Raw genomic sequence first — 54240 nt, 5'->3', positions numbered from 1 at the left:
GAGGAGGCCGCCGTGGCCGAGGCAGAGCGGCGCCGCCTCCGCGACGCCGCCGCCGCCGGCGACGCCGCCGGCCGGACCCCGACGCGGAAGTAGCCCGAGCCCGAGCCCGAGGCTAGGCCTCGGCCCCGGGAACGCGGTAGGTGCGCTCGTAGTAGACCAGGGCCTCGTCGTTCTCGCCCATGCCGCCCTCCTCGATCTTCACGACCACCACGGCGCTGTTGTGCACCAGTGCGCGCTCGATGATGCGCCCCACCATCCAGGAGGTGACGCCCCTCAGCACGGGCAGACCGTGGGGCCCGGGCTGCCAGTGATCGCCGACGAAGCGCTGGTCGGCGGGACCCGACATCACCTCGGCGACGGCACGATTGTGCGCGCCCAGGATGTGGATGACGACTCGTTCGCTCTCGGCGATGGCGGGCCACGTGCTGGCCGACCGGGCCATGTTGAAGGTGGCCAGCGGCGGAACCGACGACAGCGACGCCAGCGAGGTGGCCGTGAATCCCACCGGGATGCCGTCCGGGCGCAACGCGGTGATCACCGCGACGCCGGCGGCGTGACGCCGGAAGGAATGCTTGAAGGCGGCCAGATCCAGCGGTGCATTGGGATCTTCGGCCAAGGGTACGGTGCCGGGCTGGGGTATGTCGGTGTCGCTCATGTGACTGAATCAATCTCCTCGGCAGTCAGCCTATTCCCGGTGGACGGGAGTTGATCGCTAGGCTGGAACCCGATGATCCAGACTATTGACCTCCGAGGGACCCGGCCCACTCCGGCGGAATTGCTCGCGGCCGTGCCGCGTGCGCTCACCGACGTGACCGCGGCCAGCGACGTCGCAGCCGAGTTGATCGACGATGTACGGGCCCGAGGCGAGGACGCCCTGCTCGACCAGGCGGAGCGCCTCGACCGGGTGCGTCCGGCCCATCTGCGGGTGCCCGCGTCCCACGTCACCGAGGCGCTGGCCGGGCTCGACCCGACCGTGCGCACGGCCATCGAGGAGACCATCCGCCGGGTGCGCATCGCCAGCGCGGCGCAGGTGCCGCCGCAGGTGACCACCACGATCGCCGACGGCGCCACCATCACGCAACGCTGGCAGCCGATTAACCGGGTCGGCCTGTATGTGCCCGGCGGCAAGGCCGTCTACCCATCCAGCGTCGTGATGAACGTCGTTCCGGCCCAGATCGCGGGCGTGTCCTCGATCGCGCTGGCGTCGCCGCCGCAGAGCGACTTCGACGGCCGCGTGCACCCCACCATCCTCGCGGTGTCGGGCCTGCTCGGCATCGACGAGATCTACGCCATGGGCGGAGCCGGCGCGGTCGGTGCCTTCGCCTACGGCGTGCCCGGGCTGGGCCTGGACCCGGTGCAGCTCGTCACCGGCCCCGGCAACGTCTATGTGGCCGCCGCCAAGCGCCTGGTGCGCGGAGTGACCGGAATCGACTCCGAGGCCGGCCCGACCGACATCCTGGTGATCGCTGATGCCTCCGCCGATCCCCGTCTCGTCGCCGCCGACCTGGTCAGCCAGGCCGAGCATGACGAACTGGCCGCCGCCATGCTCGTGACCGATTCGGTGGAGCTCGCCGACGCGGTCTCCCTGCACCTGGTCGACCTGATGCAGAGCACGACCCACAGCATCCGTGTCACCGCGTCCCTGAACGGGCGCCAGTCGGGGATCGTCCTCGTGGACGACCTCGGCGCTGCGGCCGCGTTCAGCAATGCGTTCGGTCCCGAGCACCTCGAGATCCAGACCAGCGACCCGGATGCCGTGCTCGCGCTGATCGAGAACGCCGGCGCCATCTTCCTCGGCCCGCATTCGCCCGTGAGCCTCGGCGACTACGTGGCCGGCTCGAACCACGTGCTGCCGACGGGAGGTCAGGCCCGGTTCTCTTCCGGCCTCGGCGCGTACACGTTCCTGCGCCCCCAGCAGGTCGTCACGTACAGCCGTGACGCGCTGCGCGAGGTCGCCGACCACATTGCGGCGCTGTCCACGGCCGAGGCGCTTCCCGCGCACGGCGACGCCGTCACCGCCCGTTTCACGGCCGCGCGGTAGGCTGGCCGCACGATGTTCTGCCCGTTCTGCCGCCACCCGGACTCCCGAGTCATCGACTCGCGCACGAGCGACGACGGACTTTCCATCCGCCGGCGCCGCCAGTGCCCCGAGTGCGGCCGGAGGTTCAGCACGACCGAGACCGCCAGCCTGAACATCGTCAAGCGCAGCGGAGTCGTCGAACCGTTCAGCCGCGACAAGATCGTGGCCGGCGTGCGCAAGGCCTGCCAGGGTCGACCAGTGACGGACTCCGATCTGGCCATGCTCGCCCAGCGGGTCGAGGAGACCATTCGGCAGACCGGCGCGTCGCAGGTGAAGGCGAACGAGGTCGGTCTTGCGATCCTGCCGCCGCTACGTGAACTGGACGAGGTTGCCTACCTGCGCTTCGCGAGTGTCTACCAGGCGTTCGACTCGCTCGAGGATTTCGAGGCCGCGATTGCCCGACTGCGCATCGAGCACGGTTCGCGCACCGAGCGCACCGAGCGCACCGAGGGCGACAGTGGTGCGGGCGTCACCCGCCCCGCTGAGTCGTAGGCTCCTCGTGTATCCGCTGATCTTCTCGCTGTTCCTGACCCGCCTCGACCCCGAAAGAGCCCACCACCTGGCCTTCACTGTGATCCGGGCGCTGCCCACGCTCGGGGTCGGCGGGGTCGTGCACCGCTTCACCCGCCCGCGCACGGACCTCGGTGTTGAGACTCTGGGTCTCCGATTCGAGTCCCCGTTCGGCGTGGCCGCCGGTTTCGACAAAGACGGCGAAGCCGTGATCGGGCTCGGTCAGCTCGGGTTCGGGCACGTGGAGGTCGGCACCATCACCGCCGTCCCGCAGCCGGGCAACCCGAAGCCTCGCCTCTTCCGCCTGATCCCCGACCGTGCAATCGTCAACCGGATGGGTTTCAACAATTCCGGTGCCCGCGCCGCGCGGGTGCGCCTCGCGCACGTCCGGTCCGTCTCTGGCCGCCCGGTCCTGGGCATCAACATCGGAAAGAGCCGGGTCACCGCGGTCGAGGACGCCACCGCCGACTACCTCGTCAGCGCCGCCCTGCTCGCGCCCCTCGCCGACTACCTCGTCGTCAATGTCAGTTCGCCGAACACCCCCGGGCTGCGCGGACTGCAGGAGCTCGACCAGCTCGCCCCGCTGTTGCGGGCGGTCAAGGTCGAGGCCGGCGCCACGCCTCTGCTGGTGAAAATCGCCCCCGACCTCGAGGATGAGGCGGTGACCCGTATTGCCGAACTCGTCGTGGCGTTGGGGCTGGACGGCATCATCGCCACGAACACCACGATTTCCCGCGCCGGCCTCGCCACGGATGCCGCGACCGTCGAGGCCGCCGGCGCCGGTGGTCTCTCCGGAGCCCCGCTCCGGGCCCGTTCCCTGGCCGTGCTGCGCGTGATCCGGGCCGCGGTGCCCCGAGACCTGTGCGTGATCTCGGTGGGCGGCGTGGAGACCGCTGAACACGTGGCCGAGCGTCTCGCGGCCGGCGCGACGCTCGTGCAGGGCTACACCGGGTTCCTCTACCGCGGTCCGCTGTGGGCGCGCCAGATCAACCGCGGGCTCGACCGCATCCTCGCCCCGCGGCCGTAGCTCCCGGATCAGGCCGTCGCGCCTAAATCAGGCCGTGGTCCGCGAGCTGCCGGGCCAGGGCCGAGCCGTCCGGTCCGTACACCCAGCGTGGATCACGGGGTACGGTGGCGGTATCCTTGAGCGGGCGCCCGGCCAGCACGGCCTGACTGGGGGACAGCTGGCGGATAGCCACCGCGTCCACGCTGCCCGGGAAGTCCCGCTGGAACTCGCTGTAGATGGCCTCATCGTGCTGGCCGTCGTCGCCGATCAGGATCCAGCGGATGTCCGGGAACTCCAGTGCGAGACGGCGCAGGTTGGCCCTCTTGTGGTCCTGACCGCTACGGAACCAGCGGTCGTGGGTGGGACCCCAATCGGTGAGCAGGAGAGCTCCCGACGGGTACAGGTTGCGGTTCAGGAACCGGGTCAGGGTCGGGGCGACGTTCCAGGCCCCGGTCGACAGGTAGATCATCGGGGAACCCTCGTTGACCGCGGCGAGTCGGTCCAGGAGGACCGCCATGCCCGGCGTGGGAACCCGGGCGTGCTCGTCGAGCACGAAGGTGTTCCAGGCGGCGAGCAGCGGACGGGGGAGAGTGGTGACCATGACCGTGTCATCGACGTCGGAGAGGATCCCGCGGCGCACCGACGGGGCCACGATGAAAAGCGGTGCCTCGACCGGCGCGGCCGTGTCATCGGTGTGCAGCCGGGCCGTGTGCCAGCCGGGCGTCAGCGTGACCGGTATGACGGTGTCGACCACACCGCCGCGGTCGGCTTGCACCCGATGGATGAAGCCGTTGATCTCGATGGTCACCGTGACGTCGTTGACCGGGACACTCGTGAAGCTGCGCCAGCCGCGGATCCCGACCTCGCGGCGGTCGGCACGCCAGTGACGGCGGGCCAGCTTGGAGCCGGGTTTCGCCGGCTTGGCCAGGAGCACCCGGCACAGGAGGCGCACCCACTCGGTCGAGCCGTAACCGGCGTAAGGAATGACCGTGGGCAGGTAGCCGCGCTTGCGGGCTGAGTGTTCACGCTTGAAGTGCAGCCAGTCCTCGATGCGGGCGGCGCGATGCATCAACTTCGCTGGCGTGCCCGTGGGCGGGATTCGAGGATATGTCGGCACACCTCTAGTCTGGCATGCGCCGGCCTCAACTCCGCAGCGGAGTGGCGTCGCCCGGGGCATCCGACGTCCATTCCTGCCCAGTCTGACAAGACACGCCGTTACGGAAGGATGATGAGCCGATTGCCACCTAGTATTAGTGAATTACTCTCAAGGAGGACAAGTGTCACTCAGTGACCTTTTCGGTGGGGATCCTTTTGTGCCGGCCCAGCAGGCACGCATCGAGCCGATCCAACAGCGCAGCACAGCACGACTGTCGGGTCTGCTCGACGCCGCCGCCATCGTCGTGGACGAGGTCGGTTTCGACCGCATCACGACCGCGATGGTGGCCGAACGTGCCGGCGCGTCGATCGGAACCGTGTACCGGTACTACCCCGATCGCGTCGCGGTGCTGCAGGCGCTGCGTGAGCGCGCCGTGCTGCGCTTCCGCAGCCGGGTGGCGGAGCAGCTCACGACGAGTGCTCCCCAGGGCTGGTGGCAGGCCGTGGACGTGGCCATCACGGCCTTCGTCGACCTGTACCGCTCCGAGCCGGGGTTTCGCATCATGCATTTCGACGACCGGCAGGGTGCTTCCGTCGTCGAAGACTCCGACACGGGCTACTTCGCCCGCCGGGTGGCCGGCATGCTGGTCGAGGAGTTCGGCCTCGAGGGTGGTGCCGAACTGATCTTCCGGCTCGAGGTCGCCGTGGAGATGGGTGATTCCATCCTGTCGCGGGCATTCCGCTCCGACCCGCAGGGTGATCCGCGGTTCATCACGGAGTGTCGCGTCGTCACCCACGACTACCTGGCCGGATACTACGGGCCGAGCGTTCGCTAGGAATTCCGCGTTCCGGTTGGCTCGTGGCGCCGAGTGATGGTTGGGTGGGGTACCTGCCGCCCGCGTTCTGTCGACTCGGGCGAGAAATGAGCCCTCTCCATGATCGAGTTCCGCTCGGTGAGCAAGCAGTTCCCGGACGGCACCCGTGCCGTCGACGATTTCAGCCTGACCCTTCCGTCGCATCGGACGACGGTGCTCGTCGGCTCCTCCGGCTCCGGTAAGACCACCCTGTTGCGCATGATCAACCGGATGGTCGACCCGAGCGGCGGCACCATCGAGATCGACGGGGCCGACATCGCCCAGCTCGAGCCGGTGCAGCTGCGACGCAGTATCGGCTATGTGATGCAGAACTCCGGCCTGCTCCCGCACCGAACGGTGATCGACAATGTCGCGACGGTTCCGCTGCTGCGCGGGGTGCCGAGGAAGAAGGCCCGTGCCGATGCCCTCGCCCTGCTCGACACGGTGGGCCTGGACCAGACCCTGGCGGCCCGGTACCCGAGCCAGCTCTCCGGCGGGCAGCAGCAGCGGGTAGGGGTGGCCCGCGGGCTTGCGGTGAACCCGAACATTCTGCTGATGGACGAGCCGTTCGGCGCCGTCGACCCGATCGTGCGGGCCGAGCTGCAGCAGGAACTGATCCGGCTGCAGAGCGAGCTCGGCAAAACGGTGGTGTTCGTCACCCACGACATCGAAGAGGCATTCCTCCTCGGCGACCAGGTCGTCATCCTGCGCGACGGCGGACGGATCGCCCAGGTCGGGGCGCCGGCCGACATCCTGGCGGACCCGGCCGACGACTTCGTGGCCAGCTTCATCGGAGCGGATCGCGGCAAGCGAGCCCTGCACCTGGAGCGCCGTGGCGACTCCGACCTGCTGCTCGACAGCGAGGGCCGCCTGGCCGGCGTGCTCGTCATGCCCGGGACGTCCGCGCCCTCGCCGGATTCACCGGCTCCGCGGTGACCTGGATCTGGGCGAATCTCGACCTGCTCTGGGATCGCACCCTCGACCACCTGGTGCTCAGCGTGCCGCCCATCATGCTCAGCTTCCTGATCGCCGTGCCGCTCGGTTGGCTCGCGAACCGGTACCGGGCCGGGCGCGGCGTGATCCTCACAGCCAGTGGGCTGCTCTACGCCATCCCGTCCCTGCCGCTGTTCTTCGTGATCCCGGCCGTCGTGGGCACCAGCCTCCGCTCACCGCTCAACCTGGTCATCGCCCTGACGCTCTACGGCGTCGCGCTGATGGTGCGTGTGGTGGCCGACGGGCTGGCATCCGTGGACGAGGACGTGCGTCAGTCCGCTGTCGCCGTGGGGTATTCCGGCTGGAGCACCTTCTGGCAGGTGGAGCTGCCGCTGGCCGGACCGGTGCTTCTGGCCGGCCTCCGGGTCGTGGCCGTCAGCACGGTCAGCCTGGCCACGGTCGGGGCCGTGATCGGCGCGCAGAGCCTCGGGAGCCTGTTCACGGATGGCTTCCAGCGCGGCATCCAGGCCGAGATCATCGCCGGAATCGTGCTGACCGTGGCGCTGGCGTTGCTGCTGGACGGCGCCCTCGTGCTGCTCGGGCGCCTGCTGCTGCCGTGGACCCGCCTAGCGGCCACCAGCCGGCGGGCACTGCGGGTCTCCCGGAGCGCGGAGGGTTCCGGATGAACCTGTTCCAGGACGCCCTGAACTGGATCCTCGACCCAGCCAATTACGCCGGGCCGGGCGGCATCCCGGTGCGTCTGGTTGAGCACCTGGTATTCACGGTCGCGGCGGTCCTGATGGCCTGCGCGATCGCGATTCCGGTCGGCTTCCTGATCGGGCACACGGGCCGGGGGCGCAGCCTGGCCGTGGCCACGTCCGGCGGGCTGCGAGCCATTCCGACCCTGGGCCTGCTCACCTTGGTCGCGCTGTGGGTCGGAATCGGGCTCGGGGCTCCGTCCGTGGCGCTCACGGTCCTGGCGATCCCGCCCATCCTCGCGGGCGCATACGCCGGATTCGAGGCCATCGACCGGTCCGTGATCGACTCCGCCCGCTCGGTCGGGATGTCGGAGAGCCAGATCGTGCGCACCGTCGAGATCCCGCTGGGTATGCCGCTGCTCATCGCGGGCATCCGTTCGGCCACCCTGCAGGTCATCGCCACGGCCACCCTGGCGGCCTACGTGGCGGACATCGGCCTCGGGCGATTCCTGTTCGCCGGGTTGAAAACTCGCGACTACGCGGAGATGCTGGGCGGGTCGCTGCTCGTGATCCTGCTCGCCCTCACGCTCGAGGGAATATTCACCGTCATGCAGCGACTTGTCGTTCCCAGAGGCGTCGCGTCCGGACGCACCCCAGTCGACCGCGCCAGGTCAGCCCGACCTGTGCCGGGGATGGATCCCGCCATCACGAAAGGAACCCACTAATGTTCACAGCTAAAAGAGGCCGGCTCGCGGCGGTTGCCGCGGTCGCGGTTGGGGCCGTCGTAGCCCTTGCAGGGTGTGCGTCCGGTGATCCGCTGGACAGCGGAAATAGCGCCGACGAGGCATCCGCGACCCTGGTCATCGGTTCGCAGGACTACTACTCGAACGAGATCATCGCCGAGATCTATGCGCAGGCGTTGGAGTCGAACGGCTTCACGGTCGACCGGCAATTCAAGATCGGCCAGCGCGAGGTGTACCTGCCCGAGATCGAATCCGGCACCATCGACGTCTTCCCGGAGTACACGGGCAGCCTGTTGCAGGTCCTCAAGGAGAATGCCGCCGGCGGCACCGCCGACGAGACCTACGCGCAGTTGCAGGACGAGCTGCCCGAGGGGCTGAGCGTGCTGGACATGGCCTCGGCTACGGACCAGAACTCCTGGACCGTGACGCAGGCCTTCGCCGACAAGTACAGCCTGACCGACATCGCGTCACTCGCCGACGTCACCGAGCCGATCACCGTCGGCGGCCCGTCTGAACTGCAGACCCGCCCGTACGGACCGACGACCCTGACGGAGAAGTACGGCATCCCGATCGCCGGCTTCACACCGATCGAGGATGGCGGTGGCCCGCTCACGATCAAGGCTCTCGTCGACAACGACATCCAGATCACGAACGTCTACACGGCCAGCCCGAACATCAAGTCGGACAGCCTCGTCGCCCTCGACGACCCCGACGGCCTGTTCTTCGCGGACAACGTCGTTCCTCTCGTCTCCGACAAGGTCGACGAGAAGGCCGCCGACGTACTCAACGCCGTCAGTGCCGCTCTGACCGCCGAAGACCTGGTCAGCCTCAACTCCGAGAGCGTGAACGACGAGCTCTCGGCCGAGAAGATTGCGGCAGCCTGGCTCAAGCAGGCGAACCTCTTCTAGAGCGCCAGCTGATTCCGGCAGTGCCGGACTCAAACATCGCCTGACGAATTCGACGGAGATTTTGCGCCTGCGGGCCGGTTGCAGGGCAAAACAGGCCCTGGGACCGAAAATCTCCGTCGAATTCGTTGGGGGTTGGGGGCTGGGCCTGGGCCGGGGTCAGGTCAGGCCGGGTCAGGCCGGGTCAGGTCAGGTCAGGTCAGGTCAGGCCGGGTCAGGCCGGGTCAGGTCAGGCCGGGTCAGGTCAGGAACAGGAGCAGCGTCGGCAGCAGCAGAAGCGCGGCTGCTGCCGCCGAGGCGATAGGCGCGGCGGAGCGCGGCAGGGGCGCCTGCGGGGTGATCAGCCTGCGAACGCGGGGTGTCACGAGGTCGAACGGATGGTCCGGGCCGTCGGCGAGTTCGACATCCGTTCCCAGCAGGTCCACCTGGTGGGCCGACCCGACCAGCGCGATCGCGGTGGCCAGCGTGCGGTCGTCGATAACGCGCCGGGCCTGGTCGTCGGCCAGCATCTCGATCAGGAGGGCCACCGCGTTCTCGGCGCGATTGGCGATCGGGAACCACGGCAGCGCGCTGTGCCAGGACTTGAAGGCGAGCAGCACGAGGTGGTGCTGCTGCAGCAGGTGGGCGCGTTCGTGCGCGATCACCCCGCGCAGCTGGTCCGCGTCCAGCAGCTGCAGGAGGCCGCGGGAGAGTACGGTCGCCGACCGGGTCGCGCCGGGCAGGCAGTAGGCGACCGGTGCGTCGTGCTCGATCACAAGGGTGCCCGAATGGTGGGGCAGAGGCTCGCTGAGCAGCCCGATCAGGTGCCGGTGCCGGCGGTGCTGGCGCTGGGCGCGGGACAAGGTCGCGGCGAGGTTGAGCAGCAAATGACTGCCGAGGATCAGCGCCGCGCACAGCATGAGCACGCTGCCGAACGATGTGCCGGCCGGCAGAGTGCCGGTGAAGAGATGGCCGGCCAACGAACGGATGCCGTCGAGCAGGTTCTCGCCGAACGGGATCAGTCCGAAGCTGAGCAGTGAGCCGATCATCGAGAGCCCGCCCGCCAGGGCGAAGGACTGCCACAGCACCAGGGCGATCGCGGGGGAGCGGGACGGCCATCCGGCCTGGGCCAACCAGATCGGAACCGGACCGGCCAGCAGAACGGCGACGACCATGAGCGCTACGGCAGTGCCGAACACGACTTGACCATTCCGGTTCGCGCTGTCTGATGCGGGGACCGGGACAGGGTGCCGGTCACTCGCGAATGAGCGGCGCAGTGCCGAGGAGCACGCGCAGGGCGTCGGCCTCCTGCGGGGTGACGTCGCCGATGAACCGGGCGAGAGCCGCCTGCCGGTCGGGCGCCGAACCGAGCACCTCGTGCATCAGCTCCGCGGTGTGCTCGGCCCGGGTCGCCACGGCCCGGTAGCGGTGCGGCCGGATGTCCCGGTCCCGGGTGACGAAGCCCTTGGTCTCGAGGCGGGAGAGCACCGTGAGCACGGTCGTGGTGGCGAGTGGTTTGTGCCGGGCGGTCGCGGCCGTCGGGGTGAGCAGCCGGTCCCGGAGGTCGTTGGCAGGGAGAGGCTCCTCGGTGTCCCACAGGACATCCATCAGCAGTCTCTCGAGTACACCCAATCGCCCCATAGTGGGGAGTCTAGCGGGCGGGAATCGACTCTTCTACGTCTCGTAGAAGAGTAATGTTCTACATAGTGTAGAAAACCCGTGGACGCTGGAGGGCGCATGAACGAGTGGCTGGATCCGTTACTCCTGTCAAGATGGCAATTCGGTCTGACCACCGTCTACCACTTCCTCTTCGTGCCGCTCACGATCGGGCTGGCATTCACGGTGGCGCTCTTCCAGACCGCCTGGGTGCGCACCGACAAGGCCAAATACCTTCAGCTGACCCACTTCTTCGGCAAGATTTTCTTGATCAACTTCGCCATGGGCGTCGTTACCGGAATCGTGCAGGAGTTCCAGTTCGGGATGAACTGGTCGGACTACTCCCGCTTCGTTGGCGACGTGTTCGGCGCCCCGCTCGCCTTCGAGGGCATCACCGCCTTCTTCTTGGAGGCCACCTTCATCGGACTGTGGATCTTCGGCTGGGACAAACTGCCCCGCGGCCTGCACCTGGCCACCATCTGGCTGACCACGGCCGGCTCGATCGCCTCGGCCTACTTCATCCTCGCGGCGAACGCGTTCATGCAGAACCCGATCGCGTTCCGCATCAACGAGGAGCGCGGCCGGGCCGAGTTGACCAGCATCGGTGAACTCCTGACCAACCCGATCGCGCTGGCCTCCTTCCCGCACACGATCTTCGCCTGCTTCATGGTGTCGTCGGGCCTCGTCATCTCGGTGGCGGCCTGGCACCTGCTGCGCAGGCAGAACGAGGACACCATGCGTCCCGCGCTCAAGCTGGGCATGTGGATGATGGTCGTCTCCGGGGCGCTCACCACCTTCTTCGGCGACTCGCTCAGCCTCGCCATGACCGCGGCTCAGCCCATGAAGATGGCGGCGGCCGAGGCGATGTACAAGACCGCGACGGGCGCCGAGGCATCCTTCTCGATCTTCACCCTCGGCACCCCCGACGGCGTGAGCGAGTTGTTCTCGATTCGCATCCCCTACCTGCTGTCCTTCCTGTCGACCCACACCCTCAACGGCACCGTCGAGGGCATCGACAACCTGCAGGCGCAGTACGTCACCCTGTACGGCCCCGGGGACTACACGCCGACGATCTGGATCACCTACTGGGCTTTCCGCTGGATGATCGGTCTCGGCATCGCGCACATCCTCGTCGCCGTGGTCGGCCTCTGGTTGACCCGGAATGGGCGCAGCCCGGAGGCCACCTGGGTCTGGAAGATCGCCATTTGGAGCTTCCCGTTCTCCCTGCTCGCGATGAGCGTCGGCTGGATCTTCACCGAGATGGGCCGGCAGCCCTGGCTCGTGTTCGGCCTCCTGCGCACCCAGGACGGCGTGTCACCCAATGTCAGCGGCGTCGAGATCCTGATCTCACTGATCGCGTTCACGCTGATCTACGGCGCTCTCGCCGTCGTCGAATTCAAGTTGATCCTGCAGGCCGTGCGGCAGGGACCGGCCCCGCTGGCGGAACCCGACCCGGTGTCCGGCAGGGTCAAGCCACAGGTCACGGTCTACTAGGAGCGCATGATGGAACTCAACATTCTCTGGTTCTGGATCATCGGTGCACTCTTTATCGGCTACTTCGTTCTCGACGGCTTCGACTTCGGCGTCGGCATGTCCCTGCCCTTCCTCGGCAAGGACGACCTCGACCGCCGGGTCATCATCAACACCATCGGGCCGGTCTGGGACCTCAACGAAACCTGGTTGATCGTGGCCGGCGCGGCCCTGTTCGCCGCGTTCCCGGAGTGGTACGCCACCCTGTTCAGCGGCTTCTACCTGGCCCTGCTCGTGATCCTGCTTGCCCTTATCCTGCGCGGGGTGTCGTTCGAGTACCGGCATCAGCGCCCAGAGGCGGCGTGGAAGAAGCGCTTCGACCTGATGATCGTGATCGGGTCCGCGGTTCCCGCCCTGCTCTGGGGTGTCGCCTTCTCCAACATCGTGCAGGGCGTGCCCCTGGATGCCGGCCACAACTACATCGGCTCCTTCTTCGACCTGCTCAATCCCTACGCCCTCCTCGGCGGCCTCACCACGCTGCTCCTGTTCTTCACCCACGGCGTGATCTTCATCTCCCTGAAGACCGAGGGGGACATCCGTCAGCGCGCCCAGAAGCTGGCCGTCAAGGCCGGGATCGTCACCATCGTGGTGGCCGCCTCATTCCTGGTCTGGACCACCCTCGCCTTCGGCAGCCTGGCCACCGCAGCCTTCGCCGTGCTCGCCGCCGTCGCCCTGATCGGGGCGTTCCTGGCGAACCTGCGCGGGTCCGAGGGATGGGCGTTCACGCTGATGGCCGCGACCATCGCCCTCGCGGTGCTGACGCTCTTCGCCTCCCTGTTCCCCGACGTGATGCCGGCCAGCAATGACGCGGCGAATAGCCTGACCATCGAAAACGCGTCCTCGACGCCGTACACGCTGCAGGTGATGAGCTGGACCGCCCTGTTCGCCATGCCGGTGATCCTCCTCTACCAGGGCTGGACCTACTGGGTGCTGCGCAAGCGGGTCAGTCGCACGACCGTCTCGGCCGACGTAGAGTCCGCCGTACACTGAATGTAAATGCGCCCATTCGATCCTCGGCTCCTCCGCTATGCGAGCGCCGCCCGGTGGTTCCTGTCGGTGGGTGCCCTGCTTGGACTGGCGCAGACCGTCACGGTCATCACGTTCTCCTGGCTATTGAGCCAGAGCATCACCCTCGCGGTGACGGGGGCGTCGCGGGCCGACCTCGCCTCGACCACCGCCGCCCTTGCGGGGGTGATCGTGGTCCGGGCCGCGCTGGTCTGGCTGCTCGAGGTGGCCGCCACCCGCGGGGCAGCCCAGGTCAAGAGCCAGCTGCGCCGCCAGGTGCTCGACCGCGTCGCCGAGCGCGGCCCGGACTGGATCAGCGGCCGGGCCGGCGCCGGCGTCTCCACCCTGGTCACCCAGGGGCTCGACGCGCTCGACAACTACTTCGCCCGCTACCTGCCCCAGCTCCTGCTGGCGGCGATCAGCACGCCCCTGCTGATCCTGGTGATGCTTGGGCAGGACCTGCCCAGCGGCATCACGGTCATCGTGGTGCTGCCGTTCATTCCAATCTTCATGGTGCTGATCGGCAAGGCCACCCAGTCCGTGCAGCACCAGCAGTGGGAGTCCCTGCAGCGGCTGTCGACGGGGTTCCTCGACCTCGTCGGCGGGCTCGGCACGCTCAAGATCTACGGCCGGGACCGTCGCCAGTTCGCCCGGGTACGCGCCATCACCGAGGACTACCGCGCCCGCACCATGACGGTGCTGCGGGTCTCCTTCCTCAGTGGTTTCGTGCTCGAGCTGGCGGCCAGCCTGTCGGTCGCCCTCGTCGCCGTCTCCATCGGCCTGCGCCTGGTCGACGGCACCCTCGCGCTCGGCGTCGGCCTGTTCGTGCTGCTGCTGGCCCCGGAGGCATTCTTGCCGGTGCGCCAGGTCGGCGCCCAATTCCACGCCGCGGCCGACGGCCTGGCCGCCGCGGCCGAGGTCTTCGCCATTCTCGACGACGCCGGGGCCGCGGCCGTCATCGCGTCCGCCCCGGCTGCCTCGGCCGCTCACCCCGGTCAGGGCCCCGCGGATGCCGGCGAGCTACGGTTCGAGCAGGTCACGATTCGGCGCGGCACGGATGCCCCGGTGCACGACTTCACCGCCGTGTTCCGCCCCGGCGAACTCACCGTGGTCGTTGGTCCGAGCGGCGCCGGAAAATCCACACTGGTGGCCGCCCTGCAGGGATTCGTCCCCTTCGACGGGCGGATCCGGCTGAATGGTGCCGAGCAGACTCCGGGCACACCTCGCCCCTGGCTGGCGTGGGCGGGGCAACGGCCGGGACTGTTCCATGGGACGATCGCCGACAACCTTGCGCTCGGCGACGCATCCGTCGACCCGGAGACCGTGACGCGGGCGCTGGAATGCGCCGGAGCCGCCGACCTCGACCCGGCCACCGTGCTCGGCGTCGCCGGCTCGGGGCTCTCCGGCGGGCAGGCTCAGCGGGTGGCCGCCGCGCGCGCGATCTACCGTGCCGAGGCGCACGACTGTGCCGTGATCGTTCTCGACGAGCCCAGTTCTGCCTTGGACGAGGCGGCGGAAGCTTCCCTCGTGGCCGGGCTGCGCCGGCTCACCGACCAGGGGCGGATGGTGATCGTGGTCAGCCACCGGCCCACGCTGCGGGACGCCGCCGACCAGATCGTTGCCCTGAACGAGGTGGCCCATGTCTGATTCCCGACCGAGCGCGAGCACGAGCACGAGCACGGAGGCGGCGGGCCCTGCCGAGGTGCGCGCCGTGCTGCGCCTGGCCCAGCCGCCGGCCCGCCGGTTCGCCCCTGGCCTGGCCGCAGGCGTGCTGAGCGCGTTCTTCGCGGTGGCTCTGCTGGCGTCGTCGGCCTGGTTGATCACCCGCGCGGCCGAGCAGCCGCCGATCATGTTCCTCTCGATGGCGGTCGTCGGCGTACGTGCGTTCGCGCTCGGCCGGTCCGCGTTCCGGTACCTCGAGCGGCTGGCCAGCCACGACGCCGCGTTCCGCCAGCTGGCGGACCTGCGTCTGGGCGTGTTCGCCCGTATCCTGCCGCTCGCCCCGGCCGGCCTCGGGGGCACGAGCCGCGGCGACCTGCTCAGCCGCCTCGTGCGCGACGTCGACGACCTGCAGGACTTTCCGCTGCGCGTCGTTCAGCCTCTCGCCACGGCCGGGATCCTCGCGATCGTGAGCGTGGCCGGGGTCTGGTCGGTGCTCCCCGCCGCCGGCCTGACGCTGGCGCTCACGCTGCTCGCCGCCGGCCTGCTGGCCACCTTCGCCTCCAGCGCGCTGTCCGCCCGATCGGAGCGGCGGCTCGCCCCTCTCCGCGGCGATCTCGCCGGAGAGGTGCTCGAGGTCGTGGAGAACCTCGACGTCCTGACCGCCTTCGGCGCCCTCGACGCCCGCCTGGCAACCCTCGCCGCGGCCGACGACCGGCTGCGCCGGACCTCGCTGCGCCGGTCCCTGGGGGTGGGCGTGCAGGGCGCCGTGCTGTCCCTGTTCGCCGGTCTGGCCACGGTCGCCGCGCTCTGGGTCGGCATTCCGGCTCTCTCCGGGCCGGCCGGAATCAGCGGTCCGGCCTTCGCCGTCGTCGTGCTGGTGCCCATGGCGGTGTTCGAGGTGTTCGGCATGGTCCCGCTCGCCCTCGGCGTCTGGCGCCAGGTGCACTCCAGTGCCGCGCGGGTGGCTTCCGCGGTGCCGACCGTGGTTCCGGTTGAGATTCCGGCGGAGCCGACCGTGGCCGGGGTGGGCGCGACTGCCGCCGTCGGCGCCCGCCCGGTGCTCGAACTCACCGACGTCGGCGCCCGCTGGCCAGGAGCCCTGACTCCCGGGGTCTCCGGCATCACCCTGCGACTGGCGCCGGGGGACCGCGTGCACCTGGCCGGTCCGAGCGGCGCCGGCAAGACCACGCTGGCCCAGACGTTGGTGCGCTTCCTCGACTACACGGGCTCGTACCGGCTCGACGGTGTCGAGGCACGCCTGCTGGCCCCGGCCGAGGTGCGCAGCCGGGTGGGACTGTGCGAGCAGCGTCCCTGGCTCTTCGACGACAGCATCCGTCAGAACCTGCTCTTCGCCCGCGAAACGGCCACCGACGACGACCTCGAGGCCGTGCTGGGCCGGGTCGGACTGGGGGAGTGGACCGCTCAGCGCGGCGGCCTCGACGCCCGGGTCGGTGAACGGGGCGCCCTGGTCTCCGGCGGTCAGGCCCAGCGGATCGCGCTGGCGCGCGCCCTGCTGGCGGACTTCCCGGTGCTCATCGTCGACGAACCCACCGCCAACGTCGACGAGGCGCAGGGCGACCTGCTGGTGCGGGACATCCTGGCCACGGCCAAGGAGGACGGACGCGCGGTGCTGCTCATCTCGCATACGCCCGTGCCCGACGACCTGATCACCGCGAGGGTCGCCGTGCCCGGACCGGCCCGCTGAAACCGGCCACTGAATGAAGCCGCCCCGCCGTGAGTGGTCAGAGCGTCGGCGGCTCGGGCTGTTCCATGTGCCGCTCCTCGCGCCGGTGCAGCCACCGCTTGACCAGGAAGGCGAGCAGTACGAAGGCCGCGATCGCGCCCACGAACAGATACCCGGCGAAGTGGAGCCGGTCGGAGAGTTCCCGGTAGCCCTCGGCGGCGGCAGAGCCGATCGAGACGTAGGCCACCGCCCAGATCACGCAGGCAGGAACGGTCCATCGCATAAAGGTGCGGTAGGGCATCGGGCTCATCCCCACCGTCAACGGGATCAGCGAGTGGAGCACGGGCAGGAACCGCGACAGGAACACGGCAATGCCGCCACGCCGGGCGAGGTAGATCTCGGCCCGGGCCCAGTTGCGCTCACCGAGGCGGCGCCCGAGTCGGCTCATCCGAATCCACGGCCCGAAATGGCGGCCCAGGGCGAAACCGATGCTCTCGCCGATCAGAGCTCCGACGATCACCGCGACGATGAGCCCCAGGAACTCGGCCGCGTTGCTCACCGCCGTGCTGGCGACGATCACGATGGAATCGCCCGGCACGACCAGGCCGACGAGCACGGATGTCTCCAGCAGCATCCCGAGTCCGGCCAGCAGGGTGCGCAGCACCGGGTCCACGCTGGACACTGTCTCGAGGATCCAGCTGAGGATGTCGTTCACGTCATACAGCCTAAGCCGTGTGCCCGCAGCGGGGCTGAGGACCCACCCTTGCCCCGCAACCGGGGGATACGCTAGCGTCTCCGCAGGGCCGTTCAACGACGACCGGCCCACGTTCGATCCAATCTGAGGGACCCTCATGACACAGAATCGGAATATTCGTCTGGCCGCCATCGGCACAGCCGTGGCGCTGTCCGTCAGCGTCGGGCTGCCTGCCCATGCCGACAACGGAACGGGCACCGGCGCGCTGCGCGAAGCCGTCACCGCGTCCGGAATCATCGAGCACCTGCAGGCTCTGCAGGACATCGCGGATGCCCACGGCGGCACGCGGGCATCCGGTACTCCCGGGTACGAGGCATCCGCCGTGTACGTCGAAGAGCAGCTCAGGGCCGCGGGGTACACGCCGACCCGGCAGCCCTACTCCTATGAACAGTTCGTGATGAACGCGGAATCGTTCGCGCAGCTCGCCCCCACCCCCACCACCTACCTGGGCGGAACCGACTTCGCCACGATGAGCTATTCCGGCTCCGGGCTGGTCGACGCGACGGTGCAGGCGGTCGACATCAACCTGGGGGGCGACCGGGCCTCGACCAGCGGCTGCGAAGCCGCGGACTTCGCCGGCTTCACACCCGGGAACGTCGCGTTGATCCAGCGCGGCACCTGCACCTTCCAGGTCAAGGCCGAGAATGCCATCGCGGCCGGCGCCGCCGGCGTGATCATCTTCAATCAGGGCAACGCCGACGACCGCCTCGGCCTCCTCAACGGCACGCTCGACGCCCCGCAGGCATCCGTGCCGGTGATCGGAACGAGCTTCGCGCTCGGCGAGGCTCTGGCCGGGCAGCCGGCCCCGTCTGTGCGCCTGGCCGTGGACGCCGAGGTCATCGTGACCGAATCCTTCAACATCCTGGCCGACACGGCCGGTCGGGCGGACCGCACGGTCGTGGCCGGGGCGCACCTCGACTCCGTCGCCGAGGGCGCGGGAATCAACGACAACGGCAGCGGCAGTGCCGCCATCCTCGAAACGGCCATCCAGCTCGCCGCCTCCGGCGACGCGCCCACCAACCGGGTGCGGTTCGCGTTCTGGGGAAGCGAGGAAGACGGCCTGGTCGGTTCCGAGTACTACGTGTCGCAGCTGACGAAACGCCAGATCAAGGAGCACGCCGTCAACCTGAACTTCGACATGGTCGCCTCGCCCAACTTCGTGCGCTTCGTCTATGACGGTGACGGCTCGTCCTTCGGCACCACCGGCCCGAACGGGTCGGCGCGGGTGGAGAAGGTCTTCCTGGACTACTTCGCCTCGCAGGGGCTGGCCGTGGAACCCACCGAGTTCGACGGTCGGTCCGACTACTTCGGGTTCATCGAGAACGGGATTCCGGCCGGTGGGCTCTTCACCGGTGCGGAAGACCTGATGACGGATGCCCAGGCGGTCACCTACGGCGGAGTCGCCGGCGCGCCGTACGACGCCTGCTACCACGCCGCGTGTGACGACATCACGAACATCAACGCGGTGGTGCTGGAGCAGATGGCCGATGCCATCGCCCACGCGACAAAGACCTTCGGAGAGACTACCTCCGCGGTCAACGGCACGACCAGGGGCGGCGGCTCCGGCACCATGGACCTTCAGTTCAAAGGCAGCCACGCCACGAAGTAGTAGCACTCTGTCACAGCTCCCGGCGCCTCCGTCCTGACGAATTCGACGGAGATTTTGCCGAAATCGGACCCGATCAACCCGGAACAGCCGATTTTCGCAAGAATCTCCGTCGAATTGGTTCGGAGCCGGTCACGGTGTGCGGAAGAGGTCTCGGCGGGGCGGCGGGGTGCTGCACTCCGGGGAGAATAGTGGCATCTAGGCTGGGAGCGTGACCGGGCCGATTCAGCGCATCCTCCTCACCGAGTGGTGGGACCCGGTCACCGTTTTCGACACCCTGTACCGTGACAGCCCGTACGCGTTCTGGCTGGATGCCGGAGACGGCGCTGCAACCGGCCTCAGCTACCTCGGGGCGGCGTCGTCCGGGTCCCGGTTCGCGATCGCCTCGGTACCGGAGGGGACCGTGACGGTCTCGGCCGCCGGGAACCCATCGGGGCCTGGTTTCGCCTCGCCCGGGACGATCTTCGAGTTCCTGCGCGCGGACCTGGCCGGCTCCACCGACGATTCCAGGGTCGGCACCGACAGCAGTCCGGCCGGCGGCACCGGCGGCTTCCGCCTCGGCTGGGTGGGCTGGCTCGGCTATGAACTCGGTGCCCAGACCGTGGGCACGCCCGTGCACGCCTCGCGCCACCCGGATGCCGCCCTGCTTGAGGTGCACCGGGTCCTCGTGTTCGATCACGCTGCGCGCACGGTCACCGCCCTCGCCCGTTGCGCCCCCGGCGACCCGACGGATGCCCCGCAGGCGTGGGCCGACGCCGTGCAGCACTCTCTCGCCGGGTCGGAGTCGTCACCGGCCGTAGCCGTGACCCGGCCTGTCCTGCAGTTATTCCGCGGCACCGGCACCGCCGATACCGACACCGGCACCGCCGATACCGACACCGGCACCGCCGATACCGACACCGGCACCGCCGATACCGATACCGCCGGCACCGTCGCGGCCCGGTGGCGGCACGACGCGCACCGATACGCCGAGCTCATCGCAGACTGCCAGGCCAGCATCCGGGCCGGCGACGCCTATCAGCTCTGCCTCACCAACGAGATCCAGGTCGACGTGCGACCGCACCCGGTCGACACCTACCTGGCCCTGCGTGCCGGCAGCCCCAGCCACCACGGCGGGTTCCTGCGCTTCGGGGACACCGCACTGCTCAGCGCCTCGCCCGAGGAATTTCTGGCCGTGACGGTTGACGGCCGGATCACCACCAAACCGATCAAGGGAACACGCGCCCGGTCCACCGGCGTCGTGCGCGACCAGGAACTCCGCGACGAACTCGAGGCCAGCGAGAAGGAACGCGCCGAGAACCTGATGATCGTCGATCTCATGCGCAACGACCTCGGCCGGATCGCCGAGCTCGGCAGCGTCCAGGTCACGACCCTTCTCGCCGTGGAGAGTTACGCGCATGTGCACCAGCTGGTCAGCACGGTCGAGGCGCGCCTGGCCGCGGGGCTGACCGGGGTGGATGTCGTCGAATCCTCGTTCCCGGCCGGTTCCATGACCGGAGCCCCCAAGATCAGTGCGATGACCATTCTCGACGCATTCGAGGACGGCCCGCGCGGGCTCTACGCCGGTGCCTTCGGCTATTTCGGGCAGGACGGCGCCGTCGACCTGGCCATGGTCATCCGCAGCATCGTTCTCGGCCCGGACGGGGCTTCCATCGGCACGGGGGGCGGCATCACGGCCCTGTCCGATCCGCTGGAGGAGATCGAGGAGACCCGGCTGAAAGCGGCGGCGCTCCTGGCCGTGCTCGGTGTTCACCTACCCGGCCCCGCAACGGGCCAGGGCCAGGTTTAGTAGCCTAGGAAAAGGACGCCGCCTCCGCGCGGCCCGGTGCCTGCTGGCGCAATCCCCACTGCAACGAAGAGAGTCACGTGGCACACGAGTACGACCACACCCGCACCGGCCGGGACAGCGACGAGGAAGTCTACGATTTCGCCGCCATCCAGGCGAAGTGGCAGCCGATCTGGGAAGAGCTCGACCCCTTCCGCACGAGCGACCCCGACGACAAGCGTCCGCGCAAGTACGTGCTCGACATGTTCCCCTATCCCTCCGGTGACCTGCACATGGGCCATGCCGAGGTCTACGCCCTCGGCGACATCGTCGCCCGGTACTGGCGCCAGCAGGGCTTCAACGTGCTGCACCCGATCGGCTGGGACTCCTTCGGGCTTCCCGCGGAGAACGCCGCGATCAAGCGCGGCATCGACCCGCGCGGCTGGACCTACGACAACATCGCGCAGCAGAAGAAGAGCATGAAGCTCTACGCGGCATCCTTCGACTGGTCCCGCGAGCTGCACACCAGCGACCCCGAATATTACAAGTGGAACCAGTGGCTGTTCCTGCAGCTCTACAAGAAGGGCCTCGCCTACCGCAAGGACAGCTGGGTCAACTGGGACCCGATAGACCAGACCGTGCTCGCCAATGAGCAGGTGCTCGCCGACGGCACCTCCGAACGCAGCGGCGCCGTGGTCGTCAAGAAGAAGCTCACCCAGTGGTACTTCAAGATCACCGAATACGCCGACCGCCTGCTCGACGACCTGAATCAGCTCGAGGGCACCTGGCCTGCCAAAGTGCTGAACATGCAGCGCAACTGGATCGGCCGCTCCATCGGCGCCGACGTCGACTTCGTGATCGAGGGCCGCGAGGAACGCATCAGCGTCTTCACGACCCGCCCCGACACCCTCTACGGGGCGACCTTCATGGTCGTCGCCCCCGACGCGGACCTCGCCGCCGAATTGGTCGCGGATGCCTCGCCCGCCGTCAAGGAACGGTTCCAGGAATACTTGGTCCAGGCTCAGAACAGCACCGAGATCGAGCGTCAGGCCACCGACCGGGAGAAGACCGGCGTGTTCCTCGAGCGCTACGCGATCAACCCGGCCAACGGTGAACGCCTGCCGATCTGGGCCGCGGACTATGTGCTCGCCGACTACGGCCACGGCGCCGTGATGGCCGTGCCGGCCCACGACCAGCGCGACCTCGACTTCGCCCGCCGTTTCGACCTGCCCGTGATCGTGGTCGTCGACACGACCGCCGCGGTCACCGGAATGGTTCCCGTGATCACCCAGGAGATGGTCGACGGCACCGAGGAGCTCCCCTCCCTCGAACCCGCCCGCACCGGGATCGCGCTGACCGGGGAGGGTCGCCTGATCAACTCCGGCGCGCTCAACGGCCTGAGCAAGAACACCGCGATCAAGCGGATGATCGAACAACTGGCCGCCGACGGAACCGGACGCGCCGCCAAGAACTATCGCCTGCGCGACTGGCTCATCTCCCGCCAGCGCTACTGGGGCACGCCGATCCCGATCATCCACGGCCAGGACGGCGCCGAGATCCCCGTTCCGGAAGACCAACTGCCCGTGCTGCTGCCGCCGACCGACGGCCTCGACCTCAAGCCCAAGGGCACATCGCCGCTCGGCGGAGCGACCGACTGGGTCAATGTTCCCAACCCGATCGACGGCACCCCGGCCCGCCGCGACGCGGACACCATGGACACCTTCGTGGACAGCTCCTGGTATTTCCTGCGCTTCCTCAACCCCACCGACGACACGTTGGCATTCGATCCCAAAGAAGCCGAGAAGTGGGCGCCCGTCGACCAGTACGTCGGGGGCGTCGAGCACGCCATCCTGCACCTGCTCTACGCGCGCTTCATGACCAAGGTGCTCTTCGACCTCGGCTATGTCAGCTTCACCGAGCCGTTCACGGCGCTGCTGAACCAGGGAATGGTCATCCTGGACGGCGCCAAGATGTCCAAGAGCAAGGGCAACCTGGTCTACTTCACCGAGGAGGTCGACAAGTTCGGCGTCGACGCGGTGCGGCTCACCATGGCCTTCGCCGGACCACCGGAAGACGACATCGACTGGGCGGATGTCTCGCCGGTCGGCTCCGCCAAGTTCCTGGCCCGCGCCTGGCGCGTCGCCCGTGACGTCACGAGCACACCGGACGTCGATTGGAGGGCCGGCGACGCCGGTCTCCGAAGGGTCACGCACCGGTTCCTCGCCGACGCCCCCGGCCTGGTCGAGTCGTTCAAGTTCAACGTGGTCGTCGCCCGCCTGATGGAACTTGTCAACGCCACCCGCAAGGTGATCGACACGGGCTCCGGCCCCGCGGATGCCGCGGTGCGCGAGGCCGCGGAGGTCACCGCCATGGCGCTCAACCTGTTCGCGCCCTACGCGGCCGAGGACATGTGGCAGCACCTCGGCTATGAGCCGTGTGTCGCGCTCGTTCAGTGGCGCAAGGCCGACCGCACCCTGCTCGTGGAGGAGTCGGTCACGGCGGTCGTGCAGGTCGACGGCAAGGTGCGCGACCGCATCGACGTGTCCCCGAAGATTTCCGGCGACGAGCTGGAGCGTCTCGCGCGCACCTCGGCCGAGGTCATTCGCCGGATCGGCGACCGCGAGATCATGAATGTGATCGTGCGCGCGCCAAGGCTGGTCAGCATCGTCACCCGCGGCCAGTAGCCCCAAAGGCCAGTAGTCCCACGTCCTTGCCTCCCCAGGGTGGCGCCTCACGGTGCCGCCCACAGCGTGCGGCCGCGCACCGGGGCTCCGGCTTACGTCGGCGTAGCCTGCCGGGATGGAGCCTGACCCGATAGTCGCGGCACTCGACCGCTTGGCCCCGAGCGCGCAGGGGCGTGCCCCTGCGCGCGTGCGCATCGGGGTCGGTGCGGCCGTGGTGCTGCTGATCGCGGCGCTGGCCACCGCGGTGGTCGTGTCCGCGCTCGGACAACAGGCCGGTCATCAGGTGGTGTCTCCGGCGGATTCGGCTGCGGGATCGGGCTCGGGCGCCGGTGCCGGCACGGCTGCCGGCGGCGCCGACACCGGCCCGGCCCCGAGCTCGTCGGGGGCGGCTTCGGCATCCGGTGGCCTCATCTTCGTGCATGTGCTCGGTGCCGTGCGTCGTCCCGGGCTCTTCGAACTCTCCACCGGTGCTCGGGTGATGGATGCCGTTGCCGCCGCCGGCGGGCTGACCGAGACCGCCGATCCGGCCGGCACGAATCTCGCCCGCAAGCTCAGCGACGGGGAGCAGGTGTATCTGCCGCAGCTCGGGGAAGTGCCCGTCGGACCGCCGCCGGGTGCCGGCTCGGTCCCCGGTGGCGCACCCGGCCCGGGTGTCGGCCCGTCGGCCCTGGTCAACCTGAACACGGCCACCCTTGTCGACCTCGATACCCTGCCGCGCATCGGACCGGCCATGGCCCAACGCATCCTGGACTACCGCGACACCAACGGGCCGTTCGCCACCGTCGAGGACCTGCGCAATGTCACCGGCATCGGCGAGAAGACCTTCGAGGGGCTCAGCGCCCTGGTCACGGTGTGAGCGCGGGCGATCGGATTCGTCCGGCGAATCGGAGCGGCGCCAATTAGGAGCGGCGAGGACATCCTCGAATAGTGGGCACGCCTCCCCACCCACGGGCCGGAGGGAACGGCCCACAGATCATGGAGGGAACCGAGGAGAGTCACGGACGCGCTTAGCCTCCCGGTATGACGCGCAGACCCCCCGCTGCAGGATTCGCTCAGCGGATCACGGCATGACCGGGCTCGACCTGCGCCTGGTGCTCCCCGCGGCGGCCGCGTGGCTGGCGGCCTGGTTGCTCATTGCCGTCCCCGAGTGGGCGGCCGGTGCGCAGGCCGCGCTCTGGAGCGTTTCACTCTGCGTGGGTCTGGTCGTGGCTCTGCGTCTGGTCCGGCCCTGGGGAGCACCGGTGTGCGGAGTGCTCCTGGTCTGCTGCGCGGCGGCCGCGCTGCTGGCATCCGCCGTCACGGTCGCCGCGCCGGGGCGGTTGCCGGACGCCGTGCGGGAGGAAGCGGCCCGCCAAGCCGGCGTGACCCTGCTCCTCACGGTGTCGTCGATCCCGGTGCAGACGCAGTCGTTCGGTGCGCCCACCCTGTTCGGCCCTGCAGGGGCCGACTCCGACACCGACCTCGGCGCATCTCCCCGGGTGCGATTCCGCGGCATCCTGACCGGGATCGAGCCGGGCGGGGCTGCCAGCGGCGATACGGCCAGGGACGACGCTGTGCGGGACGATGCCGTGCGGAACGGTACTCTGCGGAGCCTGTCGGTTCCAGTGGTCGTGTTCGCAGAGGCCGCCCAGGACACGGCGGCGACGCTCCAGATCGGCAGCGTCCTGCGGCTGGACGCCACCCTCCGGCTCACCGCGGCCGGGGATGCGGCGTCCGCCCTGGTCTTCGGGCGCGGAATGCCCGAGCTCGTCGATACGCCGCCCTGGTGGCTCGGCTGGGCCGCGGAGCTGCGCACCCTGTTCACGGCCGCCGCGGGGGAGCTGCCCGGTGACGGCGGCGACCTGCTGCCCGGCCTGGCTATCGGCGACACGAGTTCGGTCGAGGCTGATCTGGATGAAGCGATGAAGACGAGTTCCCTCAGCCACCTCACAGCCGTGTCTGGGGCCAACTGCGCCGTGGTGATCGCGGGCGTTATGCTCCTGACTGGGTTTCTGGGACTGCGCCGCGGCATCCGGATCGGGATTTCGCTGCTCACCCTGCTCGCGTTCGTCGTGCTGGTGACACCCGAACCCAGCGTGCTGCGCGCCGCCCTGATGGCCACGATCCTGCTGCTCGGGATCGCCTCGGGGCGGCCGGGCCGAGGCGTGCCGCTGCTCGCCCTCGTCGTGATTCTGCTGCTCGCGGCCGACCCGTGGCTGGCCCGCAGCTACGGCTTCGCCCTGTCGGTGCTCGCGACGGCGGGCCTGCTCGTACTGGCCGCGCCGCTCACCCGGCTGCTGCACCGCTGGCTGCCCGCCTGGCTCGCTGCGGTGATCGCCATCCCGCTGGCCGCACAGCTGGCCTGCCAGCCGGTGCTCGTGCTGCTCACCCCAACCCTTCCGCTGTACGGGGTGCCCGCGAACCTGCTGGCCGGTCCCGCGGCTCCGGCCGCCACCGTGATCGGTCTGATCGCGTGCCTGCTGCTGCCCTGGTTGCCCGGCGTCGCCGGGGGAGTGCTTTACCTGGCTTGGTTGCCAGCCGCCTGGATCGCGGCGATCGCCCGCACGTCCGCAGGGCTTCCCGGCAGCCGTCTGCCCTGGCTGGGGGGCGCGATCGGTATGCTCGTGACCGTCCTGCTGACCGTGGCGGTGGTTGCGTTGGTGCTGCGCGGCCGGGGGCAGGTCCGGGCGCACTGGCCGATCGGGGCGATTGCGGTTCTGGTCCTGGCCACCGGCAGCTACGGCGGAAGCCTGATCGGAGCCGGCGTCGGCCGGGCCGTGGCGTTTCCGGCGGACTGGCAGATCGCCGCCTGCGACATCGGGCAGGGTGACGCGATCGTCGTGCGTGACCGTGAACGCTACGCGCTCGTCGATGTGGGGCCCGACCCGGTTCTCCTCAGCGAATGCCTAGACACGCTCGGCATCGACCGGATCGACATCCTCGTGTTGACCCACTACGACCTGGACCACATCGGCGGGGTCTCCGCCGTGATCGGCCGGGTCGACACGGCTCTGGTCGGCATCCCGGAGAATGCCGACGATGAGCGCCTGCACGATGCCCTTGCCGCGGGCGGGGCCGAGATCCGGGAGGCCGCCCGCGGTGACACCGGCACCCTCGGGGAGCTGCGCTGGGAGATCCTCTGGCCGGTGCGGGGCTCGCCGGTGATGCAGACCGGCAACGAGGGCAGCGTGACGATCGGGTTCGACGGTCGGGGCATCCGTTCCCTCTTCCTGGGAGATCTCGGCGAGGAGTCCCAGGACGCGCTCCGGCGTCGTGATGGTCCGGGCTCGGTGGATGTCGTCAAGGTCGCCCACCACGGGTCGGGGGACCAGAGTCCGGCGCTCTACGCCGATCTCCGGGCCACGGTGGGGCTGATCTCCGTCGGCCGGGAGAACGGCTACGGGCATCCCACGGACACGATCCTGGACATCCTCGGGTCCGTGGGCACGCTGGCCTTTCGCACCGACCAGCAGGGGCTGCTCGTGATCGCCCCGGGGCCGGGCGGTGGTGCGCTGACGGTCTGGACCGAGAGCGTGCGGGGCGAGACCGTGGCGGTCGCCGGCCCCGGATAGTCTTGACAGAACCTGCACCGCCTCGACCGAAGGAACCCCGAGTGGCCGCACGAACCGCCTCATCCGGCCGGGCCGCACCCCGCGCCGCGCCGAAAACGGCCGCCATTCCGCAGCTGGCCTGGCATCAGGTGCGGCCGGCCCCGATCATCCTGGTGTCCGGAACCGAGGTCTTCCTGGCCGAGCGTGCGATCCGCCAGCTGCGGGACTTCCTCAAGCTCGAAGACCCCAGCCTGGAGATCAGCGACGTGCAGGCAGACAGTTATGCGCCCGGCGAGCTACTCACCATGGCCAGCCCGTCTCTCTTCGGCGAACCGCGGCTGATCCGGGTCAGCTCGGTGGAGAAGTGCAGCGATACCTTCCTCGCGGATGCCCTGGACTACCTGCAGAACCCGGCCGAGGACACCTACGTGGTGCTCCGGCACGGCGGCGGTGTGCGCGGCAAGAAGCTGCTCGACACCATCCGCTCCGGCATCGGAGGCGGCATCGAGGTCGTCTGCGCCGAGTTGAAGAAGGACTCCGACCGCCACGACTTTGCCTCCGCCGAGTTCAAGACGGCCGGCAAGCGGGTCACGCCCAGCGCGCTGCGGTCCCTGGTCGCCGCGTTCTCCGGCGACCTGGCCGAACTCTCCGCGGCCTGCCAACAGCTCATCGCGGATGTGGGCGCCGAGGTGACCGAGACGACCGTGGACCGCTACTACGGTGGCCGGGTCGAGGCCAACGCGTTCAAGGTGGCCGACGCGGCGATCGCCGGGCATCAGGGTGAGGCGCTCGTCATCCTGCGCCACGCCCTGTCCTCCGGTGCGGACCCGGTCCCCGTGGTGGCCGCGTTCGCCATGAAGATCCGCACCATGGCGAAACTCTGCGGGGCGCGCGGCGGCTCGGGCCAGCTGGCGTCGCAGTTCGGGCTCGCCCCCTGGCAGGTCGAGCGTGCCCAGCGCGACCTGCGGAACTGGACCGACGAGGGTTTGGCCCGCTGCGTCGTGGCACTGGCCGAGACGGATGCCGCGGTGAAGGGTGCCGAGCGCGACCCCGTGTTCGCCCTCGAGCGGCTCATCGGCGTGATTGCCCGACGGGGTGAGAACTGACCGGGCTCGGCCCGGCTGAGGTCAGCTGCTCCGGCACCTGCACGGCAACGTCTTCCTCTCGCACTCCCCGTTGCGGTCCGGACCGCCCGAGGGGACCATCGAGACATGACCAAATACCTCATCTCCTTCCCTGGTGAAGCCATGGTGCTCACCGATGATGACTTCCCGCTCGCCGTCGCGGAATCCCATGCGGTGATCGAGGAGGCCAAGGCCGCTGGCGTCTATGTGTTCGGTGGCGGAATCGAGGAGGGAATCGATCCTGTCCTGGTCTCCGCCGACGGGACGGTGAGTATGGATCTCTATCCGGGAGCGACCTCACGGGCGGGTTCACCGTGTTGGAGCTGCCCACGCGGGAGGCCGCGGTCGGGTGGGCGAGGAAGCTCGCGCAGGCCTGCCGGTGCTCGCAGGAGCTCCGCGAGTTCGGGTATGACTCGGCGAGCTAGGAACAGGACTGAATCATCGGCGAAGAGTCAGGGAGAGGCCGGCTCCTTGTCGACCCGGTAGCACCTCCCGCAACATTTGGAGCCTAGGACCGGACACACGAAAGCCCCCACCGAAACGGAGGGGGCGATTGTGTGCGCCGGTCAGGGCCGGTGAAGGGTCCTGAGCCGGGTCAGGCGGAGACTAGACGAGGGCGTTGACCGACTTGGCGATCGCGGACTTCTTGTTCGCGGCCTGGTTCTGGTGGATGACGCCCTTGCTGACGGCCTTGTCGAGCTTCTTCGAAGCAATGGCGAGGCTGGCGACGGCCTTGTCCTTGTCGCCGGAGGCGATCGCGAGGCGCGTCGCGCGGACGGCGCGCTTGAACTCGCTCTTGACCGACTTGTTGCGCTCCTGGGCCTTCTTGTTGGTGCCGATACGCTTGATCTGCGACTTGATATTTGCCACGTTTATACGCTTTCGTTAGGTTCTTGTTCGGATGGGCCGCTTGGCGGTAGAGGGCGCCGTGCGGCAATAATCGTGTGGGGTGGGACCCAACACGCAAGCCAACAGGAAACGATACCAGTTATTCGCTCAGGCCGACAATCGGACCCGGCCGGTCGATGGCAATGTCCTTGAGGATGCCGCGCAGCACCGCCGCGAACCGCTCCGGCTGGGCAAGGCTGACGAGGTGCGACGCACGGGGAACGATCACGAGGCGGCCGTCCCGGCAGGCGGCGAGGAAACGTCGCTCATGTAGCCGGAACTGGTCGAGTGAACCGTTGACCAGCCACACCGGTCCGGGATAGCGTGCCAGGCTGTCGAGCGGGCGGAGGGTTCCGGTGGCGCCGAGCCCGGCATCCATCACGCCCAGCGGTACCCCACCGGAGAGCGTGTCGGCGGCCCCGTGCGGTGGCAGGAGCACTCGCACGAGCGTGGTGTGGAGCCACAGTCCCTGGTCGGGCAGCCGGCGGATCAGCCGGGCCAGTCCCCGGTAGGCGTCAAGCGGCCAGCCGGCGGGAACCGCACAGCTTCCCGCGGCGACCAGCCCGGCCACCTTCTGCGGGTGGCGTGCGGCGTACTCGATGGCGTAGTAGCCGCCCAAGGACAGTCCGACCAACAGCACCCGGCCACCCAGGGCGTCGACTCCTTCGTCGATGGCGGCCAGGGCGCCCGCCACGGTGAACGGTTCGTCCATGCGGGAGCCGTGCCCCGGCAGATCGATCGCGAGCGCCGGATGCCCCGTCTCGCCCAGCATGAACAACTGGTGCCGCCACATGGTGCTCGACGTGCGGATCCCGTGGACGAAGAGAACGGGGATGGCGGGTGTCATTCATTCCTCCTCAATGAGCAGCGATATTACAGAGGTGGCCCGACATACGGGCCCGTACCGAGGGAGCCTCACACGGGAACCGTTGCTCGGTGCAGTCGTGAGAACGAATTCGACGGACATTTTTCCGAAATCGGACACAGATGGGTGGAAAAAGCTCATTTTCGGGAAATTCTCCGTCGAAGTGGTTCACGGCAGTGATGCACGGCAGTGGTTGGCTGCGAGCGCCGAGCGTCGAGCGTCGAGCGTCGAGCGTCGAGCGCTGAGCGGTCCAGAGCGGCCGCCTGGAACGCGGAGCAGCAGCGGCGAAACGGGGACCCAGCCACCTATGGGAGAATTGCCAGACCATGTCACCGAGACCCCTCACGGCGCTTGAACCGGCCGCCACCCCGCCCGAGTTCATCCGCAACTTCTGCATCATCGCCCACATCGACCACGGCAAGTCCACGCTGGCCGACCGGATGCTGCAGATCACCGGCGTCGTCGACGACCGTTCGATGCGCGCCCAGTACCTCGACCGGATGGATATCGAGCGCGAGCGCGGCATCACCATCAAGAGCCAGGCCGTTCGGATGCCGTGGGAACTCGACGGCCAGACCTACGCACTGAACATGATCGACACTCCCGGCCATGTGGACTTCACCTATGAGGTGTCCCGCAGCCTGGCCGCGTGCGAGGGAGCCATCCTCCTCGTCGACGCCGCCCAGGGCATCGAGGCGCAGACCCTCGCCAACCTCTACCTGGCGCTGGAGAACGACCTCACCATCATCCCGGTGCTGAACAAGATCGACCTGCCGGCCGCTGACCCCGACAAGTATGCGAAGGAGCTCGCCAGCCTGATCGGCGGCAGCCCCGACGACGTGCTCCGGGTCTCCGGTAAGACCGGCGTCGGCGTCGCCGAACTCCTGGACCGGGCCACCCGCCTCATCCCGGCCCCGGTGGGCGACCCGGCCGCCCCGGCCCGCGCGATGATCTTCGACTCGGTCTACGACAGCTACCGCGGCGTCGTCACCTACGTGCGCATGATCGACGGCAAGCTGGGCCCGCGCGAGAAGATCCAGATGATGTCGACCCGGGCCACGCACGAGATCCTCGAGATCGGCGTCACCTCGCCCGAGCCCACCAACAGCAAGGGCCTCGGAGTCGGCGAGGTCGGCTACCTGATCACGGGCGTGAAGGATGTGCGCCAGTCGAAGGTCGGCGACACGGTCACCACGGCGCTCCGCCCCGCGACCGTCGCCCTGCCCGGTTACACCGAGCCCAAGCCGATGGTCTTCTCGGGCCTGTACCCGATCGACGGCAGCGACTACCCGGCCCTCCGCGAGGCCCTCGACAAGCTCAAGCTCTCCGACGCGTCCCTCGTCTACGAGCCCGAGACATCCGTCGCCCTCGGATTCGGTTTCCGCTGCGGCTTCCTCGGCCTGCTGCACCTCGAGATCATCACCGAGCGGCTCGACCGCGAATTCGGCCTCGACCTGATCACCACCGCTCCCAGCGTGATCTACGAGGTCACCACCGACGATAAGAAGTCGGTCACGGTGACCAACCCGAGCGAGTTCCCGAACGGCAAGATCGCCAAGGTCGAGGAGCCCATCGTGAAGGCGGCCATCCTCGCGCCCAAGGACTACGTCGGTGTGATCATGGAACTCTGCCAGAGCCGCCGCGGAACCCTGCTCGGCATGGACTACCTCGGTGAAGACCGGGTCGAGATCCGCTACACGATGCCGCTCGGCGAGATCGTGTTCGACTTCTTCGACAACCTGAAGAGCCGCACCGCCGGCTACGGCTCGCTCGACTACGAGCCGATCGGCTCGCAGGAGGCCGACCTGGTCAAGGTCGACATCCTGTTGCAGGGCGAACAGGTCGACGCGTTCAGCGCGATCGTGCACCGCGACAAGGCCTACGACTACGGCGTGCTGATGACCGGGCGCCTCCGGAAACTCATCCCGAGGCAGCAGTTCGACGTTCCCATCCAGGCCGCGATCGGCGCCCGTATCATCGCACGCGAGTCGATCAGCGCCATTCGCAAGGACGTCCTCGCCAAGTGCTACGGCGGTGACATCTCCCGCAAGCGCAAGCTGCTGGAGAAGCAGAAAGAGGGAAAAAAGCGAATGAAGATGGTCGGCCGGGTCGAGGTTCCCCAGGAGGCGTTCATTGCCGCCCTGTCCGGCGACGAACCCCCGAAGAAGAAGTAGACGGATGCGCCGCGCCACCTTCACCGACACAGCCGTCACCTACGCGTCCATCGGCGGCACCCTCGCCCCCGACCTTCTCCGGTTCCCACCCAAGGGGTACCGGCCCCTCGAGCGCACCGTGCGCCTCGGCAGCGGCGAGGAGCGCTTCGAGCTCGCCTCGAAGTCGCTGATGACCTGGGGTGTGCAGCGGGGGAGCGGCATGACCGTCACCGACCTTCTGGACGGCACCGGTCAGCAGTACACGGGGCTCGTCTTCGACGCCGACGGTCAGGCCGCCCGCAACCAGAAGGTCGAGCCGGACGAGGCCGTCTTCGCCGAGGACGGAACCCCCTACATCGTCAACGGGATGTCCGCGCACCTCACGACCAAGTTCGGGCCCTTCACGATCGACGCCCCCGTGCGTGTGGTCTACGTGATCGATGAGCCCAACCGCCTCGGCTACGCCTACGGCACCATGGCCGGGCACCCAGCCAGCGGTGAGGAGTCATTCATCGTCGAGAGGCGCGCGGACGACTCGGTCTGGCTCACCATCCGTGCCTTCTCGCGCCCCAGTTCCTGGGTCTACCGGCTCGGCTGGCCGCTCGTGCGACGGCAGCAGTCGAAAATCACAGCACGGTACCTGCGCGCGCTGCATCCGATCGGCGCGGTCTAACCGAATGGGCAGTGCCCTCCCTCTCGGCGACCCCGCACCCCGCGACGGCCTGCTACCGGCCTCGGCCGCCGTGGGGGCGGCCGGGCGCGACTTCGGCGTCTACCTGCACGTGCCGTTCTGCCGGGTGCGTTGCGGCTACTGCGATTTCAACACCTACACCGCCACCGAGTTGCGCGGCGCATCACAGCACGACTATGCCGGTCAGGCGATCAGCGAGGTCGAGGCGGCCGGCCGCATCCTGACCCTGTCGGGCGTGCCAGCCCGCGAGGCGGCGACCGTCTTCTTCGGCGGCGGAACCCCCACCCTGCTTCCGGCCGACGACCTGGTGCGGATGCTGCAGGCCGTGCGCTCCACCTGGGGCATCGCGCCCGACGCGGAGGTGACCACCGAGGCGAACCCCGACTCTGTCGACGCCGCCTACCTCGCCCGCCTCGCCGAGTCAGGCTTCACCCGGGTGTCCTTCGGCATGCAGTCCGCTGTGCCGAGCGTGCTGGCCACCCTCGAGCGCACCCACGACCCCGAGCGCGTGCCACTGGTCGTGCAGTGGGCCCGCGAGGCCGGCCTCGACGTGTCCCTCGACCTGATCTACGGCACTCCGGGGGAGACCCTCGCGAATTGGCGCACCAGCCTCGAGCACGCCATCCGTCAGGCACCCACGCACATCAGCGCGTACTCGCTCATCGTTGAGGAGGGCACCAAACTCGCCCGCCAGATCAAGCGCGGCGAGTTGGCCTCGGTCGACGACGACGTGCAGGCGGAGTTCTACGAGTTGGCCGATGACCTTCTGTCGCGGGCCGGCTACAGCTGGTACGAGGTGAGCAACTGGGCCACGGACCACGCTCACCGTTCCCGCCACAACCTTGCCTACTGGCGCAGCCAGGACTGGTGGGGCGTCGGGCCCGGAGCGCACAGCCACATCGGCGGGGTGCGCTGGTGGAACGTCAAGCATCCGTCGGCCTATGGCGACCGGATCCGCGCCGGCGACTCACCGGCCGCGGGTCGGGAGACCCTCGACGCGGCCACCCAGGAAGTGGAGCGGGTGCTGCTGCTCACCCGCATCCGCGAGGGCATTCGCATCGACTCCCTCAGCCCGCTCGGCCGCCGCGAGGTGGCCGGGCTGATCGCTGACGAACTCATCGACGCGCGAGCAGCCCTCTCCGGGTCCGTCGAACTGACCCGAAGAGGACGCCTCCTGGCGGATGCCGTCGTGCGCCGACTGGTCGCGGACTGACTAGTTCACGAACTTGATCGTGAGCGGGTACGTGTAGTACTCGCCCCGGTTCGCCGCAAGGGCGGCCATGATGCCGAAGACGATCGCCAGCACCCAGGCGGCAGCCAGGAGCAGGAAGCCGACGACGACGATGGTGAGGACCGAACCCACGATGTAGGCGAGCAGCAGCGTCAGCTGGAAGTTCAGGGCGGCCGCCGTGTGTGCCCGGATGAACGGGCCGCGTTCCTTGAGCACGATGTAGCCGACCAGAGCGGGCAGCGGGCCGAACAGAATCCCACCGATGTGGATGAGAGTGGCCCACAGCTTCTCGTCGGCCGGGTTCAGTTGAGTCGGTGCCTGGTACGGGTTAGGCGGAGGCGGGGTGTAATCGGACATGTTGCTCCTTCGATAGAAAAGACTGGCTCGGGCCGGCTACTTGATGAGGCGCAGGGCGAACGGGTACCGGTAGTGGTTCCCATCCTTGGCCTGGAGATAGCCGAGCACCGAGAAGACTACGCCGAGGATGTAGAGCACCCAGGCGAGACCACCGATGACGCCGCCGATGCCGAACGTGAGGAAGCCGATGACCGTCGCAAAGAAGTTGACCGCGAAGTAGCCGATCAGAAGTGTGATCTGAAAATTGAGCGCTTCCTTGGCCTCGACGCCGGTCAGGGGTCCGCGGTCCTTGAAGAGCAGCCACAGCACCAGGGACGGCAGGAACATCAGGATCCCGCCGAGGTGGGCGAGGGACGCCCACTGGCGGTCATCCGCCTCGGACACAGGTGACGGTCCGGGGGCGGCAGGCTGATACGGCGGTTGCGGCGGCCGCTGGCCCTGGTAGGGATCATCGGGTCCGGGTCCGGGACCGGTGAAATTGCTCATGATCGTGCCTTTCAGTGCACAGGGGAAGGGGTGGTACATGCCAAAGTTACCGCGCCCAGACATTCGGGAGCAATGGGGAAGCCCAGCCGGTCGCGGTATGATTGGCAGTCACATACCCCGAGTGCCAACCAGTGCTGCACTCACGACGCTGGGAGGAGGCGAGAGTCATGGTGTCCGATCGCAGTCTCGAAGTCCTGCGGGTGATCGTTCAGGACTACGTTGCCTCCCGCGAACCCGTCGGGTCCAAATCTATCGTCGACCGGCACTCCTTCGGGGTCTCGGCGGCCACGATCCGCAACGACATGGCCCTGCTCGAAGAGGAGGAGTTGATCGCGGCCCCGCACACCTCGTCGGGCCGGATCCCCACCGACAAGGGTTACCGCCTGTTTGTCGACCACCTCGCCGATCTGCGGCCGCTCTCGGCGGCGCAGCGCCAGGCCATCGAGACGTTCCTCGGCCAATCGGCCGACCTCGACGAGGTGCTGGCCCGCAGCGTGCGGCTGCTCTCCCAGCTCACCCACCAAGTCGCGCTGGTGCAGTATCCGTCGCTGTCCCGCGCGAAGGTGCGCCATATCGAACTGGTTCCTCTATCCGAAACCCGCCTCCTGTCCGTTCTGATCACGGATGCCGGACGTGTCGAGCAGCGCGTCGTCGACCTGCCCCGGCCGCTGGCGGAAACCGTTCTGGTCGAGCTGCGGGCCCGGCTGAATGCGGCCCTGGTCGGTCTCGGCATGAGCGAGGCCGCCGGTTCCCTCACCGCGGGCACCCTGACCGCCGCCGCCGACCTCGGCTCGTTCGATCAGCAGGAAGCCGTGGAGCTGATCATCGGCACACTGCGCGACCAGGTCGGCGCGAACCGGCAGGACCGGCTCGTGATGGCCGGCGCCGCCAACCTCGTGCGCACCGAGGAAGACTTCACCGGCAGTATCTACCCGGTGCTCGAGGCCATCGAAGAACAGGTCGTGCTCCTGCGGCTGTTCGGTGAGATGGCCACCGACCAGCACGGCGTGTCTGTCAGCATCGGCCGGGAGAACGCCCCGTTCGGTCTGGCCGAGACATCCGTGCTCACCAGCGGCTACTCGTCGCAGGGCGGCAACCTGGCCCGCCTCGGCGTGCTGGGCCCCACCCGAATGGACTATTCAAACAACATGGCGGCCGTCCGAGCGGTCGCCCGCTACCTTTCACGCCTTCTCGGCGAGAATTGACCAGGTCCCCCTGCCCAGAGGTCGGGGGCCCGCATTCAGAACGAACCCATATTTCAGAACAGACCTAGGAGAGCCAGCTTTGGCTGACCATTACGAAGTACTCGGCGTTGCACGCGACGCCTCGACCGACGAGATCAAGAAGGCCTACCGCAAGCTCGCCCGGCAGCTCCACCCCGACGTGAACCCGGGAGCGGATGCATCCGAACGTTTCAAGTCCGTCACGCACGCCTACGACGTGCTCAGCGACGCCAAGCAGCGCGACAACTACGACCGCGGCGGCAACGGCCGCTCGGGGGGAGGCGCGGGTGGCGGTTTCGACGGCAACTTCGGCAACTTCGGCGACATCTTCGAAACCTTCTTCGGCGGCGGCGGGGGATCCACCCGCGGCCCCCGGTCTCGCCGCGAGCGCGGCCAAGACGCCCTGATCCGGGTCGAACTCGACCTCGACGAGATCATCTTCGGCACGCACCGCGACCTCGAGGTCGACACGGCCATCGTCTGCGGTACCTGCAGCGGAACCTGCTGCCAGCCGGGCACTGCACCCGTCACCTGCGACATCTGTCACGGCACCGGCAACATCCAGCGCGCTGTGCGCTCGCTGCTCGGCAACGTCATGACCAGCAGCCCCTGCGGGTCCTGCCGCGGCTACGGCACGATCATCGCCACGCCCTGCGTCACCTGCCAGGGCCAAGGCCGCGTGCGCGCGCGACGCACTGTCCCCGTCGACATCCCCGCCGGGGTCGACACGGGCCTGCGCCTGCAGATGCCCGGAAGCGGCGAGGCCGGCCCGGCCGGCGGCCCCAACGGCGACCTCTACCTCGAGATGAAGGTACGCCACCACGACGTCTTCAGCCGCGACGGCGACGACCTGCTCGCCACCCTCGAGGTGCCGATGACGGATGCCATCCTCGGCACCTCCGCGACCGTCAAGGCGCTCGACGGCGACATCGAGGTCGAACTCAAGCCGGGCACGCAGAGCGCCGAGGTCATCACGGTCAAGGACCGCGGCGTCACCCGACTGCGCGGAAACGGGCGCGGTGACCTGAAGATCGGCGTTCACGTGGTCACGCCGACCCGCCTCGACCACAAGGAACGCGAACTGATCGAAGCCTTCGCCGCCCGCCACAAAGCGCCGGAACCGTCACTCAGCGCCTTCCAGCAGGGCCTGTTCGCCAAGCTGCGCGATCGGTTCCGCGGCTAGACGTCCATGGCACATTTCTTCATCGATGAGGCGCTCCTGGCCACCGACTGCGTGCCGGGGGCAGTCGTCGGGATCACCGGCGCCGAGGCGCGGCACGCGGTCACCGTCAGCCGGGTGCGACCGGGTGAGCACCTGCAGATCGGGAACGGGGCCGGGCTGATGCTCTCCGCCACCGTGGTCGGCGCGGACGCGAGCCTGTTGACCCTGCGCGTCGAAACGGTGACCGTGACCGCGCGCGTGACGCGGCGCATCCGTTTGGTCCAGGCCCTCGCCAAGGGAGACCGGGACGAACTGGCCGTGCAGGCTGCCACGGAGCTCGGCATCGACGGGGTCATCCCCTGGGCCGCATCCCGGTCGGTGACCCGCTGGGAGGGTGCGAAGGTGCAGAAGGGCCGAGATCGCTGGTCCAGCATCGTGCGCGAGGCCTCCAAGCAGTCGATCCGCGCGTGGCTGCCCACTGTCGCGGACCTGATGAGCACAAAAATGCTGGCCGAGCTGGCCGGCTCCACCCGAATGCTGCTATTGGAACCCTCCGCGACTGAACGCCTCACGTCGCAGGCGGCGCCGACCGACGACCGGGAGATCCTGCTCGTCGTCGGCCCCGAGGGCGGTATCTCCCCGGCCGAGCTGACCCTGCTGGAGCAGGCCGGCGCCACCCCGGTGCGGCTGGGGGACAACGTGCTGCGCACCTCCACCGCGGGCCCAGCCGCGCTCTCCATTCTGAACACGACGCTCGGCCGCTGGTAGCGCGCGAGCTTAAGATAGAGATATGTCTTCCACCGGAGAACCGTCCATCTTCACCCGTATCGCCGCGCGCGAAATCCCGGCGACCATTGTCGCCGAAACCGACCGGATCATCGCCTTCAACGACATCGCCCCGCAGGCGCCCGTGCACATCGTGATCACGCCGAAAACGTCCCAGTACAGCAACGTCGTCGAACTCGCGGCCGGAGACCCCGGGCTCCTCGTCGAACTCGTCGAGGTCGCCAACGCTGTGGCGGCCACGGTGTCGAACGGCCAGTTCCGGCTCGTGTTCAATACCGGTGCCGCAGTCGGACAGACCGTCTTCCACGTTCATGCGCACCTGCTCGCCCCGCAGACCGCCGCCGGAACCCTCGGGGAGGGAACGCTTGGCTTCCGCTGAGACCACGGGGCCCGGAACGGAGGGTCCCGGCCAGGCCGAGGTACACATCACGGTCGATGGCGTCGCCATGGTGCGCCTGCTGGGCGCCGACGACCGCCTGCTCGCCACCGTCGAGAAGGAACACCCCGGAGTCAGCGTGCACGTGCGCGGCAACGAGATCACCCTCACCGGCCAGACCGAGCAGGTCGAGGCGGCGCGGCGCCTGATCGAGGAACTGCTGCTCATGGTGAGCGGCGGCCGCGACCTCGCCGAGTCCGAGGTGAGCACGTCGTCACGGATGCTGCACGAGGACAGTTCCACAAGCCCGTCCGAACGCCTCGGCCCGGCCATCCTCAGCTCCCGAGGCAAGAGCATCCGCCCCAAGACCATCGGGCAGAAGGAATACGTCGACGCCATCGACACCGACACCATCGTGTTCGGGATCGGGCCGGCCGGCACCGGAAAGACCTACCTGGCGATGGCCAAGGCCGTGCAGGCGCTGCAGCGCAAGGAGGTCGACCGGATCATCCTCACCCGCCCGGCCGTCGAGGCCGGGGAACGGCTCGGCTTCCTGCCGGGCAGCCTCACCGAGAAGATCGACCCGTACCTGCGCCCGCTCTACGACGCCCTAAACGAGATGATGGACCCGGAGCTCGTGCCCAAGCTGCTGGCCGCCGGAACCATCGAGGTGGCCCCGCTCGCCTATATGCGTGGACGCACGCTCAACAACTCCTTCGTCGTGCTCGACGAGGCGCAGAACACCACCCCCGAGCAGATGAAGATGTTCCTGACCCGCCTGGGGTTCGGTTCCAAAATGGTCGTGACCGGGGACATCACCCAGATCGACCTGCCGGCCGGATCGAGCGGGCTGCGCCTGGTGAGCCGGGTGCTCGACGGGGTCGACGACATCCGTTTCGTGCGTCTGACCAGTGCCGACGTCGTGCGGCACTCCCTCGTGGGCCGGATCGTCGACGCCTGGACCGAGTACGACGCGCAGAAGCAGGCCGACCGCTACGAAAGCGACCAGGCGCGTGAATTCGCCAGTCGAGGACCCGGCCGCCCCAACACTCCCCGCGACCGCCTTCCGAAACGGAGATCCTCTTGAGCATCGACATCAACAACGAATCGACCATCCCGGTCGATGAGGCCGCCATCCTGCGCCTGGCCGCTTACGCTCTGGACTCCATGCACGTGCACCCCGACGCCGAACTGGCGATCGTGCTCGTCGACGAGGGCGCGATGGAGCAGTTGCACGTGCAGTGGATGGATGAGCCGGGCCCCACCGACGTGCTCAGCTTCCCGATGGACGAGCTGCGCCCGGGCACCGAAGAGGCCGAAACCCCGCCGGGGTTGCTCGGCGACATCGTGCTCTGCCCGCAGGTGGCCCAGGGCCAGGCCGAGACGGCCGGGCACAGCACCCTGGAAGAGCTGCTGCTGCTCACCACGCACGGCGTGCTGCACCTGCTCGGATTCGACCATGCGGAACCCGCCGAGGAGAAGGAGATGTTCGGCATCCAGCGCGACATCCTGATCGGCTTCGCCCTGCAGGAACGCCTCCGCGACCGATGATCGGGTGGTTTCTCACGTCGGCCATCCTGTTGGTCGCCTTCGGCGGCCTGATGGCCGCGGTGGATGCCGCCGTCACGAGCCAGTCACGAGCCGACATCCACGACCTGGCCGAGAAGTCCCGGGCGAGGCGCTCCCTGACCGCCATCGCCGCCGACACCGGCGCGCACCTGAACACCATCAGTTTCGTGCGGATCATCGCCGAGACCACGGCGGCCGTGCTCGTCACCCTCGTCTTCGCGACCACAATCGAGGAGCTGTGGCTGGCACTGCTGCTGTCCTCCCTGTTGATGACCGCGGTCTCCTTCGTGCTCGTCGGCGCCAGCCCGCGTAGCGTGGGCCGGGCGCACCCCGTGGAACTCCTGGCCGCGACCGCGCCGCTGGTGCACTTCCTCCGGGTGCTCCTCGGCCCGATCGCCAACGCGCTCGTGGCGCTCGGCAACCGGGTCACCCCCGGGCGCACGCGGCTGGCCACGTTCACGTCGGAGGACCAGCTGCTCAGCATGGTCGACGAGGCCACCGAGCTCGACGTCCTCGAGGAGGACGACCGGGAACTGATCCACTCCATCTTCGAGTTCAACGAGACCGTCGTGCGCGAGGTGATGATCCCGCGCACCGACATGGTCACCATCGAAGCGGACTCCTCGATCGGCGCGGCGATGGGCTTGTTCCTGAGCAAGGGCTTCTCCCGGGTGCCGGTCATCGACGGCGAAGTGGATGACGTCACGGGCATCCTGTACCTGCGCGATGTGGCCCGGCTCGTCTACGAGCGGCCGCCGAACGTGGAGAGCCTCACGGTGCGCGAACTCGAGCGGCCCGCCGTCTTCGTGCCCGAGTCCAAGAAAGCCGACGCCCTGCTCCGCCAAATGCAACTCGAGTCGAACCACCTCGCCATGGTGGTCGACGAGTATGGTGGAATCGCCGGACTGGTCACCCTCGAAGACCTGATCGAGGAACTCGTGGGAGACATCTCCGACGAGTACGACCGCGACGTGGTGGAAGTCGAAGACCTCGGCCACGGCCGCTTCCGGGTCAGTGCGCGGCTCCCGGTCGACGAGCTCGGCGAACTGTTCGACCTGGAACTGGATGACGACGACGTCGACTCGGTGGGTGGCCTGCTGGCCAAGGCCCTCGGCCGGTTGCCGGTCGCGGGTTCGGTCGCCCGGGCGAGTGGGCTGGTCCTCACAGCCGAACGCACCGAGGGCCGCCGCAAGAGAATCAGCACCGTGCTGGTTGAACGAGACCAAGCGCTGATAGACGCGCAGAACGCATTCCTCGGAGTGTCGGACGATGAGAGAGTGAACGGTCATGACTGAAGTAGAGGGATTCCGAGCGGGGTTCGTGTCGTTTGTGGGGCGCCCCAACGTGGGCAAGTCCACCCTGACGAACGCGCTGGTGGGGGAGAAGGTCGCGATCACGTCATCGAAGCCGCAGACCACCCGGCGTGCCATCCGCGGCATTGTGCACCAGAAGAACGGCCAGCTGATTCTGGTCGACACCCCGGGCATCCACAAGCCGCGCACCCTGCTGGGCGAACGGCTGAACAGCCTGGTGCAGTCGACGCTGTCCGGCGTGGACGTGGTGGGCCTTTGCATTCCGGCCAACGAACCGATCGGCCCGGGCGACCGGTTCATCAACGAACAGCTGGACAATTTTCCGCGGGCCCGGAAGGTGGCCATCGTGACCAAGATCGACATGTCCTCCAAGACCAGTGTGGCCAACCAGCTCCTCGCAGTCTCGCAGCTGCGTGACTGGGAGGCGATCGTGCCGATCTCGGCGACCAGCCGCATCCAGCTCGATATCCTCGGCGCCGAGTTGTTGCGACTGCTGCCCCTGTCGGATGCTCCGCTCTACCCGGCCGACGCGGTCACCGACGAGAGCCTCGAATCGCGTATCTCGGAGTACATCCGCGAGGCGGCGCTCGAGGGCGTCACCGACGAACTGCCGCACTCGATCGCCGTGACCATCGACGACATCATCGAGCGCGACGACCAGGAACTGGTCGAGATCTACGCGAACCTGTTCGTCGAGCGGGACAGCCAGAAGGGCATCATCATCGGCAAGTCGGGCAGCCGGTTGAAGGACGTCGGCGTGCGCGCGCGCAAACAGATCGAACCTCTCGTGGGCAAGCGGGTCTTCCTCTCGCTCCGGGTCAAGGTCGCCAAGGAGTGGCAGCGCGACCCGAAACAGCTGGGTCGCCTGGGCTTCTAGCGGCCCGTCGGTTGACCTTCCCGCGGGGGATGGTAGCCTGCACTTATGTTTTTCGGTGAGCTCCTTCTTCGCTGCCGCGACGAGTCCTAATCTGAGGCCTCCCTCGTCGCGGAGTTCGTCGTTGGCTACCCACCATTCGCGAGGAGATCACAGATCATGAAGAACAACCAGTCCGCATCCCGGATGCCGATTCATAAGTACCGCCCATACCAGGAGCAGTTCACGGTCGAACTGCCCGACCGCACCTGGCCGGGCAAGCACATCACCGAGGCCCCGCGTTGGTGCGCGGTCGACCTGCGCGACGGCAACCAGGCGCTGATCGACCCGATGAGCCCCGAGCGCAAGCGCATCATGTTCGACATGCTCGTGCGCATGGGGTACAAGGAGATCGAGGTCGGCTTCCCGTCGGCGAGCCAGACCGACTTCGACTTCGTGCGCAGCCTGATCGATGACAATGCCATCCCGGATGACGTGACCATCCAGGTGCTCACGCAGGCGCGCGAGCACCTGATCCGGCGCACCTACGAGTCGATCGCGGGGGCCAAGCAGGCCATCGTGCACCTCTACAACTCCACCAGCGTGCTGCAGCGCGAGGTCGTGTTTCGCGAGGACAAGCAGGGCATCATCGACATCGCACTGGCCGGCGCGCGTCTCTGTCGTGCCGCTGAGGCAACCGTCCCCGGCACAACGGTCTATTACGAGTACTCCCCAGAGAGCTACACCGGCACCGAGCTCGAATTCGCCGTCGACGTCTGCAACCAGATCCTCGAGATCCTCGAGCCGACTCCCGAGCGCAAGGTCATCATCAACCTGCCCGCAACCGTCGAAATGGCCACCCCCAACGTCTACGCCGATTCGATCGAGTGGATGTCCCGGCACCTCGCCCACCGCGAGAACGTGCTCATCTCCCTGCACCCGCACAACGACCGCGGCACCGCCGTCGCGGCCGCGGAATTGGGCTACCTCGCCGGCGCCGACCGCATCGAAGGCTGCCTGTTCGGCAACGGCGAACGCACCGGCAACGTGGACCTGGTGGCGCTGGGCGTCAACCTGTTCACCCAGGGAATCGACCCCCAGATCGACTTCAGCAACATCGACGAGGTCAAGCGCACCGCCGAGTACTGCAACCAGCTGCCGGTTCCCGAACGCAGCCCCTGGGCCGGCGACCTGGTCTTCACCGCGTTCAGCGGCTCGCACCAGGACGCCATCAAGAAGGGCTTCGAGGCCATGGCCGCGAATGCCGCCACACAGGGTTGCAGCGTCGACGACCTCCTCTGGGCGGTTCCGTACCTGCCGATCGACCCGAAGGACCTCGGTCGCAGCTACGAGGCGGTGATCCGGGTCAACTCCCAGTCCGGCAAGGGCGGCGTGGCCTACCTGCTCAAGACCGACCACGCCCTGGACCTGCCGCGCAAGCTGCAGATCGAATTCTCCGGCGTCGTGCAGTCCAAGACCGACCAGGAGGGCGGCGAGGTCACCAGCGAGCAGATCTGGGCGATCTTCAACGACGAGTACCTGCCGGCCAGCCAGACCACGCCCGACGCCAAGTGGGGTCGGTTCGAACTGCACGCCACGCGCACCTCGAGCGACCTCTCCGGTTCGGTCGAGCTGTCTGTCGACCTGCGCGATGATGCGAGCGTGTCCAGTGCGGTCGCTTCGGGCAACGGCCCCATCGCGGCGTTCCTCGGCGTGATGGCCGAGCGCGGGATCGCGATCACCCTCTACGACTACGTCGAGCACGCCATGTCGGCCGGCGGCGACGCCCTCGCCGCCGCCTACGTCGAACTCGACGTCAACGGCAAGCGGTTCTGGGGTGTCGGCATCGACGCGGACATCTCGACTGCCTCGCTCAAATCGGTGGTGTCCGCGGTCAACCGCGGTATCCGCGCCGAGGCGGGCGAGCGATCCCTGGCAGACGCGACCGCCTGAACCGGTGCGGCCTCAACCGCTGCGTGAACTGAGAATCGCCGTCCCGGCCGAAAGACCTCCCTCCGGGGACACGTTCGGCCGGAACGGCGATTCTGGTGGTGCGTGCTGTGGTTCTCAGAGTCGCGCGGCATCCTTCGACCGTGCCCGGTTGGCCGGAGCGACGTGGGTCGGCTCCGCGGTCGGCGTGGCCGGCCGGGTCGCGGGCTCCGGGGTCAGCACCATCGTGCAGTCGTCGATCGCCCCGGCGAGCAGGTCGTAGAGCTGGCCGTCCGGGTCGGGAACACACGCTTCCGCGATGCCCTGCACGGACACCCGGATGATGGTCTCCGCCGTGCGATCCGTGAACTTGCTCCGGGACCAGGATCCCATCGACGAGATGAACTCCCGTGCCCACCGTTCGGTCGTCGGTGCCGCGTCGAACGCAGTGCGGATGCGCAGGGCGACGTCGTCTGGAATCATTCCGTCGGCCTCGGTCAGGTGCCGTTCGCAGTTGAGGATCCCCACGGCGAGGGCCCGCTGGTGGTCGGCGCTGGTGACCGGGAGCGCCGAGGTGGCCGCGCGCAGCGCGATCAGCAGTCGCACCCTCGCGTTGTCCCCGCGCAGACCGATCACCGGCGGAATCAGCGGGACCAACCGGGCACGGGCGGTGTCCGACGTGCAGTCGTTCACCATTCGGGCCACGGAGGCGAGCAGGGGATGCGTGCAGGCCGGGTGGTCGCTCCACGCCTCACCGGCGAGATAGGAGGCGAACTCCATGAAACAGGCGCCGGAACGCGGGTTTCTGTGCTTGCCTCGGGACAGGACCGGCATCAAATCCGGCATGGAATCGGGCACGTTGCCCTTCAGCATGTTCATGAGGTTCCTCCAAACGACGTGAGTTCTTCTCATTAGTTTCACCCGGGACGCAGGGAAAGGCGAGAGCGGATTCCGTCGTATGTGGTCCAGTTTCGGGACTGTTCGGACTCAGGCCCCGCGGCCCCTGTGCCGCCGGAAGGCCACGATATTGTCGCGCCGCCACCGCGGCCAGCTGCCGATCGCCCGCTGCTGCGGCAGGCTCCAGCCATATCGGGCGGCGAGGATCCGGATGACCGTCGTCACCACGACGCAGGCGATCCCGGCCACCGTGATCGGCACCTGCAGAAGGAAGAGCACCACCAGCAGCCCGCTGCCGACCCCGGCCGCGACGGCGTAGAACGACCCCACGTGCATCACCGCGATCGGCACGTTCAGCATCATGTCCCGCAGGGCCGACCCGCCCACCGCTGTGATGACCCCCACGAACAGGGCGGGAATCTCCGGCAGGCCGGCGGCGAGCGCCTTGCTGGTTCCGAGGGCTCCGAACAGTCCGATGGTCACCGCGTCGAGGGCGATGATGAACGGGCCGAGCCGGTTGAACAGGCTCTGCAGCAGCATTCCCAGCAGGGCAGCCCCCGCGCACACCGGCAGGTACCAATTGCTCTGCAGGGCGGCGGGCACGCCGCCCAGCAGGATGTCGCGGAGCAACCCGCCACCGAGCCCGACGGTGACCCCGATCAGTGCGATCCCGAGCAGGTCGAAGCGGCGGTCGGTGAAGCGGCCGGCGAACATGGCGCCCTGCACGGCTCCGATGGCGACGGCAGTGAGGTCGAGCCAGAGCGGGATGAAGAAAGAGGTCGAGGGCACCCCTAATGAAACCACTGAAACGGTGGGCGTCGGCGCGCTCGGCATCCAGTGCTCCCGCCAGGTGGGAGAATCCTAGGGTGCCTGTCTACCGTGATGATGTCGTCGTGCTGCGCACCCAGAAACTGGGCGAAGCCGACCGCATCGTCACCATGCTCACCCGCCAGCACGGCAAGGTGCGCGCGGTCGCCAAAGGCGTGCGTCGCACCGCGTCGAAATTCGGCGCCCGACTGGAACCGTTCATGGTCGCCGATGTGCAGCTCTGGGAGGGTCGGAGCCTTGACGTCATCACGCAGGCGGAGTCCATCGCGTCCTACGGGGCCCTGATCACAGCGGACTATCCGAGCTACACGGCGGCCAGTGCAATGGTGGAAACAGCCGACAAGCTCACCGAGGCGGAGGGGTCGCTGCAGCAGTACCTGCTGCTGGTGGGTGCCCTCCGGTCGTTGTCCCGCCGTGAGCACGGCGCCGGTCTCACCCTCGATTCCTATCTGCTCCGGGCGCTGTCGATGGCCGGCTGGGCTCCCAGTTTCCAGGATTGCGCGCGGTGCGGCGCCCGGGGTGACCATTCCGCGATGGTCGTGCAGGTCGGTGGGATCGTGTGCGACGACTGCGCGGCCCCCGGCTCGCCCCGGCTCGATCCGGCCACCATCGCCCTGCTCGGCTCCCTGCTGACCGGGGACTGGGAGCACACCACGTCCACCCCGCCGCAAACCAGAGCCCAGGCCACCGGGGTCGTCGCCGCGTACACGCAGTGGCACCTCGGACGCGGCCTCCGATCGTTGGAACACGTGAGTCGATGACCTCCAAGCCGTTCAACCTCAACCCCTTCGGCCAGAAGCCCCTCACCCACAAGGATGCGGTGCCGTTCAAGCCTCTGGACTGGACGGGCCTGTACCCTCCCTCCCTGCCAAGGAAGGCCGTGCCCGAGCATGTGGCGGTCGTCATGGACGGCAACGGCCGGTGGGCGAACGCGCGCGGCCTGCCGCGAGTGGAAGGCCACAAGGCCGGGGAGGCGGCGCTCCTCGACGTCGTCGCCGGCGCCATCCAGATCGGCGTCAAGCATCTGAGCGTCTACGCGTTCTCAACCGAGAACTGGAAGCGGTCGCCGGACGAGGTGCGCTTCCTGATGGGCTTCAACCGGGATGTGCTGCACCGCCGGCGCGACCAGCTCAATGAGTGGGGAGTGCGCGTGCGGTGGGCCGGACGCAAGCCCCGGCTCTGGGCATCCGTCATCACAGAACTTCAGTTCGCCGAACGGCTGACCGCGGGCAACGACGTGCTCACCCTGACCATGTGCGTCAACTACGGCGGGCGCACCGAGATCGCGGATGCCGTGCGTGCGCTGGCCGAGGACGTCGCCGCGGGCAGGCTGAAACCGGCCGGCATCACCGAGAAATCGATCCAGCGGCACCTGTACACCGCGGACCTCCCCGACGTGGACCTGTTCGTGCGCAGCTCGGGGGAGCAGCGCACCAGCAACTTCCTGCTCTGGCAGAGCGCCTACGCGGAGATGGTGTTCCTGGACACCCTCTGGCCGGACTTCGGCCGGGTGGACCTGTGGCGGGCGATCGAGATCTACGCGTCCCGCAATCGCCGGTACGGCGGCGCGGTGGACACGCCGACCGCGTAGGCCGGAAATCCCCGGTGATCGAGCACCCCCGGGCACCGAGTTCGTCGAGATCCGGGAATAGACGAGCACCCTCCGTCGGTTGGTCCCACAGTGAGTGAAACCATCAAAGTAGACATCTGGTCCGACGTGCAGTGCCCCTGGTGCTACATCGGAAAGCGCAAATTCGAGGCCGGGGCGGCCCTGTTCGACGGAAACGTCGAGGTCGAATACCACAGCTTCGAACTCGCGCCGGATACCCCGGTCGACTTCGACGGCAGCCCCGTCGATTACCTGAGCCAACGCAAAGGCCTGCCGGTCGCGGAGGTCGAGCTGATGCTCGAGCGCGTCACCGGCATTGCCGAGAACGTCGGGCTGCACTACGACTACGACTCGGTGCACCAGACCAACACCGTCATCTCGCACGAGCTGCTGCACTACGCGAAGGCGCACGGCCGCCAGCTCGACATGAAGGAACGCCTGCTCAAGGCCTACTTCGTCGACGGCCGCCACGTGGGCCGGATCGAAGACCTCGCCGACCTGGCCGCCGAAATCGGCTTGGACCGCGACGACGTCGTCCGCGCCCTGACCGCCCACGACTTCCTCCCGGACGTCAAGGCCGACGTCGCCCAGGCCAACGCGTACGGAATCCAGGGGGTGCCCTTCTTCGTCATCGACGGAAGATACGGGATCTCAGGTGCACAGGACCCGGACACCTTCGCCGAGGCCCTCCGCCAGGCACAGACCGAAAAAATCGAGGAGAAGAACGCATGAGCACCGCCCCCGACACCACCACCCCGACCGTCCCCGTCGAGGCCCCGGCCCATCCCCCGATCAAACTTCTCGGCCGAGCCGACGCCGGCGGATGCTGCGGCGGCGGCTCCTGCGGCGTCTAGCCGGGTCGTCAGCGGGGCGCCCCGGCGTGGGAGAGAATTGAACGGATGACTTCCGCACCCCAGACCAGCCCGGCGCCCCTCACGATCGGCCCGCTCACGCTCGACGTGCCCGTCGTTCTCGCGCCCATGGCCGGGATCACCAACACGGCGTTCCGCCGACTGTGCCGGGAATACGGCGCGGGCCTCTACGTCAGCGAGATGATCACCTCCCGTGCCCTGGTCGAACGCACGACGGAGTCGATGCGCCTGATCAACCACCACGAGAGCGAAAAGACGCGCTCCATCCAGCTGTACGGCGTGGACCCGAAAACCGTGGCCGAAGCGGTCACCCTGCTCGTGGCCGAGGACCGAGCCGACCACATCGACCTGAACTTCGGCTGCCCGGTTCCCAAGGTCACCCGCAAGGGCGGTGGCGCGGCCCTGCCCTGGAAGCTCGGGCTCTTCCGTCAGATCGTCGAGGGGGCCGTCACCGCGGCCGGCAACGTTCCGGTGACCGTGAAGATGCGCAAGGGGATCGACTCCGACCACCTCACCTATCTGGAGGCCGGCAAGGCGGCCGAGGGGGCCGGTGTCGCGGCCATCGCCCTGCACGCCCGCACGGCCGCCGAGTACTATTCCGGCCAGGCCGACTGGTCCGCCATCGCAACCCTCAAGGACACCATCACCAGCGTGCCCGTGCTCGGCAACGGCGACATCTGGTCCGCCGAGGACGCCCTGCGCATGGTCGCGGAGACCGGCTGCGACGGCGTCGTCGTCGGCCGCGGCTGCCTGGGCCGGCCCTGGCTTTTCGGCGACCTCGCCGCGGCCTTCCGTGGCGGCGAGTCGGGTGCGGCGGCCGCCAGGATCCAGCCCGACCTGGGACAGGTTGCCGACGCCTTCCGGCGCCATGCGGTGCTATTGACCGAGTTCTTCGAGAGTGAGGAGCGGGCCTGCCGGGACATCCGCAAGCATGTGGCCTGGTACTTCAAGGGCTACCCGGTCGGCGGAGACCTGCGGGCGAGCCTGGCCTCCGTCGTCTCGCTCGCGCAGCTCGACGACCTTCTCGGCACGCTCGACGGAGACCAGGAATACCCCGGCGAGGGCGCGGAGGGTCCCCGGGGGCGGGCCGGAAGCCCGAAGAAAACCTCCCTGCCCGAACACTGGCTCGACTCCCGGGAGCTCGTGTCGGCGGAGCGCGCCAATCTGACCGAAGGTGAAGGGGACACAAGCGGTGGCTAACGAGACCGGATACAGCAGGCACGACGAGGAACGCTGGCTGCCGGAGGAGCACGGCTCACGGCGCAGCGATTTCGCGCGCGATCGCGCCCGACTCCTGCACTCGAGCGCGCTGCGTCGGCTGGCCGCCAAGACGCAGGTGCTCAGCCCGGCCGCCGGCCTCGATTTCGCGCGCAACCGACTCACCCATTCCCTCGAGGTGGCCCAGGTCGGGCGCGAGTTGGCCCTGCGGCTGGGCCTCGACCCGGACATCGTCGACACCGCCTGCCTGGCGCACGACATCGGCCACCCGCCCTTCGGACACAACGGCGAGAAGGCTCTCAACACCTGGTCCGCGGACATCGGCGGCTTCGAGGGCAACGCGCAGACACTGCGTCTGCTCACCCGCCTCGAGCCCAAGGTCTTCGGCCGCGACGGCCGCAGCTACGGGCTCAATCTCACCCGTGCGAGCCTCGATGCGAGCTGCAAGTACCCGTGGCCGGCGGAGTCGTCGGTCGCCGATCCGAGCGGCCGCGCCAAGTACGGTTTCTACCCGGATGACCGGGAGGCATTCGAGTGGATGCGTTCCGGGGCCCCGGAGCGCCGGCTCAGCATCGAGGCCCAGGTCATGGACCTCTCCGACGACATCGCGTATTCCGTGCACGACTTCGAGGACGCCGTCGTCAACGGCTACATCGACGTCGGCCAGCTCGGCAGTCGGGCCAACCACGAGTCGCTCCTGGCCACGATGACCGAATGGACCGGCGACGGTCTCTCCGAGGAAGACCTGGCCGACGCCTTCGACCGACTCGACTCGCTCAACGCCTGGCTCGAGACCTGGTCGGGCAGTCGCCACGACCAGGGCCTGCTGAAGAATCTGACCAGTCAACTGATCGGCCGTTTCAGCGGTGCCGCCGTGCGCGCCACCCGCGAAGCCAGCCCGGGCGCAGACCTGATCCGCTTCGGTGCCCACGTGGTCGTACCACGGGAGGTCGAGGCGGAGATCGCCGTGCTCAAGGGGATCGTGGCGACCTTCGTGATGACGCGCCAGACCCGAAAGCCCATCTACGTGGAGCAGAGGCAGGTGCTCACGCTGCTGGCGCGAACGCTGCACGCGACCGGGGACGAACACCTCGACGCGGGGTACCGGGAAGACTGGCACGCGGCCACCGACGACGCCGCCCGCAAACGCGTGGTCGTCGACCAGGTGGCCAGCCTCACGGACCAGTCCGCGCTGGCCTGGTACACGCGCCTGGTGAAACACTGACCATCAGCGTGGACGACGGCACGGTCAGCTCCGACAGCACCGCACAGAACGATGGCACCGCACCGAACACCGACACGGGCAGGACTAACATTCAGCTATGGCAGGCCTGATTCGACAAAACGACATCGAAGAAGTCAAGGCCCGTACCAACATCGCCGACATCGTCGGTGACTATGTGAGTCTCAAGTCCGCCGGCGTCGGGTCGATGAAGGGGCTGTGCCCCTTCCACGACGAACGCAATCCGAGCTTCCACGTGCGCCCGCAGGTCGGTTTCTACCACTGCTTCGGTTGCGGCGAGAGCGGCGACGTCTACTCCTTCCTGCAAAAGATGGACCACGTCAGCTTCAGCGAGGCCGTCGAACGGCTCGCCGGCCGGGCCGGTGTCGAACTGCACTACGAGGGCGGCGCCGGCGACGCTCCGGACCACACCAATCGGGCCCGCCTGTACGCCGCCAACCAGGCCGCGGCCGATTTCTTCGTGGAGCGCCTCGGCAGCCCCGGCGCCCTGGTCGGGCGCACCTTCCTCGGCGAACGCGGCTTCGACTCCCTCGCGGCCACCCGGTTCGGGGTCGGCTTCGCCCCGAAAAGCTGGGACGAGCTCACCAACCACCTGCGCGCCAAGGGATTCTCCACCGATGAACTCACTCTCGCCGGTCTGGTCTCCAGCAGGGAAGGGGCGAGCGGGGTGTACGACCGTTTCCGCGGACGCCTGGTCTGGCCGATCCGCGACATCACCGGGCAGACCATCGGCTTCGGGGCGCGCCGGCTCCTCGACGACGACAAGGGACCCAAGTATCTGAACACCCCCGAGACGCCGATCTACCACAAGGCCCAGGTCCTCTACGGTCTCGACCTCGCCAAGCGCGACATTTCCCGCGGTCACCAGGTCGTGGTCGTCGAGGGCTACACCGACGTCATGGCTTGCCACCTCGCGGGGGTGACGACCGCGGTCGCCACCTGCGGCACATCCTTCGGTGTCGACCACATCAAGGTGCTGCGCCGGGTTCTCGGCGACGACAGCGGGGTCGGTGAGGTCGTGTTCACGTTCGACCCGGATGCCGCCGGCCAGAAGGCCGCCGTGCGTGCGTTCAGTGAGGAGCAGCGTTTCTCCGCCCAGACGTACGTGGCCGTCGCCCCCGAGGGGCTAGACCCCTGCGACCTGCGGCTGCACCGCGGCGACGACGCCGTGCGCCGGCTGATCGACTCGAAAAAACCCATGTTCGAGTTCATGATCCGGCAGCTGCTGGGCCAGTACAACCTGGACACCGTGGAGGGTCGCGTTGCCGCGCTTCGCGCCGCGGCTCCGATCGTCGGCGACATCCGCGACCCGACCCTGCGCCCCGGCTACACGCATGAGCTGGCACGCATGCTCGGCATGGAGCTCGGCGAGGTGGGCAAGGCAGTCTCCGCGGCCCTGTCCCGCTCCCGGAGCACTGGAACGACCACTCCGAGTGCCCGGCCGGGGGAGGACGAGCCGGCCGCGCGGGAGCAGCCGTTCTCCATGATCGACCTGGCGACCGACCCGGTGACCCGGCTGGAACGCGACGGCCTGATGGCCATGCTGCAGCGCCCGACCGTCGTCGGGGTGGACCTGATCCAGCGTGCCGCGGCGACGAGTTTCGTGAACAGCTCACTGGCGGTGGTGCGCGACGCCATCGCGGCCAGCGTTCCGCACCACGACGCCGTCGACTGGCTCGACCGCATCGTCACCGAGGTGCCGGCTTCGTTGGAGAACCTGGTCAAGGAGCTGGCGATGGCCTCGCTGCCGGAACGCTCCGAACGCGAAATCGGACGCTACGTGCGCGACATCACCGTGGCCCTGATCGACCGGGACCTGCTGCGTCAGAAGGCCGAGCTGCTCGGCCGGCTCCAGCGTGCGGATGCGACCAATCGCGAGGTCTACGTTGCGTTGCAGCGGGAGCTGGTGCGGGTCGAGGCCGAGCGCCGCAACCTCAGAGAGGAGTGAGCGCGCCTCGTCCCGCCCGGCTCCTCCTTGATTGCAGCTCGATATAGTTGATTGCAGCTCGATAAAGATGCGCCATATTCCGGCTGGATTGCGGCGGGGCGCCGGGAATTCTGTGCTATTTCTGTTCCTACAGCAATGCCGGCGCGCATGATTCGTGCGCCGCGGCATCGGTTTTCTAGAGGAAGAGGCTCACGGCTATGGCATTCTCATCCACTTCACGCGCGAGAGGGCTCAGCGCCGCTGCGGTTGTCGCGGTCGCCGCGTTGACCCTGGCGGGCTGCTCCGCCGGCGGAACCGACGACGAGACCAGCACCGGTGGCGAAGCCATCACGATCGGCACGACCGACAAGATTACGTCGCTCGACCCGGCCGGGTCCTACGACAACGGCTCCTTCGCCGTTCAGAACCAGGTCTTCCCGTTCCTGATGAACACCCCCTACGGCAGCCCCGACGTCGAGCCCGACATCGCCACCGCGGCCTCGTTCACCAGCCCCACGGAGTACACGGTCACCCTCAAGCCAGGTCTGAAGTGGGCCAACGGCAACGAGCTCACCTCCTCTGACGTCAAGTTCACCTTCGACCGCCAGCTCGCGATCGCGGACGACAACGGCCCCTCCTCGCTGCTTTACAACCTGGACAGCGTCGCGGCGCCCGATGACACGACCGTCGTCTTCACCCTCAAGCAGGCCGACGACCAGATCTTCCCGCAGATCCTGTCAAGCCCGGCCGGCCCCATCGTCGACGAGGACACCTTCTCGGCGACGGAGCTCACGCCGGACCAGGACATCGTCGACGGGAACGCGTTCGCCGGCCAGTACGTCATCACCAGCTACGACTTCAACAACCTGGTCGGCTACAAGGCCAACCCGGACTACCAGGGTCTCCTCGGCGCCGCCAAGACCGACGTCGTCAACGTGAAGTACTACGCCGACGCCTCCAACCTGAAGCTCGAAGTACAGCAGGGTGACATCGACGTCGCGTTCCGCAGCCTGTCGGCCACCGACATCGAGGACTTGCGCGGCAACGACAAGGTCAAGGTCGTCGATGGCCCCGGCGGCGAGCTCCGCTACATCGTCTTCAACTTCGACACCCAGCCGTTCGGCGCCAAGACCGCCGAGGCCGACCCGGCCAAGGCTCTCGCAGTGCGCCAGGCCGTGGCCGACCTGGTCGACCGGGATGAAATCGCCGAGCAGGTCTACAAGGGCACGTACACCCCGGTGTACTCCTACGTTCCGGCCGGACTCACCGGCGCCACCGAGTCCCTCAAGGGCCTCTACGGCGACGGAGAGGGTGCCCCCGACGCCGACAAGGCGGCGGCAACCCTCGAGGCCGCCGGCGTGACCGGTCCGGTCGAGCTGAACCTGCAGTACAGCAACGACCACTACGGCCCGTCGTCGGGCGACGAGTACGCCCTGGTCAAGGACCAGCTGGAAGCATCGGGACTCTTCAAAGTCAACCTGCAGACCACCGAGTGGGTTCAGTACTCGAAGGACCGCACGACGGATGTCTACCCCGTGTACCAGCTGGGTTGGTTCCCGGACTACTCCGACGCCGACAACTACCTGACCCCGTTCTTCCTCGAAGGCGGATTCCTCAAGAACCACTACAGCGACACGGTGGTCGACGCCCTGATCCTCAAGCAGGCCGTCACGGCCGATCCCGACGCGCGCACCGCGATGATCGAGGAGATCCAGGACAAGGTCGCCGCGCAGCTGTCGACCGTGCCGCTGCTCCAGGGTGCCCAGGTCGCCGTCACCGGCACCGATGTGACAGGAACCAGCGACACGCTCGACGCGTCGTTCAAGTTCCGCTACGCGGCGCTGGCCAAGGGCTAGTTGTAACTCCCAGAGACCTTGTGAACGCGGTTGATGGGTGGGGTGTTTCCGATGCCGCTGTGGGGTCTGTGGTGATTGTAGTCATGGACCCACTGCTGGTAGGTG

Annotated in this window: 50 protein-coding genes and 1 pseudogene; 39 read left to right on the top strand and 12 right to left on the bottom strand. The window is 68.2% G+C overall.

The features are described from left to right. Positions 1–112: 112 nt before the first annotated feature. A complete protein-coding gene (locus tag E3O67_RS01940) occupies positions 113–655 on the bottom strand; it encodes a flavin reductase family protein (protein ID WP_134432286.1) in 543 nt (180 codons plus the stop codon). A gap of 72 nt (positions 656–727) precedes the next feature. Between E3O67_RS01940 and hisD the strand changes: the two genes are divergently transcribed. The 3 genes from hisD to E3O67_RS01925 are packed head-to-tail and all read left to right on the top strand — an operon-like array spanning position 728 to position 3617. Next, a complete protein-coding gene (gene hisD / locus E3O67_RS01935; protein ID WP_134432284.1) occupies positions 728–2041 on the top strand; it encodes a histidinol dehydrogenase in 1314 nt (437 codons plus the stop codon). Between the two features lie 12 nt (positions 2042–2053). After that, positions 2054–2572, top strand: a complete 519-nt coding sequence (nrdR, locus tag E3O67_RS01930) for a transcriptional regulator NrdR (protein ID WP_134432282.1) — start codon at positions 2054–2056, stop codon at positions 2570–2572. A gap of 7 nt (positions 2573–2579) precedes the next feature. After that, positions 2580–3617: a quinone-dependent dihydroorotate dehydrogenase gene (locus E3O67_RS01925; protein WP_135101651.1), complete on the top strand. Its 1038-nt coding sequence runs from the start codon at positions 2580–2582 to the stop codon at positions 3615–3617. Between the two features lie 22 nt (positions 3618–3639). Here the strand turns inward: E3O67_RS01925 and E3O67_RS01920 are convergent, their stop codons facing one another. Next, the gene (locus tag E3O67_RS01920; protein WP_134432425.1) at positions 3640–4665 is read right to left on the bottom strand and encodes an App1 family protein; all 1026 of its coding nucleotides are present in this window, start codon (positions 4663–4665) and stop codon (positions 3640–3642) included. 208 nt (positions 4666–4873) lie between these two features. On the opposite strand from E3O67_RS01920, the gene E3O67_RS01915 reads away from it, so the two are divergent. The 5 genes from E3O67_RS01915 (at position 4874) to E3O67_RS01895 (ending at position 8827) form a co-directional block, all read left to right on the top strand. Next, on the top strand, positions 4874–5527 hold the full coding sequence (locus tag E3O67_RS01915) for a TetR/AcrR family transcriptional regulator (RefSeq protein WP_134432278.1): 654 nt from the start codon (positions 4874–4876) through the stop codon (positions 5525–5527). 99 nt (positions 5528–5626) lie between these two features. Beyond that, positions 5627–6481: an ABC transporter ATP-binding protein gene (locus E3O67_RS01910; protein ID WP_134432276.1), complete on the top strand. Its 855-nt coding sequence runs from the start codon at positions 5627–5629 to the stop codon at positions 6479–6481. Further along, positions 6478–7164 (top strand): ABC transporter permease, encoded by a 687-nt coding sequence (locus E3O67_RS01905; RefSeq protein WP_174776781.1) that lies wholly within the window; start codon positions 6478–6480, stop codon positions 7162–7164. The genes E3O67_RS01910 and E3O67_RS01905 overlap by 4 nt, the downstream gene beginning before the upstream one ends. Beyond that, positions 7161–7901, top strand: a complete 741-nt coding sequence (locus E3O67_RS01900; RefSeq protein WP_134432274.1) for an ABC transporter permease — start codon at positions 7161–7163, stop codon at positions 7899–7901. Before E3O67_RS01905 ends, E3O67_RS01900 begins: the two co-directional genes overlap by 4 nt. Beyond that, positions 7901–8827, top strand: coding sequence for an ABC transporter substrate-binding protein (locus E3O67_RS01895; protein ID WP_135101649.1), 927 nt, complete (start codon positions 7901–7903; stop codon positions 8825–8827). The genes E3O67_RS01900 and E3O67_RS01895 overlap by 1 nt, the downstream gene beginning before the upstream one ends. A gap of 236 nt (positions 8828–9063) precedes the next feature. Here E3O67_RS01895 and E3O67_RS01890 read toward each other — a convergent pair whose 3' ends face one another. Beyond that, the gene (locus E3O67_RS01890; RefSeq protein ID WP_134432270.1) at positions 9064–10002 is read right to left on the bottom strand and encodes a M56 family metallopeptidase; all 939 of its coding nucleotides are present in this window, start codon (positions 10000–10002) and stop codon (positions 9064–9066) included. Between the two features lie 55 nt (positions 10003–10057). Next, positions 10058–10444 carry a BlaI/MecI/CopY family transcriptional regulator gene (locus E3O67_RS01885; RefSeq protein WP_135101647.1) on the bottom strand — a complete coding sequence of 129 codons (387 nt, stop codon included), beginning with the start codon at positions 10442–10444 and terminating at the stop codon, positions 10058–10060. Between the two features lie 96 nt (positions 10445–10540). Between E3O67_RS01885 and E3O67_RS01880 the strand changes: the two genes are divergently transcribed. From E3O67_RS01880 to cydC, 4 genes are read left to right on the top strand one after another with little or no spacing between them, the layout of a single operon-like run. Next, positions 10541–11953 (top strand): cytochrome ubiquinol oxidase subunit I, encoded by a 1413-nt coding sequence (locus E3O67_RS01880; protein WP_135101645.1) that lies wholly within the window; start codon positions 10541–10543, stop codon positions 11951–11953. 9 nt (positions 11954–11962) lie between these two features. Continuing rightward, on the top strand, positions 11963–12979 hold the full coding sequence (cydB, locus tag E3O67_RS01875; protein WP_134432264.1) for a cytochrome d ubiquinol oxidase subunit II: 1017 nt from the start codon (positions 11963–11965) through the stop codon (positions 12977–12979). Positions 12980–12985: 6 nt separating this feature from the next. Beyond that, positions 12986–14641 (top strand): thiol reductant ABC exporter subunit CydD, encoded by a 1656-nt coding sequence (gene cydD / locus E3O67_RS01870; protein WP_135101643.1) that lies wholly within the window; start codon positions 12986–12988, stop codon positions 14639–14641. Continuing rightward, positions 14634–16361, top strand: coding sequence for a thiol reductant ABC exporter subunit CydC (cydC, locus tag E3O67_RS01865; protein WP_135101641.1), 1728 nt, complete (start codon positions 14634–14636; stop codon positions 16359–16361). Before cydD ends, cydC begins: the two co-directional genes overlap by 8 nt. 37 nt (positions 16362–16398) lie before the next feature. Here the strand turns inward: cydC and E3O67_RS01860 are convergent, their stop codons facing one another. Beyond that, a complete protein-coding gene (locus E3O67_RS01860) occupies positions 16399–17055 on the bottom strand; it encodes a DedA family protein (RefSeq protein ID WP_134432258.1) in 657 nt (218 codons plus the stop codon). Positions 17056–17191: 136 nt separating this feature from the next. Between E3O67_RS01860 and E3O67_RS01855 the strand changes: the two genes are divergently transcribed. From E3O67_RS01855 to E3O67_RS17295, 7 genes and pseudogenes are all read left to right on the top strand, one after another. Then, positions 17192–18703, top strand: coding sequence for a M20/M25/M40 family metallo-hydrolase (locus E3O67_RS01855; RefSeq protein WP_134432256.1), 1512 nt, complete (start codon positions 17192–17194; stop codon positions 18701–18703). A 208-nt stretch (positions 18704–18911) separates the two neighbouring features. Then, the gene (locus E3O67_RS01850) at positions 18912–20489 is read left to right on the top strand and encodes an anthranilate synthase component I family protein (RefSeq protein WP_241981924.1); all 1578 of its coding nucleotides are present in this window, start codon (positions 18912–18914) and stop codon (positions 20487–20489) included. A 77-nt stretch (positions 20490–20566) separates the two neighbouring features. Beyond that, the gene (leuS, locus tag E3O67_RS01845; protein WP_135101639.1) at positions 20567–23149 is read left to right on the top strand and encodes a leucine--tRNA ligase; all 2583 of its coding nucleotides are present in this window, start codon (positions 20567–20569) and stop codon (positions 23147–23149) included. A 115-nt stretch (positions 23150–23264) separates the two neighbouring features. Beyond that, on the top strand, positions 23265–24005 hold the full coding sequence (locus E3O67_RS01840; protein ID WP_135101637.1) for a helix-hairpin-helix domain-containing protein: 741 nt from the start codon (positions 23265–23267) through the stop codon (positions 24003–24005). A 211-nt stretch (positions 24006–24216) separates the two neighbouring features. Beyond that, the gene (locus E3O67_RS01835) at positions 24217–26700 is read left to right on the top strand and encodes a ComEC/Rec2 family competence protein (RefSeq protein ID WP_167726418.1); all 2484 of its coding nucleotides are present in this window, start codon (positions 24217–24219) and stop codon (positions 26698–26700) included. A gap of 41 nt (positions 26701–26741) precedes the next feature. Further along, on the top strand, positions 26742–27785 hold the full coding sequence (gene holA, locus E3O67_RS01830) for a DNA polymerase III subunit delta (protein ID WP_135101633.1): 1044 nt from the start codon (positions 26742–26744) through the stop codon (positions 27783–27785). Between the two features lie 105 nt (positions 27786–27890). Beyond that, positions 27891–28228, top strand: a pseudogene (locus E3O67_RS17295) (YciI family protein). Positions 28229–28409: 181 nt separating this feature from the next. Here E3O67_RS17295 and rpsT read toward each other — a convergent pair. Further along, entirely contained in the window at positions 28410–28673 is a 264-nt protein-coding gene (gene rpsT, locus E3O67_RS01820) for a 30S ribosomal protein S20 (RefSeq protein WP_134370311.1), read from the bottom strand. A 118-nt stretch (positions 28674–28791) separates the two neighbouring features. Continuing rightward, on the bottom strand, positions 28792–29538 hold the full coding sequence (locus E3O67_RS01815; RefSeq protein ID WP_134432242.1) for an alpha/beta fold hydrolase: 747 nt from the start codon (positions 29536–29538) through the stop codon (positions 28792–28794). A gap of 344 nt (positions 29539–29882) precedes the next feature. Here E3O67_RS01815 and lepA point away from each other — a divergent pair, with 344 nt between their 5' ends. From lepA to hemW, 3 genes are read left to right on the top strand one after another with little or no spacing between them, the layout of a single operon-like run. Continuing rightward, positions 29883–31730 (top strand): translation elongation factor 4, encoded by a 1848-nt coding sequence (gene lepA, locus E3O67_RS01810; protein WP_134432240.1) that lies wholly within the window; start codon positions 29883–29885, stop codon positions 31728–31730. A 4-nt stretch (positions 31731–31734) separates the two neighbouring features. After that, positions 31735–32382, top strand: a complete 648-nt coding sequence (locus tag E3O67_RS01805) for a DUF1990 family protein (protein WP_134432238.1) — start codon at positions 31735–31737, stop codon at positions 32380–32382. 4 nt (positions 32383–32386) lie between these two features. Beyond that, positions 32387–33613, top strand: coding sequence for a radical SAM family heme chaperone HemW (hemW, locus tag E3O67_RS01800; protein ID WP_135101631.1), 1227 nt, complete (start codon positions 32387–32389; stop codon positions 33611–33613). Here hemW and E3O67_RS01795 read toward each other — a convergent pair whose 3' ends face one another. Further along, positions 33614–33988 carry a DUF4870 domain-containing protein gene (locus tag E3O67_RS01795; RefSeq protein WP_134432234.1) on the bottom strand — a complete coding sequence of 125 codons (375 nt, stop codon included), beginning with the start codon at positions 33986–33988 and terminating at the stop codon, positions 33614–33616. It lies immediately after the preceding gene. 36 nt (positions 33989–34024) lie between these two features. Beyond that, on the bottom strand, positions 34025–34474 hold the full coding sequence (locus E3O67_RS01790) for a DUF4870 domain-containing protein (protein ID WP_134432232.1): 450 nt from the start codon (positions 34472–34474) through the stop codon (positions 34025–34027). Positions 34475–34641: 167 nt separating this feature from the next. Between E3O67_RS01790 and hrcA the strand changes: the two genes are divergently transcribed. The 9 genes from hrcA (at position 34642) to leuA (ending at position 43709) form a co-directional block, all read left to right on the top strand. Beyond that, positions 34642–35679, top strand: a complete 1038-nt coding sequence (hrcA, locus tag E3O67_RS01785) for a heat-inducible transcriptional repressor HrcA (RefSeq protein ID WP_134432230.1) — start codon at positions 34642–34644, stop codon at positions 35677–35679. A gap of 79 nt (positions 35680–35758) precedes the next feature. After that, the gene (gene dnaJ, locus E3O67_RS01780) at positions 35759–36880 is read left to right on the top strand and encodes a molecular chaperone DnaJ (RefSeq protein ID WP_134432228.1); all 1122 of its coding nucleotides are present in this window, start codon (positions 35759–35761) and stop codon (positions 36878–36880) included. Between the two features lie 6 nt (positions 36881–36886). Continuing rightward, complete coding sequence (locus E3O67_RS01775) at positions 36887–37627, top strand: 16S rRNA (uracil(1498)-N(3))-methyltransferase (RefSeq protein WP_135101629.1); 741 nt, start codon at positions 36887–36889, stop codon at positions 37625–37627. A 22-nt stretch (positions 37628–37649) separates the two neighbouring features. Then, a complete protein-coding gene (locus E3O67_RS01770; protein ID WP_134432224.1) occupies positions 37650–38024 on the top strand; it encodes an HIT domain-containing protein in 375 nt (124 codons plus the stop codon). Continuing rightward, a complete protein-coding gene (locus tag E3O67_RS01765; RefSeq protein WP_370259839.1) occupies positions 38011–39108 on the top strand; it encodes a PhoH family protein in 1098 nt (365 codons plus the stop codon). The genes E3O67_RS01770 and E3O67_RS01765 overlap by 14 nt, the downstream gene beginning before the upstream one ends. Next, positions 39105–39572: an rRNA maturation RNase YbeY gene (gene ybeY / locus E3O67_RS01760; RefSeq protein WP_134432220.1), complete on the top strand. Its 468-nt coding sequence runs from the start codon at positions 39105–39107 to the stop codon at positions 39570–39572. Before E3O67_RS01765 ends, ybeY begins: the two co-directional genes overlap by 4 nt. After that, positions 39569–40885: a hemolysin family protein gene (locus E3O67_RS01755; protein WP_134432218.1), complete on the top strand. Its 1317-nt coding sequence runs from the start codon at positions 39569–39571 to the stop codon at positions 40883–40885. The genes ybeY and E3O67_RS01755 overlap by 4 nt, the downstream gene beginning before the upstream one ends. Further along, positions 40878–41780: a GTPase Era gene (gene era / locus E3O67_RS01750; protein WP_134432216.1), complete on the top strand. Its 903-nt coding sequence runs from the start codon at positions 40878–40880 to the stop codon at positions 41778–41780. Before E3O67_RS01755 ends, era begins: the two co-directional genes overlap by 8 nt. A gap of 156 nt (positions 41781–41936) precedes the next feature. After that, on the top strand, positions 41937–43709 hold the full coding sequence (gene leuA / locus E3O67_RS01745; RefSeq protein ID WP_134432214.1) for a 2-isopropylmalate synthase: 1773 nt from the start codon (positions 41937–41939) through the stop codon (positions 43707–43709). 114 nt (positions 43710–43823) lie between these two features. Here the strand turns inward: leuA and E3O67_RS01740 are convergent, their stop codons facing one another. Both E3O67_RS01740 and E3O67_RS01735 read right to left on the bottom strand, forming a co-directional pair. Continuing rightward, entirely contained in the window at positions 43824–44564 is a 741-nt protein-coding gene (locus E3O67_RS01740; RefSeq protein ID WP_174776780.1) for a hypothetical protein, read from the bottom strand. Positions 44565–44672: 108 nt separating this feature from the next. Further along, complete coding sequence (locus E3O67_RS01735) at positions 44673–45371, bottom strand: trimeric intracellular cation channel family protein (protein ID WP_241981922.1); 699 nt, start codon at positions 45369–45371, stop codon at positions 44673–44675. 77 nt (positions 45372–45448) lie between these two features. On the opposite strand from E3O67_RS01735, the gene recO reads away from it, so the two are divergent. From recO to E3O67_RS01700, 8 genes are all read left to right on the top strand, one after another. Continuing rightward, on the top strand, positions 45449–46171 hold the full coding sequence (gene recO, locus E3O67_RS01730; protein ID WP_134432210.1) for a DNA repair protein RecO: 723 nt from the start codon (positions 45449–45451) through the stop codon (positions 46169–46171). Beyond that, positions 46168–47001, top strand: a complete 834-nt coding sequence (locus tag E3O67_RS01725) for an isoprenyl transferase (protein WP_135101623.1) — start codon at positions 46168–46170, stop codon at positions 46999–47001. Before recO ends, E3O67_RS01725 begins: the two co-directional genes overlap by 4 nt. 90 nt (positions 47002–47091) lie before the next feature. After that, on the top strand, positions 47092–47751 hold the full coding sequence (locus E3O67_RS01720; RefSeq protein ID WP_134432206.1) for a DsbA family protein: 660 nt from the start codon (positions 47092–47094) through the stop codon (positions 47749–47751). After that, positions 47748–47873, top strand: a complete 126-nt coding sequence (locus E3O67_RS17590; protein ID WP_255575484.1) for a hypothetical protein — start codon at positions 47748–47750, stop codon at positions 47871–47873. Before E3O67_RS01720 ends, E3O67_RS17590 begins: the two co-directional genes overlap by 4 nt. Positions 47874–47918: 45 nt before the next feature. Further along, complete coding sequence (gene dusB / locus E3O67_RS01715) at positions 47919–49091, top strand: tRNA dihydrouridine synthase DusB (protein WP_134432204.1); 1173 nt, start codon at positions 47919–47921, stop codon at positions 49089–49091. Next, the gene (locus E3O67_RS01710; RefSeq protein ID WP_174776779.1) at positions 49084–50334 is read left to right on the top strand and encodes a deoxyguanosinetriphosphate triphosphohydrolase; all 1251 of its coding nucleotides are present in this window, start codon (positions 49084–49086) and stop codon (positions 50332–50334) included. The genes dusB and E3O67_RS01710 overlap by 8 nt, the downstream gene beginning before the upstream one ends. A 97-nt stretch (positions 50335–50431) precedes the next feature. Beyond that, positions 50432–52300, top strand: coding sequence for a DNA primase (gene dnaG, locus E3O67_RS01705; RefSeq protein ID WP_135101621.1), 1869 nt, complete (start codon positions 50432–50434; stop codon positions 52298–52300). A gap of 197 nt (positions 52301–52497) precedes the next feature. Beyond that, positions 52498–54135, top strand: a complete 1638-nt coding sequence (locus E3O67_RS01700; RefSeq protein WP_134432198.1) for an ABC transporter substrate-binding protein — start codon at positions 52498–52500, stop codon at positions 54133–54135. Here the strand turns inward: E3O67_RS01700 and E3O67_RS01695 are convergent. Then, on the bottom strand, positions 54132–54240 hold a 109-nt coding region (locus E3O67_RS01695; RefSeq protein ID WP_167726416.1), incomplete at its 5' end, for an integrase core domain-containing protein. The genes E3O67_RS01700 and E3O67_RS01695 overlap by 4 nt on opposite strands.

The sequence above is a fragment of the Cryobacterium sp. TMT3-29-2 genome, assembly GCF_004564305.1.
Lineage (GTDB): Bacteria > Actinomycetota > Actinomycetes > Actinomycetales > Microbacteriaceae > Cryobacterium > Cryobacterium sinapicolor.
The sequence above is the reverse complement of the archived record's forward strand: the minus strand, read 5'-3'. Positions and strand labels throughout refer to the sequence as shown.

What these genes read in the sequence shown, in the direction of transcription:
- E3O67_RS01885 (WP_135101647.1), bottom strand. Translation starts at nt 10,444, where the DNA reads ATGGGGCGATTGGGTGTACTCGAGAGACTGCTGATGGATGTCCTGTGG.
- cydB (WP_134432264.1), top strand. Translation starts at nt 11,963, where the DNA reads ATGGAACTCAACATTCTCTGGTTCTGGATCATCGGTGCACTCTTTATC.
- E3O67_RS01940 (WP_134432286.1), bottom strand. Translation starts at nt 655, where the DNA reads ATGAGCGACACCGACATACCCCAGCCCGGCACCGTACCCTTGGCCGAA.
- E3O67_RS01790 (WP_134432232.1), bottom strand. Translation starts at nt 34,474, where the DNA reads ATGAGCAATTTCACCGGTCCCGGACCCGGACCCGATGATCCCTACCAG.
- cydD (WP_135101643.1), top strand. Translation starts at nt 12,986, where the DNA reads ATGCGCCCATTCGATCCTCGGCTCCTCCGCTATGCGAGCGCCGCCCGG.
- E3O67_RS01805 (WP_134432238.1), top strand. Translation starts at nt 31,735, where the DNA reads ATGCGCCGCGCCACCTTCACCGACACAGCCGTCACCTACGCGTCCATC.
- E3O67_RS01755 (WP_134432218.1), top strand. Translation starts at nt 39,569, where the DNA reads ATGATCGGGTGGTTTCTCACGTCGGCCATCCTGTTGGTCGCCTTCGGC.
- E3O67_RS01880 (WP_135101645.1), top strand. Translation starts at nt 10,541, where the DNA reads ATGAACGAGTGGCTGGATCCGTTACTCCTGTCAAGATGGCAATTCGGT.
- E3O67_RS01770 (WP_134432224.1), top strand. Translation starts at nt 37,650, where the DNA reads ATGTCTTCCACCGGAGAACCGTCCATCTTCACCCGTATCGCCGCGCGC.
- hisD (WP_134432284.1), top strand. Translation starts at nt 728, where the DNA reads ATGATCCAGACTATTGACCTCCGAGGGACCCGGCCCACTCCGGCGGAA.
- leuA (WP_134432214.1), top strand. Translation starts at nt 41,937, where the DNA reads ATGAAGAACAACCAGTCCGCATCCCGGATGCCGATTCATAAGTACCGC.
- hrcA (WP_134432230.1), top strand. Translation starts at nt 34,642, where the DNA reads ATGGTGTCCGATCGCAGTCTCGAAGTCCTGCGGGTGATCGTTCAGGAC.
- E3O67_RS01725 (WP_135101623.1), top strand. Translation starts at nt 46,168, where the DNA reads ATGACCTCCAAGCCGTTCAACCTCAACCCCTTCGGCCAGAAGCCCCTC.
- E3O67_RS01840 (WP_135101637.1), top strand. Translation starts at nt 23,265, where the DNA reads ATGGAGCCTGACCCGATAGTCGCGGCACTCGACCGCTTGGCCCCGAGC.
- dusB (WP_134432204.1), top strand. Translation starts at nt 47,919, where the DNA reads ATGACTTCCGCACCCCAGACCAGCCCGGCGCCCCTCACGATCGGCCCG.
- era (WP_134432216.1), top strand. Translation starts at nt 40,878, where the DNA reads ATGACTGAAGTAGAGGGATTCCGAGCGGGGTTCGTGTCGTTTGTGGGG.
- E3O67_RS01835 (WP_167726418.1), top strand. Translation starts at nt 24,217, where the DNA reads ATGACCGGGCTCGACCTGCGCCTGGTGCTCCCCGCGGCGGCCGCGTGG.
- E3O67_RS01910 (WP_134432276.1), top strand. Translation starts at nt 5,627, where the DNA reads ATGATCGAGTTCCGCTCGGTGAGCAAGCAGTTCCCGGACGGCACCCGT.
- E3O67_RS01740 (WP_174776780.1), bottom strand. Translation starts at nt 44,564, where the DNA reads ATGAACATGCTGAAGGGCAACGTGCCCGATTCCATGCCGGATTTGATG.
- nrdR (WP_134432282.1), top strand. Translation starts at nt 2,054, where the DNA reads ATGTTCTGCCCGTTCTGCCGCCACCCGGACTCCCGAGTCATCGACTCG.
- hemW (WP_135101631.1), top strand. Translation starts at nt 32,387, where the DNA reads ATGGGCAGTGCCCTCCCTCTCGGCGACCCCGCACCCCGCGACGGCCTG.
- lepA (WP_134432240.1), top strand. Translation starts at nt 29,883, where the DNA reads ATGTCACCGAGACCCCTCACGGCGCTTGAACCGGCCGCCACCCCGCCC.
- E3O67_RS01815 (WP_134432242.1), bottom strand. Translation starts at nt 29,538, where the DNA reads ATGACACCCGCCATCCCCGTTCTCTTCGTCCACGGGATCCGCACGTCG.
- cydC (WP_135101641.1), top strand. Translation starts at nt 14,634, where the DNA reads ATGTCTGATTCCCGACCGAGCGCGAGCACGAGCACGAGCACGGAGGCG.
- E3O67_RS01895 (WP_135101649.1), top strand. Translation starts at nt 7,901, where the DNA reads ATGTTCACAGCTAAAAGAGGCCGGCTCGCGGCGGTTGCCGCGGTCGCG.
- E3O67_RS01855 (WP_134432256.1), top strand. Translation starts at nt 17,192, where the DNA reads ATGACACAGAATCGGAATATTCGTCTGGCCGCCATCGGCACAGCCGTG.
- E3O67_RS01775 (WP_135101629.1), top strand. Translation starts at nt 36,887, where the DNA reads ATGGCACATTTCTTCATCGATGAGGCGCTCCTGGCCACCGACTGCGTG.
- dnaG (WP_135101621.1), top strand. Translation starts at nt 50,432, where the DNA reads ATGGCAGGCCTGATTCGACAAAACGACATCGAAGAAGTCAAGGCCCGT.
- E3O67_RS01700 (WP_134432198.1), top strand. Translation starts at nt 52,498, where the DNA reads ATGGCATTCTCATCCACTTCACGCGCGAGAGGGCTCAGCGCCGCTGCG.
- E3O67_RS01795 (WP_134432234.1), bottom strand. Translation starts at nt 33,988, where the DNA reads ATGTCCGATTACACCCCGCCTCCGCCTAACCCGTACCAGGCACCGACT.
- E3O67_RS01900 (WP_134432274.1), top strand. Translation starts at nt 7,161, where the DNA reads ATGAACCTGTTCCAGGACGCCCTGAACTGGATCCTCGACCCAGCCAAT.
- E3O67_RS17590 (WP_255575484.1), top strand. Translation starts at nt 47,748, where the DNA reads ATGAGCACCGCCCCCGACACCACCACCCCGACCGTCCCCGTCGAGGCC.
- E3O67_RS01920 (WP_134432425.1), bottom strand. Translation starts at nt 4,665, where the DNA reads ATGCATCGCGCCGCCCGCATCGAGGACTGGCTGCACTTCAAGCGTGAA.